We start from the raw sequence: 57,671 nt of genomic DNA, 5'->3' as shown, positions 1-57,671 counted from the left end.
TCGATGTCCGCAACCCCGCCACCGGCGAAACCGTCGGCCGCGCACCGGCCATGGAGCGAGCAGAAACCGTCGACGCCATCGACGCCGCTAACAGGGCCCAGCGCGAATGGGCTGCGCGCACCGCCGGTGAACGCGCCGATATTCTGCTGCGCTGGCGCGATCTCGTCATCGAATTCCAGGAGGACCTCGCCCGGCTGCTGACCCTGGAACAGGGCAAGCCGCTGGCCGAGGCTCGGGGTGAGATCGCCTATGCGGCATCGTTTTTGCGGCTGTACGCCGAGGAAGCACGCCGCATCCACGGTGAGATCATCCCCTCGACCTCCTCCGACACCAGGATCATGGTGCTGCGCGAGCCGATCGGTGTCGTTGCCTGCATCACACCGTGGAACTTCCCCGCCGCCATGATCACCCGCAAGGCAGCACCCGCGATCGCGGCCGGCTGCACCGTGGTGATGAAGCCCGCCGAGGAGACGCCACTCTCCGCGCTCGCTCTCGCGTCCCTCGCCGATAAGGCGGGTCTGCCGGCAGGCGTCCTCAACATTGTCACCGGCCGCCCCGAGTCGATCGGCGGCGAATTGTGTGCGAACCCTGTGGTGCGTGCGCTGTCCTTCACCGGATCCACCGAGATCGGCCGACTCCTGGCTGCCCAGTGCGCCCCCTCGGTCAAGAAGATGACGCTAGAGCTCGGCGGCAATGCTCCGTTTATCGTCTTCGACGACGCCGATATCGATGCCGCAGTCGACGGAGCGATCATCTCCAAGTTCCGTCAGAGCGGCCAAAGCTGTGTCGGCACCAACCGCTTCCTGGTCCACGACACCGTCTACGACACCTTCGCAGAACGCTTCGCAGAGCGGGTACGCGGTCTCACTGTCGGCAATGGACTGCACCAGGGCACCGCCGTCGGACCATTGATCAACGAGCAAGCTCTGCGCAAAGTGCGAGAGCACGTGGCCGATGCCCTGGACAAGGGCGCCAAACTCCTCGCTGGTGGTGAGGAGATCCCCGGAGGTACCTTCTTCGCGCCCACGGTCCTCGGCGACGCGACCACCACCATGCGGATCGCGCAGGAGGAGACCTTCGGTCCGGTAGCCGCGCTCTTCCGGTTCGAGACCGAACAGGAGGCCATCGCTCTGGCCAACGCCACTGAGTTCGGGCTCGCCGCCTATTTCTACAGCGAAGACCTGCGCCGAGTGTGGCGGGTCGCCGAGCAGCTGGAGTCGGGGATGGTCGGTATCAACACCGGCTTCCTCTCGGTGGAGGTGGCGCCGTTCGGCGGGGTGAAACAGTCCGGACTCGGACGCGAAGGCTCCCAACACGGTATCGAGGAGTACACCGAAATGAAGTACCTGAACTTTGGCGGCATGAGATGAGTCCCCGCAGTGTCGCCTCGCGAAAGTTTCTCCAACTCGGGCACTCCGACAACCCGCGCCATGTCGCGTACCAGACCAGCGGAGCGGGTCAACCTGTCGTACTTCTGCACCCGGTGGGACTCGACAGCAACTGGTGGAGCACCTATACGGCGCGTCTCGCCGAGCGGTACCGCGTTATCGCCGTCGATGTGCCCGGACACGGCTGGTCCAGCCCAATTCGCGTACCGATCACTCTCGACGACATCGCCGGAGACGTGGCCGCGGTACTCCGAGTGGAGACCAACCAGCCAACCCACGTGATCGGCGTTTCTATGGGCGGCATGATCGCGCAATATCTTGCGCTGCTGCAGCCGGATCAGGTGGCGTCGCTTATCTTGTGTGCTACCGCGGGTAGCTTCGCCGACAAACTGCGGCCTGTGCTGCGCGAGCGCGGTCAGGCAGCCCGCGCAGGTATGGACGCCGTCATAGAACCCACGCTCGCGCGCTGGTTCTCGCCTCGCGGCCGCAGCGCCTACATTGGCCATAACTGCGTGCGCACCCTCGATGTGAATGACCCGGCAAGCTGGGAGGCGAGCTGGCACGCGATCTCAGAAGTGGACACGTTGAAGCGTTTGCGGACACTGTGCACTCCGACGCTGGTCATCACCGGCGCAGCGGACATCACAACGCCGCCCGCGGCCTCAGAAGCCCTCGCTCGGGCGCTGCCCAATGCCCGCCTGACCATCATTCCTGATGCTTGGCACCTGGGCGTGTTCGAAGAGCCCCAACCCTTCCTGGCCGCATTCACCGCCTTCCTGGAACACCCCGCCGAGGATGAGGTGACGATCGCGGAACAGCATTACCTGAGCGGGAGTCACCATGCGTAGTACCGTCATACAAATGACATCGCATGAGGTGAACCAGCCGCTGGACGGGTTCTCGATGCAGGTTCGGAGGGTGGCAGCGCCGATTCGAGAGCAGGTCGCTGACCAGTTACGCCAGGCAATCGTGGAGATGCGGCTGCGTCCGGGCCAACGACTCGTCGAGCGCGAGTTGATCGAGCAGACCGGAGTCTCGCGCACAACCATTCGCGAGGTGTTGCGGGAACTGACGGCAGAGGGCCTGGTCAGCAGCATCCCCAATAAGGGAATCGTCGTCTCCTCGGTCTCCCCCCAGCGCGCGGCCGAACTGTACGAAGTGCGGGCGGTGCTCGAAGGTATGGCGGCGCGCCAGTTCGTCGAGCACGCCTCAGAACAGCAAGTCCAGCAACTACGGGAGGCCTTCGACTCGATCGCCATCCACGCCATCGATCAGCGCGCACCGGGCAAGTTGCTGGAGGCCAAGAAGCGCTTCTACAACACGCTGCTGACCGGATCAGGAAATGTCACCATTCAAGAAATCGTTGAAGGGCTGCAGGCCCGCGTCACCGTACTACGGTCGCTGTCTCTCGCCCAACCCAACCGAGTTCCGAAAAGTGTGGCGGAGATCCGAGAGATTGTAGAAGCCATCGAAGCGCGCGATGCGGAAAGGGCCGCCGCCGCGTGTGCACGCCACGTTCGCCAAGCTGCCCGCACGGCCCTAGACGCCATGACCAGCGGCTGACCAACACCGTGGCCCCTGGGCCCACCCAGGGCCAGAGTCCCTCATCATCACCTACCTGATCAATGGAGATACCACCATGCCATTCGCCAACGTCAACGGAACCCGAATCCACTACGAGGTCGAAGGTGACGGAGAACCGCTCATTCTGATCCCGGGCCTTGGCCTTGACTACACCTACTACCAGCTGGGTGTGCCCGCGATGTCCGCCGCGGCTCGTACCATCGCCGTCGACCCTCGCGGAGTCGGCCAGTCAGACAGGGACGAGGACGGCGAGTACTCCGTCGAGACATGGGCGGACGACATCGCCGAGCTGATCACCGCCCTCGGCTACGACAACGCGCATATCCTAGGCACCTCGCTGGGAGGTTCCATTGCGTGTTCGCTCGCCGTCCGGCATCCGGACAAGGTCCGCTCACTGATCGCTGTCGGAGCCTTCACCGAACTCAATCGTTCGGTCGAGCTGAATTACGCACTCCGTCAGCGTCTCATCGCCAAGATCGGCATGGGCGAGGAAATCGCCGACTTCATCGCGCTGTGGATCATGACCCCACAGTTCCTCGAGTCCGAGCACGGCCAGCAAGTTGAGGCGAACATCCGAGCCGGGGTCCAGCGCAACTCACCCGAGACCTACGTCGCCTTCCTCGACGCGATCCTGCGCTTGGGCCGACGGCAGTGCGCCACTCACCCGCCCCTCACCGCCGCCCTTGAAAAAGTTACTGCTCCCACCCTGGTGGCCTGCGCCGATAATGACCACTTCATTCCCGCCGAGCTCAGCAAGGTCATCCACGAAGCCATCCCACACTCGACGTTCGTGGAGATTCCCGGCGGTGGGCACATACCCTTTATTGAAGCACCCGACCTCGTCTCGGCCGCGGTCGTCGATTTTATCCGCTCCCTGAAGAGTCGCCTGATCGAGGAGGATGATTGTGGTGCCATTAGGTGAACCGTCGCTGAATCGGAGGGAAACCTCACGCTCACAGCAGGCGCCGGTCCCCGGATCGTAGGAGCGACGAAAGATCACGGCGCATACCGTGTCGATGTTGTACAGCAGCCGCCCATCCGGGCTCCAGCCAGGCCGTTCGACAGCGTCAGATCACCGTTGACGATGCTGAGCGATCCGTCGGTCTCGACGCGGACCAGCATCTCCGAGCTCGATGGGCCATTGACGCATGCCGTGCCGACCAGAATCCTGTCGTTGGCAACCATCGGCACAGTGGTCACGTGGGACCAGACTTCTTCCCAGAATTCCCATGCCAGATCAGGGATTTCGACGCTGCACGCCGGTCCATCATGCCTCCCCACCGCAACTCCACGGCAATGCTCACCAGCAGAATCCGGGGTGTAGCGATAGCCTCGGAAGCAGGCTGGGCGGCCGACGTCGACGTGATACGTGTGTTGAGAAACGAGCGATTGGACAACGCTACGGTCAGTTTGCCATTGGGTCGGATAAACGCGCAGACGCGCTAATCGTCGTCAGAACCGTCGGGTTCTTCGACCGTCACGGAGCGACAGTCCCAGGGCATGTGCCGGACGAAGCTTCCCACGGCATGCCAGTTGTAAGGGTTCAGGTCCAGTGACCTGGTTTCAAATCGCCGGGTCCGTTGTTTGCCTTGGTAGTTGGCTGCCACAGGCCCAGTGTGTAGCCACTGCCTTCTTGATGTCCCAACGGCTTGAGTGCGTGGATCCAGAACCAGGACGATGCGTCGACGAGCTGGAACCAATTCATGATGTTCTGCACTGTGTTGAGGGTCCGCGGGCGATTGCTTCGATAACGCCGTCATCGAGCCGTTCTGGGGACGCATGCAAACCGAGCTCCTCGACACTCGAAACTCGTCCACCACACTGGAATTGACCATCGCGATGGCTGACTGCATCGACAACTTCTACAACGTGCAGCGCGTCACAGCTATCTCGGCGACACAGCCCCGCCGAGTATGAGATGCTCTGCACGACATCCAACCCAGCCCTCAACTCTCAAAACGGCGGTCTACCGGCAGGGGCCACATCACGCGGACCGAAATCTGGGGTCAGGTCAGAATCTATAATTCATTCTCCACGTTCGGGCGCAGGGTCTGTGGTGTGGCTGCCGCATTATTCTGCGAGTGATCTGCGCTAGCCGATTGATTGCTGATTAAATATAGCGATCAGCTCCGCATGCTGTGCCGACGCGGTACGTGCCGCTTTCTCGCAGGTGTCGACCACAACTTCCTCGAATTCAGTTGGGGTCAGGCACGAGATGGTTTTTGACAAAACGAGTTCGACCAGCGTTCCGCGGCAATCAACGGTAACGGTGACAAGGCCATCTGCTGATGTCGCTCGCACACGGATCGCAGCAATAGCTTCTGCGAACTCGTCGAGCCTATCCAACTCGTCGTGTGGGCGAGTCTCGACTACATCGATGGTGTCATTCATGACGATCCCGATCAGACTTGTCGTTTATCCGGGGTGCTCCTCGGCGGTCGTCCCATCAACTCTCCGCCAGACGTCACCAGGAGACATCCGCCGTGGCACCGAGATCGACGAGCCCTAGGCTCGGAATGTACGCCAAGAACACGGTGCCATCGATGACCGCAGCGGAATCTATTACTGCGTATCTCCCACCGCATTGACCGCCATACGTCGCCGCCGATGCTATGCCTGATACGAATGCCATTGTCATGACTGGGATTCCGGCAGCAACGCATCCACGAGCCAGCATCTTCAATCTGATCATCCAGGACTGCGGCAATACTTTCGTGGATCACACTCGGTGCGTGTGCTTCACGCTCTTGCCGAAGAGCATTACACCGGACACCGATTGCTCCGAACATCCGCCAGTTGGCGGATGCCGACATGTCAATCCTCATCCAGGCGCAGAGCCATGCAGGGATAAACCACCCGCGCCTTCAACTCTGGGCTCTCGCCCGATAGTGAAGCCCGCCTCATAGTCGGCGCTCGAGATTTGGTCGAAGAGACGACAGGTTCTATGCGAACGCCAAACATACATAAGCACTTTGGCGGATATTCGGCCAGCACCGGCACGGTTACGCTCAGCCGTGTGCACTGGGGAGTACCTGCAGCACGACGACCGCGGGTAGCCGCACTGCCTGTGACGCCACGGATTCGATCTCCGTGCCGACCGTAGGAGAGCGATATCTTGTTTAGAGTTTGCCGGGCACCATGCCATCCAGGATGTGGTCGCGAAGGCGCCTCCAGGGAAAACATCTATAGCGGAATACTGTGTGGAGCAGTCCGCCAGCGCGGTTCGAGCACCACTCTCGTCGCGGTCAGCGGAATGCCAACAGCACTGGTACTGAGCCAATACCAAGCGGTTGCCTCCTCCAGCGGTGCGCGCACGGTCGGCCCGCCACCGGCACTATGGCCCCGACCATTCACTGCAACGATCCATGCGGCTAAGGACAGGCAGTCGTTGCCGCCCTTGGTGATTGGTGAGCGGGCTACCGAGGGCCGCGGCGGGCTGCCCTCTGGGCCATTCTCGCCGTCGGAGGTCAGGGTGCCGTGGAGGTGGGGTACAGGCCGGACCGTCATCGCGGCGCTGGAAGGGTCGAGCGACCGGGCTCGGATTCTGACCGAGTTCCCGTCGGGAGCAGTCCGCCGCGAGACGATTCGGATCATTGCCTTGGTGTCCTCTATGGCAATCTCCGACAAGGTGCGTGCAGCTCTCGGCGGCGATGTCGCCATCGCGGGCCAGGTTTCCGCCGATGAAGCCCCTGCTGACTTCTGCTCATCCGGGGCCGGATTGGTTGACCGGCTCGCGCTGGCCGGCTCGGACAACTCGCAGCGGCAGGTGGTGATGGTGCCCGGCGAGACGGGAATTCGCGCCAGATGTCTCGAGCTTCTGCGAGCTGCTGAGAAGCGTGTACGTGTGACGGTGACCCTTGGCAGAATCCATCCGCGGTCATTCGACATAGAAGCGCTGCGTGGCAGGTTCTTCGCGCGCCACGTCCACGAACTTCGAGCACCGCTCACGCTAGGCGAGCCCGATCGGCAGACGTTGCGCGGCGCACTCTACGTGTACGGCCGGATAGTCGAGCATCCGCTGTTGTCGTCGGGCACAGGCAGGCGCCCCCGCGGCATCGCAGCTACCGACCGCCGTGAGGCTCGCCTCGCGCCGATTGACGAGTTACTCGATGGTCGGGCTGGCATCGAGTTCGCCGCGGAGCGGAGGACGGGCTGATGTCAGTACCGGACAACGCCAGCAACAAGGTGAAGGAGCTCTACCACCACATCGTCTCTAATTACAAAGGAGGCGCGTGGAATGATGATGGCTTCTCGAAAGACGACGCAAAATACGCTTTGACACAACTGCACGACTTGAATTCAACAGAGTTCCAGCAGATATGGGACGGGCTCGCCACCGTCAAAGCTGACGACGGTCTTCTTGCCTGGAATAACGACGTCGACAATCATTTAATTTCGTCACTTTACGATAAGTCAATACTTATCAAGAATCATCCTGATGACCGCTACAAGGACCTTATTGCCGACATCGACAAGGACCCTCAGTATAAAGATCTGCTCGATGCCCTCAGTAAGAACGACCCATCGGATTACATCAAAAAACTGCAGGTCAAGGAGCAGACTGCCGAAAATCCGAAGTTCGAGGATTATGGGTTTGAGAATTTCAAGAAAGAGGATAAACATGCGGAATATGTCGACCTGTATGTACCGAAGGGTGCCAGCGCGCAGCTGAGGAGCCTGATCGCGGACACCGAGTTCACGATGCAGTGGGATCTCGACACACTCGGTGTCGGTAATCCGAAGGAAGCTCCCGGCTTCACCGAGGTGCTCACCGGTGACCAGGTCAAGAACGCGTCCGGCTGGTCACGCATCCGAGACGCGGCCGAGGAACTGAAGAAGCAGCTGGATAATAGGGAGAAGGAGTACACCGACAAGCATAAAGAAGTTTCGGATGCCACATACGATTCCAAGATAACGGGCTCCGACATCTTCAAGCAGCTCGTTGGAATCAGGGACCACCTCAACGAGCAACTCAAGTTCGAGCCGTCGCGCACGACGCATACCGGAAACACGATCACCGAACACTCCGGGGGTCCGGTCAATTCCGACATGCAGGTTCCTCTCTACGAGAAGGACACAGGCGAAAACAGTCCGACTAAAGGCGATTACATCCTGACCCCCGATGCGGAGCAGAGATATTACGTCTCCAGCATCGAGACGGCCATCGAGGCCTGGGATAAGGCATACGAGGCAGCCACCGAGAAATACCAGACGCTGGCCGCAAAGGTTGACGACCCGAACCCAAACCCGAATCCCAACCCAAACCCAAACCCAAACCCAAACCCGAATCTGAATCCGACCGACGACTACAGCAACACCTACAAGGATCTCCTCGGCGACGGTTCAGGTGCGACCACCACCGACGGCACCACCACCGACGGCACCACGACCACCGACGGCACCACGACCACCGACGGCACCACCACCACCGACGGCACCACCAAAGCCGACGGCACCACCAACGCCAGCGGCTCGAACAGTGGCATCATGTCCGCGATCAATTCGGCGATCAGCGCGCTCGAGAACAGCACGAACGGATCCAGCGGCAACCAGGCGACCCAGGCCGGATACAACAGCGGTGGCGGCGGTTCTTCGGGGTCCGGCGGCATGGATATGAGCTCGATCATGCTGCCGATGATGCTGTCGATGATGATGCAGCAGATGATCGGGAACAACGGCCAAGACCACCAGAAACAGCGCGAGGAAGAGGAGCGCGACGAGCGGCGTCGGCGGCGCAGGGAGGAAGAGCAGCAGGCTGCGGCGCAGGCACAAGCCCAGGCCCAGCCCGCCGTCGCTTCGAACCAGCCGACCAATGTCGTCCAGGCAGACGCCAGCGCGACCCCGCCGCCGGTGGGCGCCGGTGGTCGGTCGATGGTCGATATGAAGCTGCCCGACGGCACGACGCAGAAGGTGTCCTCGGCGGTCTCGCAGGCTGTGAACAAGGAACTCAACAATCCGAACGGCAGCGATGCCAGGTCGGCCTTTGCGGGCACGACCGGACAGCTGTCTGCGGGCAGTCCGTGGGTTTCGGTCGACAGTGCGCATCTGCAGACCGGTGACGTGGTGCAGTGGGCGAATCGGAGTGCGATCGTCGTGGTGGAGCCGTCGGGGCTCGAGGTCATCGTCAACGGCCTGCTCGTGCCGTTGGACCCGAACAATCCACCCGATGGCGGCAACGGCGGTTACGGCGATTTCCAAGGGTTCTTCCATCCCACCGGAACAGATCTGACCGTTGATACCCAGCAGGCACAATCGGCGCAGCCCGCGCAGTCGCCGAATCCGCCGGCGGTGACTCCGCCGTCGACCCCAGGCTCGGGAATACCCACGGTGACCAGCACGGCTCCCTCAGAGCAGGCCTGAGGACGACGATGGCGGCGGCCGCAGGCGAATTCCTGGTCGATGTGGCCAACCTACTGGCACTCAGCAGCGACCCAGTTCGCCTGCGTGCTGTGCTGGAACGGCGCCGACGGCGGATGTCTGAAAGCGCGCTGGCCAGCGGCTCCCAGGCAAGCGCGCTGACCAACTCCGGCATTCCCTTCGAGGTGAGCTTCATCGGCGGCCGCGGGCAGCTCACCCCGCCAATCCGCTACGTCACCGAAACCGGTTCGCATCACCGCGAATTCGGCACTCGCCTCGCCGCCCAGTTCGCCGCGATCGCGGACCTCGCCGCCTGATTGCCGAACAAGGATGGACGACCAAGAATCTACTGCGATCGTTCATCTCGACGCGGTACCCGATCCGGCGAAAGTGGCTGCACGCCATCGCTTCGCCACCTGGACGGCCATCGTCCACCACGCCGACGCATCGCACCATCCGGTGCGTCTCGAGATGTACGGCAACACGACGCTCGTGCCCGGAACGCTCCAGCGATTGCGCGCCGCTTTCCCCGGCTTCGCCGCACCGGCGTCGCTTCCCGACGATGGGGCGTCTTTCGAGTCCATCTTCGCCGCAATAGAAGTGGACGCCAACGGCGCATTGAGCCACAAGATCCACCTGAGAGTCCGCCCCGACGTCGCCATTCCCCTGAAACTGGTTCGTCACTTCGCCGACCCGGCCTGGACCGTCCTGTCCGAACCCGACCGATGCGGCATCGACGCCCCCTCCGCCGCGTCGACTTCCACGTCTGCCTCACACTTGACGCGGACCGTGCGGGCGAGCCGCCTTCTCGCTCCACATGAGTCCGAGACAAGACATCGACATGGGCCGCGATCGTGCACGATCTCACCATCTGCCGCGATGGCACAACGACCGACGTCGACGCCTTCACCAGAGCCGCGGAATCCTCTGGAGGGCGTAGCGATACTCCGTGATCAGCCTGGGCTCCTCCCCGAGCGCGACATCGACAAACTCAATATCCACGGCACACCGCTGGTGAGCTCCTGGTAGCACAACCAGACTGCATGTTTGCGGATCGACGCGACCCACTCGGAATCCAGCGACCAAGAGGGACCGAACCTTCTGGTCTGCAAACGGATACAGACCGCCCGCCCGCCGAGGCTCAGATCGGCCAGTCGCCGTTCGTTAGGGGGCCGCTGGTGGCGCCCGCCCGACGCGCCGGTCGCGCTCATTTATGACTGGGTGCATTCCACGAAACGTGGGCGGCCGCCGCCTTCAGGCCATCAACGATTTTTGTCACCGCCGAACCCGAGGCGGGTGTCTTACCGTTTGCGATACTTGAGCTGCCGCCTCGGGGAGTCGTTCTGCAAGAATTGCTCGCGCCGCATATTGCCGTGTGCTCGTCGGCAATGACATCGAGCCAGTGTTCCTGGCGGCCAATTCGTCCTAGTTGAATCGCATAGAGTGCGAGTTCGCCGCGTTGCGCTACTTCGCGCTCAACGGCACCGACCACCGCAGCCATAAAGTGCAGGACGCCGCAATCGGCGACTACATCCGCTGGCGCAACCAGCAGGCCGGAACGGTCCGCGACTTCGCCGTCGGCTCGAAGATCCAGCAACCGGATTACCTACCGGACGTTGCTTGACGAGGCACTTGGCGACGGCCCAAAGATTGTGCGAGTGGCGGCCTGTCTTTTTGGAGATATTTCTGTCCGCGGGTCGTAAGCACGTAAGGAAATGTTCCCAACGGTGACGACGGCCGCTAATACGATGGCGGCTGGTATCCTAATTTATGGATTTTTCGACCGCCGAGGCTGTTCGGAGACGTAAGAGTCCAGATAAGGAGCACAATCATGAAGAAAACCATCACTCCCATCACAAATCTCCCTTCCAACAAGCGTCCTACTCCGATTTTGATTCGCCCTTTGGATAAGAAGGAGACCACTGGCTGCCTCTGCTCGGGGAACGGTGCTTCATAGTTTGAAGCGGACTATTCGTCGCCGCTGCGAATAATTGCGGTGGCGACGAATCGTTTGCTGAGAATATTACGTTCTGATAGGTCGACATATTTCCGGAGGCTCTATGAACGGCCGAATCCACGTTCTGGATATGGCAAGGCCGCGAATTAAGCCTGAACTGTGTCCGTACGTGACGGCTGACGGCGCCGTAAGAATCGGTGCAACCGTACACGGGCTGGGGGTTGAGATCTCCGATCCAGACGGAAGAATCAAGGCTCTGGTCGACGCGCTCGATGGAACAAGATCGCCTACCGAGATTATCTCGGCAGTTTTAGCTGAGCATGCCAACGTATCGGAGCAAGAGATATCCGATGCGATGCAGGAATTGCTCGATACAGGTTTGCTGTGCGATTACGGTGCGCCGATGCCGATCGAATTGACCGACCGAGAGCGCGAGCGCTATTCTAGGAGTGTCCCGTTTTTTCGCTGGATCGATAGGGTTCCACGCTCCAATTCATGGGATATCCAAGTTGGGTTGCGGCGGTCCAGAGTTCTGTTGATCGGCCTCGGCGGTGTGGGAGGAGTTGTTGCGCAGGGGCTCGTCGCATCGGGCGTGGGCTTTCTGCACTGCGTCGACGCGGATTTCGTCGAGCTCTCGAACCTGAATAGACAGATTCTGTATCTGGAGGCCGACATCGGCAGGCCGAAAGTTGATGCTGCAATGGAGCATTTGAGTGATCTCAATTCCGATGTGCAGATCAGCGGCGAGCAACGGTGGATTACGAGTGAGGCCGACTTCGGTGCACTGCTCGAACGAGGTTACGACGTCGTGGCACTGTGCGCCGACAAGCCGCGTGTGATCCGCCGCTGGGCTAACAGGGCGTTCCACCAGGCAGGCCTGCCGTGGGTGGTCGGCGGATACCACGGTCCGAATGCCTCAGTCGGTGTGCACGGACCAGAAATCGGGGCGTGCTGGGAGTGCCTGCACGATCAGGTGATTGACACACCAGACATGCGTTTCTCGCCGGGAATGTCCGTCGCCGACCTGGACCCGCGATCGCCTTGGGATCCGGTCAACATCGTGTCGGCAGCCATCACAGGCAGCTTCGTCACACATTTTGTGCTTGCGGTCCTCACTGGCGCTCCATCGATCGAGTCAGGATTTTGGTACGAGATAAATCTCGCGGTTCCCGGCGAATCGAATCTGGTTCGATTCGGGCGTCGGCCAGAATGTCAAATCTGCGGGGACCTATTGTGACCGAACCCGTATCCGTCATCGTTCTTCCGCAAAGCCGCGTGCGTCTGCACGAGATGGCCATTCGGCAGGATGGGGCTGAATGGATAACGGGCAGACTCGACACGCGCCGGTTTGTGGCGCTGCCCCGCGCAGGAGTGGTCGCGATCGGATTGTTCCAGGCTGGCTGTACGATCGAGGGAACGGCCACTGAGATTGCTCAGACCGAACGTTGCACATTCGATGTGCTCTCCTTCGCTCGGGATTTGGTGGCGTTGGGTTTTGTCGCCGACATTGATGGTTGTCCGGTCGCCTGCGAGCCAGCCCTTCCCGCGTCGCTACCCCGGATTCGACCCGAACATGTCCGATTCGCTTTGAGTCCTGTCTTCCCTGTCCTCTTCGGTTGCCTGATGATGGTGGCAACCGCCACACTCGCGCTCCGGCCCGATCTGCTGCCCAGTTTTCACCAACTGCTGTGGTCCCCGCGAGGAAGTTCGGTATTGGCGCTGAGCGCAGGGGCCGGATGGATGTTCGTGTATGTCCACGAGCTGGCTCACTTCATCACCGCCCGCGCGGCAGGCGTGCACGCTCGGATCCAATTGAGCACCCGGCTGCAGTTCTTGACTGCCGAAACCGACATCAGCGGTATTGAATTCGCTCCGCGCAGCCACCGGCTTACTGCATATCTGGCAGGTATGGCGACGAATCTGTCGATCGCGGCGGTCGCGATCCTGATTCAGGCGACGACGAGCCCAGCGACCACACTGCATAGGATCCTGGCCGCAACAACGGTGATCGCGTTGATGCCATTGCCGTTCGAGTTCATGGTATTCATGCGCACCGATGTGTATTACGTGCTGCAAGACCTCTTGGCCTGCCGCAACCTCTTCGGCGACGGCACCGCATATGCCCGCTATCTCGGAAACCGGTTGCGGCACATAGTTTTCAGATCAGCCGCTGGGACGGTCGACCCTAGTTTCATTTTGCCCCAAAACGAACGGCGAGCGGTGCGGATCTATAGCGTCGCCCTAGTCCTCGGAACGCTGCTCTGTCTCGCCGGGATGGCTACGTTCACTGCCCCCGTCGACCTAATGTTGATCTCACACGCGGTGACCCGTATCGGCCCAGGCCAATCGCTGATAACCAACCTCGACAGCGTCGTCGTCTTGCTCATTCTCTGCAGTTTGCACGCAGCATGGACCGTAACGTGGTGGCGACGCCACGGTGCGTCGATCGCGCGCTGGAGACAGTCGTCGCGAGCGCGCGGCCGCGGACACGGTAGTACGTAGGTAGATATGTGATCCAGACTGATTGCGAGCTTTCGGGTAGCGAATACCCACGACCCGCCAGGGTTGAGGCGCGTTCGATTACGTTGGTGCTTGAAACGAACTTTCAGAGCTTCTTCATCCTAGACTGGTACGTGAGCGCACCACTCAGCGCACCGACTCCACCCACCCGCAAGGCCCCCGAGAAGCAGGGCTTCGGCAGAGACGACTTCCACATCGACTTCGACCGCCGACAGGTGACCTGTCCCCAAGGCCAGGTCAGCAAGGGATGGCACGGCCCCTACCCGACGTCATCGCCCACCGCGGCCCCGCTGGTCGTGGCACGATTCACCAAAGCCCAGTGCCAGCCATGCCCGGTCCGCAGCAAGTGCACTACCTCCCGCGAAAGCGCCCGCCACGTGGATTTCCTCCGCAAGAACTCCTCGACCTGCAGGTGCGGGCCCGCACCGAGCAGCAGAGCCCGGCCTGGCGCACACGGTACGTGGTCCGTTCCGGCATCGAGGGCACCATCTGCGAATTCGCTCACGGGCATGGCGCGAGACGATGCCGGTATCGCGGCCAGACCAAAGCCCACTTACAGCACGTGTTCACTGCCGTCGCCGTGAACATCGAACGCCTCAGCGCAGGACCGCCACCAGACGAACCATCCCCATCCCGCCTGCCAACGTCCTTCCAAAATTCCTGGACCAGAACGGAATTCCCAGACTGAGGTTCTGGCGGGCAGTCAGCAGCTAATCTTGCAATTCACAAGATCACCGACAGAGTCAAGCTGAGGTCGGTGAAGGCTTCGGCTACGAATAGAAGCTTTCGTTCGAGGCGATTGCGACGCTGTTTTCTCCCCGCGTTCAGCGAGTGCTGCCTCGCGCGCCCATCCTCATCGATACCTACGCCCGTGTTGTCGCCACCGACGTGGTGTCGATTGCGGAGTATCTCGACGAGATCTCTCCGACATCTGGAGTGCGTGCTGGTATGAGCTCGACGTAACGCGAGACGATCCAGGCATTTGTGCCTGGGCCACGCATGGTCTGGTGCTGCTGACGAACGGCCCACCCATGCGAAAGCTCTCTGCGCGTGTCGACGCCGGGGCAGATCACCAGAATGGGCCGTCGCTTGACAGTTAGCAGAATCGGCAGTCTGCCGGACGCAACCTGGATCATCAGCTCTCGGTTCACTCATGGAGAAGCTGCGATCAGTGCTGTGTGTCGTGCTTCCGCTCGCCGGGCCACGCGTTGAAGGTCTTGTCCAGCTGGTGGCGATCAGGTTCTCGGAAGTCGAGTCGTTCTGTTGGTCTCAGGGTGATACGTCATGCAGTTTGAAAGATCCGCCAACATACCGAAAAAGCGCCTTTTGCAATGTGGAATGTGGATGTCGGGACGCATGATTCGCTGATGAGCTATGGCATGGCGGTCTTGGAGGGTGCACAGCCGAGTGACGACAGGGAAGCCGATGGTATCTATTGCAACCTCGTCGAGCGTTATCCGAGAGCAGACCAGGAGTCGCCCACTCGAAAACCAGGGCCTTTATTGCAGCGCTTATGCTCGGCTGGCCCGAGCCGGATGACAGCGGTGATAGCCCGTGGGCCGCTAGCGGGACCGGAGAGATGAGCGGCAGCATGCTATGTATCAACGTCGGGTACGACCGCAGTGTCGAGGTGTCCGCGTTCGTGGCGGACATGGCGAGGCGCCGCAGGCAAGTCTGTTTCGATCTTCAACGGGGCCGACTCCGGTCATGAAATTATTGTTATTCGTCGAACGTTCGAGCGGAGTACGTCGTGCTCGGAATTCGATTGCGAATCTATGGTCTAGAGAAACCACGGTACTCAGCCGGCAATCAAGATCGGTTACCGGAAAAGCGCGGTCTGCGTATGGGTGGTTCCGCCCTCGTGTGATCGTGGTACAGCCGCTTCAACATATGTATCGAAAATTGCTGCTCCAGGATTCGGTGCGGCTCGGTGTTCTCGTCCGCATGTATGCGCGCTGGTGGAACGCTTCGCCGATGCGGCGCAGGATCGTGTGGACTCTGGCCACGTTGTGCGTGCTCGCTATTGTCCCCGGCGCTCTAGGCGCGATAGCGCGAGCCCAAACCGGGTCGACCACCACCGAGTCCTCGCTGGATGCACTGAGCTGGATGAACATCCACGACACGGCGGGTGTCCCACTAACCGATTACACTTTCGCCACCGACCACGGTGGCGTTCTGCATCCGGTAGCGACCATCCTATCGGTGATATTGGGTCTCGAATTCATCGGCTACCTCGTCATCGTGACCTCTGCTGTATGGATGATCGGTTATGCGGTGAGTTTCCAGTGGCTGGACCCGATCGGCCGGGCGCTGACTGCTGTTGCCCGCCGTCTGACTGGTCAGATCGCGACTCCTATTATCTTGATCACTGCGGCGTCCATCGGCGCGTTCTTCGTTGCGTGGTTTATCGTGCGTGGCTACTACGCCAAGGCAACCCTGCAGGTCGTGACTATGCTGATAGTGGCGGTTCTCGGTCCAATTACACTGGCCGACCCGCTGGAGGACGTGTTGTCTTCGCACGGCTTGCTCGCGCGGGGCCGCGACCTGGGTATCTCGGTCGCCGTCGGCCTTTTTGGAGGATCGACGTCCCAGCCCGATCAACTCGTGATCGGGCTGCAGGGCGAACTGGCGGATAACTTCGCTCGGAAGCCGTTGCAGGTATGGAACTTCGGTCACGTCGTCGACGAGTCGCCTCGCTGCCGAGCGGCGTGGACGGCTGGCATCGAGTCGGGCCATGAGTCCCAGGTCTTGGACGGCATCCGACAGTGCGGTGATTCGACGGCCTACGCTAAAGCTCGCAACCCGAGTCTGGGACAGGTGGGATCGGGCCTGATGTTACTTGTTTGCGCGGCCATTCTGCTGTGCTTCGGGCAATACCTGGGGTTAAAGATAATCTGGGCTGCATTGGACTCAATTTACTACTCATTCAGAGCCATTTTCGGGCTCGCCGCAGGCGGATTCATCTACGGTCCGACACAGACTGCGCTACTCCGCGATATTGTTGATATTTTCATCGCGGCGGCGCGGATGACCTTGTTCATCATTTTCCTGGGAATTTATGTACAGTTCCTCGGCGCGCTCTTCGAGCAAGCTCAGGGTCACGTCATGACTGTGCTCGTGCTCGGTGCCAATGCGGAGTTTGTTGGCATTGTACAGTTGCGACATCTCAATGCCAGTCTGTCACGGGGCTCGAATTGGGTCACCAACCGGTTCGCTCTTGCCATACAAAATAGTGGACGCAGCTCCGGTGCGGGTGGTGGCACTGCGCTGGGAATGGGATATACGAATGTCCGGTCACAGTCGGGCGCGAAACTGCTCTTTGCAGTTTCGGCGCTGAATGCGGTCAATACTTCCCCGATTACCGGTTGGCTCGCCGGCGGCACCAAGAATCCGTTGGACCCGTTGGCTCGGGGTCGGCGACGTGTCGATCGCACAAATATCGAAGTTGCTCCGATGCAGCTCGATTTTCAGCGCTGGCAGACGATGGCCCGGGAGAACTGGCGACTGAAAGCGTGGGCCCGTGCAGAGAAAGCCGGAGGGATCCACAATGAGCTGGGGCTCCAGAACGCGCTCGATGGGCTCGGTGACAGCCGGGTTCCTGATACGTTTGTGGCCAGCACATTGCTGAGCTTAGGGGCAACTAACGCTGCTGTAAGCAATGGGCAACGTGCGATCGCTGTCCAGAATGCCAGCATGTCGCGCAACCCTTACGGCTTCGTGCCGCTGCAGAAGGCTTTGGCCGCCGCGCGGGCGGTCGAGAATCATGTTGATGACCCGGCCCATGCTGTGTTCGCTGCACAGGCGCTCGTTTCGGCAAACAACTTCCTCAGGCATACGAATGCGCCGGCAGCTGGCTCGACGGATGTCGACCATGCCTTTGTGGCAAGAGTGCTGGCATTGTCGGATTCCGAGATCGCCCTGCGTAGCCAGATTTTGCCGGACGAATGGAACAGCGCGAGCCGGGATACTCGGTGGGCTATCGGTGACAAGCTGGCAACAGACCATCAAGCTACAGCGGCGGCATATTGGGAGGCACTCAACGATCCCAACCGCACACTACCCTTGGAGCGCTACCGCCTTGAGCTGATGAACTCCGCCCGACGGATATCCAACCTCGATCACCTCGAACCCGACACGGGGCTCGATCCGTGGGACCCCTAATTCCGGCTCCGCCGCTTCGGATATGTCTCGCCCGCAACCCACTAGCGTTGTGGGGACCATTTCGCGATTTCTCGTCGTCATCGTCGCCGACGACACCCGCGACGATGCGGCGGCTGGGTCGACCGCTGCAAACAGGCACAGTGTCCGGACAGGCGTGGTTGGCGGGCTTCGTCGCTGGACGAAGTGACCGATGAACGGCGTTGCGGTTGCATGAGGGTGGCCCACTGCGCAGCAGCGCTCGGACTGAGTGCTGTGTGAGCTGTACACGATCCGTGGTGAGATTCGTGCTGCAAGGAGCAAGCCAAGCTCGGCCCATGCGCTCATCTGAGTTTCTATGGGCCGGATCACCGCGGTTGAGGGCCACTCCCACACCAGCCTGCATGCCATCGGAAATGGGTTCGCGGTTCAGCTCACCCAGGCGGGCGCGGTGCTGCGTGGAGAGCACGGCCACGCCGATGCTGCCGCCTGTCTGCCGAAGCGCTTGCAGCAGAGCCGATCCCGAGCCGGCGTGCTCCGCGGTGAGATCGATGGCCAGCCTGTGGCGGAGGGCATCACGAACCCGATACCAATGCCGAGCAGCACTATTGTGGCGGCCGCGATACCGTAGGAGATGGCGACCGTGATTAGGGCCCCGGCGTGAGACCCGCTGCAAGCAAGGCGAACCCGGCGGTGTGAACCGTCGGGTTGGGACCGCTGACCTAGAGGACGATGGTTCCCATCATGTCGAAGCGTTACCCGCCCGAGGGTCGTGAGAAGGCCGTTCGGCTGGTCTCGGAGCACCTCGATTAATACGAGTCCCCGTATGCCGCGGCGAAGGCGGTCGGCCCGAGGGGCGGTGTGCACTACAAGACATTGCGGGTGTGGGTGAAAAGGCCCTGGCCGAGAGAACACGCTCGGGCGGCAAGTGCAGGTCGGATTTTGCTGCTGCCGAGCGTGAGGAACTGGCGCGGCTGCCTAGGGAGAACGAGAACTCGAGCAGGCCAACGAGATTCTGGAGCTGGCCTCGATTTTTTCGCCCCGGAGCTCGACCCCGAGAAGCCACCGATCGTCGGGTTGATCGACGAGGACCGCCAGGTCTATGGTGTCGAGTCGATCTGCGGAGCGCTTTCGGCGTGCCGCGGGCGCGTGCCCGCCAGCGCGCAGTCGGGCACGTCATCTATCAGACACTGATCAGCGAGCGCCGCGCCGAGGTTGCCGATCGCGCGGTACCGACCACTGGGAGGGTGGCCTCATCATCGGAGCCGACGGCTGGGCTGTCGGCACGCTCGTCGAGCGCAGCACAAGGTTCACGATGCTGGTCCATCTGCCTCGCAGGGTGGGCCCGTGCTGGCCGGGCTACGGCGCTGAGGCCATGCGCGAGGCATTGGCTGGCCGAACAGATGGCCACGTTGCCTGCGATTCTGCGTCGCTCGCTCACCTGGGACCCCGGCAAGGATCTCGCTGAGAACGTCCGTTTTACTGTCGACACCGGTATCGCCGTCTACTTCGCCCATCTGCACTCGCCCTGGCAGTGGGGAACCAACAAGAACGCGAATGGTCTTCTGCGCCAGTACTTTCAGAAGGGCTCAGGCCTGTCCGGATGGATGGCGAGCGAGAACGGTTGGTCGTTACGGCACTGAATGCCAGACCTGCAAGACTCTCGGCTGGAAGACACGCGCTGAAGCACTCGACCATCATCAACAATCCCTCCGAGAGGCCGGTGTTGCGACGACCGGTTGAGTCCAGGAAAGTATCGTGCCTGGGAGTTGTTCAGCCGGACCGACTTCGTTGGCCTTATCCCCGGGCCGCGCGGGACTCGGGGATGGCCCGTGATAAGAGATCCGCAACGCTACGCAGCCCGAACGCGGTCGCCACCGCTCGCAGATCATCCAGCGTCAACGCCGAGGGGGGTGCAGGCAGTGATACGACATTGTGATCGCTATCAGCGCGGCGTGTCATTGAGAATCCTCAAGGTAGTTGACCAGGATGGGCCCCGATCGTCATACACACAGTGGCCGAACAACATCCGCTGAAATGCCCGATCAGTTTCACTGAAAGGACTGCCGGGCCGGTGATGCCGGCACCGAGGATTTGGTTCAATTCGGATACGACGTTGTGCGCTAGGGCATCGGCAAGTCGACGACGCCGCCGACATGGACAGGTTTCGCGCGTTGTTCGACTTCGCCTGAACTATTCGCACTGGGGATACAACACAGCGCCACCCGGCGCGCAGTGTCTCCATGCACCGGACTCTCCGCGGTATCTTCCGCCAGGTGTGGCTGGCCTGGCTCCAGGGCAGGGTTCGTATTGCCGCGGTTCCGATCGGGTGATCGGCACTCTGGCGAGGTTGAACAAACTTGATCCCGGCCGCCGACGACCTGCGCCACCGACGAGTGTGGTAAGTACGGCGTCGACGGACGTTCTTCCACCTCCAGCGATTCGTAGCAATGGTTTGTTTGCTTTGGCTTGGGCCAGCAGTTGTCGGGCCAGTTTCTTGGTGTCCACCTCGTCGTCGGTCACGGTGTCGAGTGTCTCCGACATCAGTCGGTCCTTCCTGTCGAACAATCAGGTTCGGCTGATCGGACCGAGATCAAGGTCCGCCGTTATCCCGACAACCGATATGCGGCCGGATGGGTGCCGATGACTTTCGCTCTGGGATCGCCTCTATATGAGTAGGAGGTGGTCGCGATGACCAGAGCGGTCGTTATCCCGGAACAGGCACGCGGCGAAGAGGCAGGCGTGCGTGATCGGGAATTGATCGACCAGGTGTTCGCGGCGGACACGGGCGTGCTGCCGTGTTCTCTGCAGTCTGCGGCGAGGTCCGCGCGAGTTTAGCGAATGCCAGTTAGCCGCGCGTACCAATCGCTCGTGACCCTCCCGACCCTTGGACAGGAGAATGATAATGAGTTCATCGCAGCAGCCGCAGACGACGGCGGTGGTCACCGGAGCCAGCCGCGGTTTCGGATTGGGGATCGCCGCAGCGCTGATCGACCGAGGTCACCGGGTCGTCGGCGTCGCACGCACCGCCGAGGCGTTGGCGGACCTGCGCCGGGAATTGGGTGTGGCGTTCATCCCGGTGGTTGCCGACGCGGCCGACGCGGAGACCGCCCGCATCCTGATCGAGCAATACCAACCCACACTGCTCGTGCTCAACGCGGGCGCGACGCCCGTCACTGGCACCGTGCACGAACAATCGTGGGAATCGTTCAGCCGCAACTGGCACGTTGACACCCAACATGCTTTCCACTGGATCCGAGCGGCGCTGCGACAGCCACTGGCGCCCGACAGCCTGGTGGTGGCGATGTCCAGCGGCGCCGCGCTGCGCGGCTCACCACTGAGCGGCGGATACGCGGGCGCGAAGGCGATGATCCGATTCCTCGCCTCATACGCCGCGGACGAATCCCGCCGCGCTGCCCTTGGTATCCGCTTCGCCACCGTACTGCCGCAACTCACGCCTGCCACCGAACTCGGCGCCGCCGGTGTCGCGGCCTACGCCCAGCGCCAAGGAATCGACATCGCCACATTCGCGACAGCACTCGAACCGCTGCTCACGCCGGCCACCGTCGGCGCCGAGATCGCGCGGCTGTGCCAGGACACAGGCAACCGGGACGAGCACCGGGTATACGAGCTCACCGGCCACGGACTTCACGCAATGGCGTGAATAACCAGAAAGAGAAGGTTATGTTGCTGGAAAACAAGAACGTAGTCGTTTACGGCGCTGGCGGAGCGGTCGGCAGCGCGGTCGCCCGCGGATTCGCCCACGAAGGTGCAAGGGTCTTCCTGACCGGGCGAAATCTCGACATCCTCAACACGGTCGCAAAGGAGATCTCCGCCGCGGGCGGAGCCGTCGAGACCGCTGTGGTCGACGCCCGGGACGAGAAATCCGTCGTCGAACACCTCGACGTCGTCGTCGACGAGGCCGGCGGCATCGACGTATCGTTCAATGCGATCGGAATTTCACCACAGGGACTGCAGGGAGTCCCCCTCACCGAACTGCCGGTCGATGATTTCATGCGGCCGATCGCAACCTATGCCCAGGCTCATTTCGTGACTGCGAAATCCGCCGCGCGGCATATGATTCCACGGCGTTCGGGGGTGATCATGATGCACACACCCGAACCGGCCCGACTGCCCCTGCCCCTGGTGGGCGGCATGAGTGTCGGCTGGGCGGCGCTGGAGGGTCTCAACCGCGCACTCTCCGCGGAATGGGCACAGCACGGCGTTCGTGCGATCTGCCTGCGCACCACAGGCATGGTGGAGACGCCGGTCATCGACATCGTCTATGGGCTACACGCCGATGCGTTGGGTATTACGAAGGACCAATTCACTGAAGTCGCGAGTGCGATGAGTCACCGCAAACGCCCAACCACGCTGGCTGAACTCACGGAGGTGGCGGTATTCCTCGCCTCCGACCGGGCATCGGCGATGACCGGAACCGTCGCCAATCTGACCGGCGGAATCATCGTCGACTGACCACGACAAGCCCCAGCCGCCGCACACCACACCGGCGGTCGGGGCACCCCAAACAGAGGAGCAAGCAATGAACGATCTACTCGCGACCGCGGTCGCCGCGCACGGTGGCTTGGACCGGTGGAATCGGATCCGGGCGGTCCGGGTCGGGGCAGCCATCACCGGGGCCTTCTGGCAGATCAAGGGCAAGGATGACGCGCTAACGAACATTCGCTTCGAGGTGGACACCACACGGGAGCGGCTGACTATGGACTTCGTCGGTCAAGACCGACGTTCGGTCTTCGAGCCCGACCGGGTTGTCCTACAGCAACCCGACGGCACGGTTGTCGACGCGCGTGATGATCCGGAGCGGTCGTTCGACGGCCACCAGTTCCAGACGCCATGGGACGACCTACATCTCGCGTATTTCACCGGGGAAGCACTGTGGACTTATTTGAATACGCCCTTCCTGTTGACCTGGCCGGGGTTCGTCTGCGAAGAGATCGCGCCCATCGAGGCCAACGGTGAAACATGGCGGCGGTTGGAGGTGATCTTCCCCGACCACATCAAGAGCCACACCCGCAGCCAGGTGTTCTGCTTCGGCCCGGATGGGCTACTGCGTCGCCATGACTTCACCATCGACATCGTCGACCGAGCCACCGAGTCACAGCTTTACGCCGCCGACTACCGCGACATCGACGGCATCATCATCCCAGCTACGCGACGGGCCTACGTCCCAGGCACCGACGACAAGGTCGTCATGGTCGCCATCGACATGGCAGAAATAGCCGTCCATTGACCCGAATCCCTTTCTGCACAAGGACATCACGATGAACAACAGCTACCGAGCCCCAGCCGTCACGCCCGCGGAGTGGGAGGCCGCCCGCTTGCAGCTGTTGGCGAAGGAGAAAGACCTGACTCGCGCTCGGGACGCCCTAGCCGCTGACCGCAGGCGGATGCCGTGGCTGAAGGTGGACCAGGAATACCTCTTCGACGGGCCGAACGGAACCGCCCGCCTGCCCGACCTCTTCGAGGGCCGCCGTCAGCTGCTGCTCTACCGCGCCTTCTTCGAGCCTGGCGTGTCCGGCTGGCCCGACCACGCCTGCGTCGGCTGCTCGCTGATGGCCGACCAGGTCGCCCATCTCGCGCATCTCAACGCCCGCGACACCACCCTGGCCTTCGCCTCACGCGCGCCGCAACCCGATATCGAACGGGTGAAAGCGCGCATGGGCTGGGCCATACCCTGGTACACGATCACGGATAGCTTCGACACCGACTTCGGTGTGGCCGAATGGTACGGCACGAACGCCTTCATCCGCGACGGCGACAGTGTCTACCGCACCTACTTCATCAACGAGCGCGAACACGAACCGATGGGAGGGACCTTGAATTCCCTCGACTTCACCGCACTCGGACGCCAAGAAGACTGGGAGGAATCCCCAGAGGGATACCCCCAAGTGCCGCGATACTCATGGCTGAACCGACACGATGAATACGGCCCGACCGAGCCATCCAGCCACCCCGTCACCGTCGAGCCGAAATGCGACCACTGACGACCGACCAGACGACGACCGGCACACCGGCGACGTGCCGGTCGTCGTCGCGGCGATCGTCGCTACGACCGACCGGACCCACGAAAAGCCTTGACTATCGGCTCCTCCGGAGGCCACATCACGACAGCCACAACAGGATCGGAGGATCATGCACACAGTGACTGAGACCAAGACCGGCAAAGAGGATTTCGGACGGCTGAGCGAACCGTTCCGACGCGAGCTGCTCGCCTACTGCTACCGCATGCTTGGTTCGGTCGAGGAGGCCGAAGAAGTGGTTCAGGACGTCTATCTCGACGCTTGGCGGGCATACGACAGGTTCGAGGGCCGATCGTCGTTGCGCACTTGGCTCTACCGCATCGCGACCCGGGCGTGTTTCAAAGCGTTGGAGAAAAGCAGACGCAGGCCGCTGCCTGCCGATCTCGGCGACCCCGAGACAAACCCGGGGGCCAGGCTAGTCGAGCGAACTCCGGAGGTGTTGTGGCTCCAGCCGATACCCGACTTCCTGTTCACCGCCGCACCGACCGACCCGGCAACTGTCGTGGTGCAACGGCAGACCATGCGGCTCGCCTTGATGGGGGCACTCCAACATCTACCGCCGCGACAACGAGCCGTGCTGATCCTGCGCGACGTGCTGCAGTGGCGGACCACCGAGGTCGCGGAACTATTGGAGATGACAACAGCGGCGGTCAACAGCGCGCTGCAGCGAGCACGAGACCAGGTTCCGCTCAGCGAGGACGGTCTGACCGAACCGGCCGAGCCACGGCAGCGGGCACTGCTCGACCGATACGTCAGTGCCTTCGAAACCGCGGACGTCGATCAACTCGTCGCGGTATTGACCGAAGACGCACGATGGGAAATGCCGCCAATCGCGACCTGGTTCGAAGGTCGCGAAACGATCGTCGCCTTCCTGGCCAGACAGATGCGGATTATCGGTCCAGCCGAATTGGTCGCCACCTCCGCCAATGGACAGCCCGCCTTCGCGGTGTACGCCCGCGGCCACGATGGTGCGTACCACCCACACGCACTGCACGTATTGACAATCACCGCCGAGGGGGTCAGCAGGATCGTCGCGTTCCACGGCTCCGGGCTGTTTCCGCTGTTCGGACTCTGACCAGGCAAGAGCATGTCCGAACAGGAAAACACCGCTCAGCACGACGCCGCGCTACACGCACAGCTGCGGCTGTTCTGCGAACTCATGCTCGGTTCAGTCGACGCCGCCGACTGCATGATTCAGCAGATTTACCGTCGTGCACTCGATTACCACGACGAGCAAGACAATCGGCCATCGAAACGCGTTCAACTGTTCCGTATTGCAGCAGATCTCTGTGGCGTCCGCCCGGAACAGACACTGCTACCCCCTAGGCGACGACATCGGCGAGAATAGCTCACCGCCGGACGCGCTCATGAGAGCCGGTGCGTGAGGAGTTCGGCCAGTTCGTCGTCAAAGAGTCCGTCCAGCCCACGGTCTCCGCCAGCCTGGTGAGCGCGTGCCAGCGGTATTGCCTGGATGAGCGCCGCATCTCATGCAGCCCGGGTACCATGCGCGAGCCGATCCCGCTGATCACATGGCTGGCCTCGCGACGCACGAAGCCCACGGGATCAGCGAGCAGTGGAAGCAGCGCGGGAAGCTGTGAGAGTGACTCCTCGGTCAGTCGCCGAAAGACCCCGCAGGCCGAGTAGCGCACATCCGGGTCCTCGTCGGCCAGCAGTGGAAGCACCACGGGAACGTATGGCACGGCCCCGGTGCCCAAAGGCCACGACGCACGCCCACGACCGCACATTACGACTTTCATGGTGCAGCAACGGAACGAACATATTCCGGTCTGATTCCCGAAGCCGCTTGAGCGCCTCGCCGATAGGGTTCCTCCGTGATGGGCCCCGTTGTGGGCCCGAGACGATGTGCCGTTCGCGAGCGCCAGACCATCCTGGTCACTGCGGCCTGCACCCGCGCGGATACCCGAAGGTAAATGCCCGGTGATTCCAAAGTCTCCGGACATGCCATGCGATTCATACCTCCCGAACTGATCAGGATCTACGGTTTGGGTAGCGATGGTTCCCGAGCTAGAGCGTGAGATCGGTGAGGGGCGTGGCGCGATCAGTCAAGTGGCCCGGGATTTTGGTGTGCACAAGGAGGCGCTAGTTCGAAACGTCCGGCGTGGAGGCGGGTCACCAGCTCCTTGTGGCCGACGATTACCAGGCGCGGAGTGCGATCGGTCAGGACCGCGTTTTCCTTGGTTGGTGGCACGCCAGTTTGTCGTGCCGTCGACATGGTTACAGGTTGCTCCGAACACTGGCTGGCCTAGAGATGAAAAGCAGGGCGCAGGCTGCCGCGACGGCGCTCGCGAGCATGAACACACGAGTCAGGTTGAACGCATGTAGGACCTCATTTGGTGCTGGTGTGCCGAGGATCGCGACGAAAGCCGCGACGCCGATGGTGGCGCCGATCTGCCGGAACATCGTCTGCGCGCCGATGCCCGTGGCCAGGCGCGCTGGTGACAGCGTCGAGGTTGCCGCGACTGTGAAGGCAGGCAGCACCAATCCGACTCCAGCTCCACCTATCAGCGCGCCGGGCAACAGTCCGGCGAGAAAATTCGGCTGTAGGCCAACGAGACCGAGCCACAGCAGTACGCCCGCACCGAACATCAGTGCCCCGGCTCCACCTACTAGTCCAGGCCCGAAACGACGCACCAGCCGGGCGGACACGGGTGCACAGACAGCCGCAGCGAGTGGACCTGGTGTCAGGGCAAGTCCGGCGGTGATCGGCGAATAGTGCCACACATCGGTCAGGAAGATCACATTGCTGATCAGCATGGCGCTGAACGCCGCGAAGAATAGGGCTCCCGAGAGAGTTGCGAGCGCGAAGGCTGGCACTCGCAGAATGGACAACTCGAGAACTGGCGCGGCGTATTGACGGGAGCGAACCACAAACGCGACTGACAGCGCAGCACTCATTGCTAAAATCGAGATCGCAGCCGAATTCCATTGCCACTCCGGTCCTTTCACTAGCCCGAGAGTCGCGAGTGCGACAGCGGCAGTAAGGAGGATGGTGCCGAGAGCGTCGGGCATCTTCGGGCGTTCGGGGTCGCGAAATTCGGTTAGCATGCGAGAACCGAGTATCGCCGCGACCAGGGCAACGGGGATATTGATGAGAAAGATCCAGTGCCAACTGACTTCAGTGAGTAGTCCGCCTATGACGGGGCCGGTCGCCGCACCGACCGCGCCGATCGCGGCCCAACCCCCGATGACGACTGGCCGTCGCTCGGGTTTTACGAGGGGAAGCACCAGTCCGAGCGAGGTGGGAGTCACGGCGGCGGCGCCGACCGCCTGGATGACACGTGCAGTGATGAGAACGGGCAAGGATGGCGCGACCGCACACAGCGCGGAGCCGAGACCGAAAATGGTAATCCCGCCGACGAATACGACACGCCGCCCAAGGACGTCTCCGAGTTTGCCTGCGGGAACTAATAGTGCCGCGAAGACAATCGCATACGCGCTAAGTACCCAGGACACATCTGAGATAGTTGCCGGTGCGAATGCCGCCTGTATCGCTGGGAACGCGATATTGACGATAAAGAGGTCGAGCTGGGCCAAGAACACCGCGGTCGCGACGATCGCAAACGAGACGGCGAAGGAACGTTGGGCGGTCTGTGTGGGCATCAGTTCACCCACCGTCGAGCGGCCGCCAGTGTACGGGCACACGGCAGTGTCGAATCGAACTTGTTTGCCCGACCGCGGCGGTGCGGTGAGGTCGCAACAAGCGAGACAGCAGCCAAAGATGATGTGCCCATGACGATTTCGAGCGAGAGGGCGGGAGTCGGCGGTCGCGGGTGAAATGGGCCCATCGCAAACGGTGCGCCTTCCACAGTTATCCCTGCGCTGATCGCTATCGCCGGAACCGGCTGGTCTTCGAGAGCGGTCGTCACCACAGCTTCTCCTGAAGTCACTTGTAAATTACAAGTCACTCTAGGCGTGGTAACTTCAATAGTGCAAGTGACTCTGATCGGAGAAGGAGTATGGCCGAAGCGGGGGAGCGGCGCTCGAATTGTGCGATCGCTGGGACTCTGGACATCCTCGGGGACCGGTGGTCGCTGCTAATTGTGCGCGACCTGCTATTTCAGGGCGACCTGCGATACGGTGACTTCATGTCGGCGGGCGAGGTGATTCCGACCAATACACTGGCTGATCGCCTGCGGCGCCTTGAATCCTCCGGGATCGTCGAGCGATCGGCATATCAACAGAACCCGCCGCGCTACTTCTACCGGTTGACTCCCAAGGGGCGCGAACTCGGCCCTGTCTTGAGGGCCATGGCGACGTGGGGGATGCGGCATCTACAGGGGACGCGCAGCCTCCTGAGTGACTAGCGCCGGCAGATGGACAGGGTTGAGCCCGTCCGCAGAAACGGATGGCGACAACGGTTGAAGGACCTCGAACGCGAAAACTCCACCTTGAAAAGGCTTCTCGCCGAAGCCGAGCTGGAGAAGGCAGCGTTGAAGGAGATCGCCAAGGGAAACTTCTAGACCCGGAACGCCGGCGGGCGGCCGTGGCGCACCTGATGCGCGTGCTGGGCCTCAGCGAACGGTTCGCCTGCCGGGTCACCGGGCAACACCGAAGTACCCAACGTCGGCCATCGGCCGACCAGACTGCGACCGATCCTGATGCAGCGCTGCGTGATTGGTTACGCGACTGGGCCAAAGCGCATCCGCGGCAGGGTTTCCGCCGCGCCTATCACGACGCTCGCGGCGAGGGCTGGATGGTCAACCACAAGAAGATCCAACGCCTTTGGCGCGACGAGGGCCTGCGAGTGCCGCAGCGGCGCCGCCGAAAACGCCTGGGCACCTCCACTGCCATGGCGGTGACCGCGAACGCACCGAATCGGGTATGGGCAGTCGATTTCCAATTCGACGCCACCGACGACGGCCGCCCGGTCAAAATCGTCTCGATCGTCGACGAGCACACCCGCGAATGCCTCGGCGGCCTGGTCGAGCGCTCGATCACCGCCGACCGACTCATCGACGAACTCGACCGCATCGCCGTCGACCGCGGCTACCCGGGCGCGCTGCGCTGCGACAACGGCCCCGAACTGGCCTGCCAGGCGATGGCCGACTGGGCGGGTGAACGCGTCGGTTTGGCTTTCATCCCGCCCGGCCAACCCTGGCGCAACGGCTACATCGAATCATTCAACGGTCGCCTGCGCGATGAATGCCTCAACATCAACAGCTTCTGGTCCCTCACCCAGGCAAGGGTCGTAATCAGCGACTGGAAGGACGAATACAACCACCACCGCAGACATTCCGCGCTGGGCTACCAGACCCCGGCCCGATACGCTGCAACCTGCATCCACCGATAACCGGCTCTCACACCCGGTGGACCGAATCACGGGGTCCCGTCAATTTGTAACGTAGCCGGAGTCCGCGTGTCCCCCAAGGCCGTTGAAGGCGAGCAGACCGAACATGATCGACGCTACGCCAGGCGCCCCAGCCAGCACAGCATGATTCATTTATCCGCGGTGAACGGCTGTTGAGCGACATCGAATGTCAGCGCGTCCGCTGTCACCGGGCTGCGGCCCGGACACTATGCCCGAGGGAGTCGCGGTGCGGGTGATCGAGTACGAGGTCACCGAACGCGAGAGTCGCAACCCTGGCCTGATCCGGCTGGTCACTGCAAGACCGCCTATATCCACTAACACGGGCGCGCAAATTAGCGGCATTGGCGCAAACAGGGGGCATTCACCTGCTCCGCCGATTGCTACCGCGTTGCCGGTTCCGCAGTATGGCGGATGTCTAACTGTGGCGGCTTTCCTACCCTCAGTGAGGCTGGGTCCGCGAGAAAGGAGGTCTCAGCGGCTCGGTGGCCCGCACTTTCAAGGGGCTCATGGACTGCTTCGGCGAAGCCGCGGAACGATAGCTGAATCGATGGATCGTGGATGTCGGTACTTGCCATCGTATGCAGCGGCAGAATTCTGTTGCCACCAGGGATCCGGGCCTGGCGATCATTGTCTGGCGCAAGCTATTTCGCTTCCGGCGGACAGCGTGCTTAGTGCTGGTGGTGAGCATGGTACCTGGGTGCACCGCACCCCCATCTCGATTTTTTCCTGATCCGCAGCCGCCCTAGGTGGGGACTTCACCGCCCAGTTCCTTTGGCTGACGCAGCGTCATATCCAGCCGCCTATCAGTCGGCGGCCCGTGGCTGTTCCGGCCTCCGGCCCCAGGCGCCTCCGCCCGTGTAGAGCGCCGTCGCCATCCGTAAACGCCCTCAAAGCAACTTCAATCTGAACTCGCCACTTCAAAAACAGGAAGCCAATAGCTAAACTATGGAAATACGCACGACCGAGGAGGTGACATGGCGAAGCTGAAGATCGGCGACCTACTGCCAACCCGGGACCACGCCGTTCTCGGTGACCACGAGCTCGGTCGGCTCGTCGTTCAGTCACGTCGGGCCGAAGAGCTGGGCCTGGATTCAGTGTGCGCGGGTGACAGCCTCGTGCCCAGGCCGCGCGTGGATCTGTTGCTGGCCGCCGCAGCCCCGACCACTAGAGGCAGTAAGTGATGTATCTACACGGATCTTATTCAACGATCAACCGATCTGGTAGCCAACCGTCATCAACCAGTGCGGCGGAGTCATTGCTTGAGCCGGCACATCTTCTCCAGGCCATATCAGGTCGTTATACCAGTAGCCAACCCCTTGTTGTATGGGCCCGAGACCTCAGCGATTTGCACGCCGAATTGATTTCATTTCGGCTCGATCGGAAGCTGCAGCAACAAGGCCTCGTCTGCGAGAAAGTCCGCACGCGGATCGATCGAATTGTAAAGGAGATCGATACGTGGGCCGCACGATACGTGCCGCGCACGAAAAACGCTCGCAAACACACTCACTCGCTAGGCGAGGTGATCAGCCATATCGCTAAGACTTACGCCGAGGCGTGGTGGACAGTGCTGCACTGCTCGGACGCCGAAACGTGTCATCAGGCATGGTTTCACCTTGGCGAGGCCCGAGAAGGCTACGCAGAAATGGTGAGCGAAATACGAGCACGACACCTTCAATTGCCGCTGGGATGGTGCGGAGTCGAGAGGGGTATCGCATGACACGGTCGTTACACCGCAGGGCGCCCCCGCGAAATCGTCCCAGCATTGCCACGCTCGCGACAGGTCCGATCTAACAGACAGCGCCACCGATCCTCGATGACCCTAAGTGTCGACCGGACACCGGTGCGAAGCACGGCAAGAATAAATCAGTTGTTGATCATATGCGACTACCGGATTGTGAGCTGCAGCTTATCTATTCCGGAGCCCGCCTGTCTCAGGGTGCGTGTGCTTGGCACACTCGCTGCCCCGGCAATGGGGCCGATTGGCGGTTCACAACGGCGTGGACCTCGAGACGGGTATGCACGAGAACATCGTTTAGGCCGATGTCGCCATGAGCGAGAATTCCGATCTGACCGAGACAACCCGAGACGTACACGAAAATGCACCCAAGGTTATGTCGACGAAGACATCCGTCGTGGGCTCGCCGCAGCGGCTACCGCCTGGCCTCGCGAACAAATACACTATTTCATAGGCAGTCCCGAATTAGGTCAGCGACCTCGGCCATAGACTGGCACTCAATCGAGTGAGATGGTTTGTGTGGTGGCGCCGGCAAGTCGATAATGGCCTCGGGCCGGCCAGTTGGAAGTCGGCGATACCACGCCAATAGCTCCGACCACTATTCCGGTTCGGTCGAAGATTGCCTCAGCAATAACGGATTCGCCGAGGACTGTCTCACCGTGCTCGTAGGTGAGCCCCGTCGAAACTCCGCACAGCCGCTCGGCTATTGGGTGCGCCCGTTAGTTCGTTGGGCGTATGCCGCGAGCAGTCGGGGTGCGTGCAGGTCGCGGCAGCCGAGGCGGTGCAGTAGCTGGTTGAGGTCGTCGCGGGTGAAGGTCCAGTCGAATGGGCGGGCAGCGTTGCTGTAGTGATCCTGGAAGGCGAGCAGCCGGGCGGCGACCTCGCGAGGTCGGCGAAGTCGTCGGGGCACAAGGCCTTTCGTTGCACGACCGAGAAGTAGACCGCTACCTGATTCAGCCACGATGCGTGCGCCGGCAGGTGCACCATGTGGGAGTTGGCTAGGCGTCGCTGAGACGTGCCGCTGCTGCCAGTTGCGGTGTGAGGCCCCGTTGTTGCTGATCCAGAGGACCCGCCAGCCGCTGGCACACGGTTCTCGGGTCATCACTTCGTCGGTCACCTGGGGGAGCGGTTCGATGCCGGTGGTGGGCTCGCAGCGGGCGATGACGTCGGCGCGGTGCACGTAGTAGGCGGCGAAATACGGAGCGGGCGCCGGGGGCGGGGACCTCGACGCCGGGGACGTCGATCGGCTGGGCCGACTCAGGCAACAGCAGCGCCGCAAGCGATCTGCCCAGACTCCTACCACAGAAGTCTCAGGCCGCCGCTTTCTGTCGATGGGCCTGGCCTGCGCCACGTTTGCACCGCACGATGTTCGGCCCATGCCCGAATGAGCCGTCGAACATCGTGTGCCCATGGGGGTGTCGTCTCAGCCGGATCTCGCCTGGGAGCGCAGGGTACAGCCGCCACTCCGACCAGCGGGCGGCGATGGCCATCACAGTGGTGTTCGTGCTGGTAAGTGGTTGCGCGAGCCTGACAACGACGCCAACTAGGGCGCGGCCTTGTGGCCGGCCTTCCTATTTTCCTGGTGTGTTGACGGCTGCCCTGCTCCGACGAATTCGACTCGTGCGCGAGTGGTGCTCGGGGTCTCACCGGTGTGTCTGCGGTAGACGCGGCGGAATGCGGCCGGGTCGGCGTAGCCGACGGCGGCGGCTATCGCGTCGACGGGACGGCGGGTGGTGGCCAGCAGGCCGGCAGCGTGGGCGACGCGGAGGCGGTGGACGAATTCGGTGGGGGACATGCCCAGGGAGTCGCGGGTTCGGCGGGCCAGCGTGCGTGGGGAAACCGATGCAGCGGTGGCCAATTCGCGCAGGCTTGCCTGGCGGTCGAGGTTCGCAGTGACATGGTGTTCGACGGCGCGCAGAATGGGATCGGTTGCGCGGAGGTGTTCGAGCACCATATAGCGGGACTGAGACATGCGGGCGTCCAGGACGAGGTAGCGAGCCACGCGGTGGGCCAGGTCCGGGCCGCCGAGGCGGGCCACCACGGCCAGCATCACGTCGGCGTGGGCGAAGGCCGCACCGGCGGTGAGCACCATGCCGCTATCGACGACCATGCGGTCGGCCCGCACGGTCACGTCCGGGAAGCGGTGTGCGAATAGCGGAGCCAGCCACCATGTGGTGGTCGCGTCCCGCCCTGCCAGCAGTCCCGATGCGGCGAGCACGAAGGTCGCCGAGCAAGAGGCGACCACCGTCGCGCCCCCGGCGGCAGCCTGCCGGATCAACTCGACGGCTCGGGCGGTGTCGGGCTGAGTCAGGAGGCGGTCGATGCGCGGCCGGTCGGCCGCGGACGGCCCGGGCATTACGAGCACATCGTCCGGGCCGAATTCCATTGTGTCCACGGCGATCCCGGCCGTGACCGAAATCGATCGTCCGCCGCCAGACCGAACGTGCGCGCCGTCCATCGATACCACACGTTGTGCGAGGAGCAACTCGGAGCGCACGGGCGCGTGGGCGTCCGCAGCGGCCAGCCCAGCGGCGGTATCGATGATGTCGAGCCCGACGCCCAGTGCGCCTTCCAGCACGCCGTCCAGTGCGAGATGCGTAATCATTTGGCAAGAATAGACCGAAGGGTGGCGTTCTGGTCAATGGTGAGGTGGGACGCCCTCCGGCACAGTTTCGACTATGCAGCAACCCTTCGCCGAAGATCCGCGCGACGACCCCCTCGACGACTTCACCGCCCGCTCGATCACTCTCGACAGCGCCACTCGCACGGTGTACGTGAGCGGCACCGGCCCGGCGGTCATCGTCATGGCGGAAATGCCCGGCATCAGTACGGACGTGGCCCGGTTCGCACGCTGGGTGCGCGACGCGGGCCTCACGGTCTACATGCCTTCACTGTTTGGCCGTGATGGGGCCTACCCCGATGCCGCGGAAGGGCGTTCGGTATTCGAGCGCGCATGCGTCAGCGCCGAATTCCGGGCACTCGCGGCCAACCGGTCCAGTCCGGTCACCCGCTGGCTGCGTGCGCTGGCAAATCTCGCCCACCACGAATGCGGTGGTCCGGGTGTCGGGGCGGTCGGCATGTGCTTCACCGGCAATTTCTCGCTGACCATGATGCTCGAGTCGTCGGTGCTGGCACCCGTGCTGTGTCAGCCCGCATTGCCCTTGAACGATCCCGGCGCGCTGGAGATCTCGGCCGGGGAGCTGGCGACCGTGCGCCAACGCATGGAACGCGACGACCTCGTCGTGCGCGCCTACCGATTCGAAGGCGACCGCTTTTGCACCGCGCAACGCTTCGCGGCCTACGAGGCGGCGCTCGGCTCCCGCTTCGAAGGACGAGTGCTGCCCGCCGGGGCCGCCAATCCGTCCCCGCCGCCGTTCTTCGAGCAGTTTGTGGACTGTCCCCACAGTATCGTGACCGCCCACCTCATCGACGCTGCAGGCGAGCCCACCCGCGAGGCGCGCGATGAGATCATCGGCTTTCTCGTCGAGCTGCTCGCCGCGGCGAGCAGCTGAGACTTCACGCTCAACCGCACGCGCCGGCTGGGATGTGAGTGAGTCGTGCGGGAGTGGTGTTGAGTCGATCGAGGACCTGCTGATGTAGATACATCGTTCTCGACGTCGAGAATCAATGTGCAGCAGGAGATTTCGGTGAACCGTCAGCGGGTGTGTGAGCGGATGTAGTAGACGAGAGACGCGTCCGCGAAGATTCAGCAACCGTTGCGCAGCGGCCATCGAGTGGTGTGGTGGGCAAGACTCGGAGTGTCTGATCGACTGTAGGTGTCTCGAATCCGCGCGAAGCGTATAGCTCTGCCTCAAAGTGTCGTCAGGGCGGTTAGCCGTCGCTCTAGTTCGGTTTGCTCGACGACGTTCTGAGTAAGTGAGATAGCCCGCCGATACGCATCAGCCGCTGCTGCTTGGTCGCCGGCCCGGTTGAGCAGGTCGGCGTGGGTGGCGTGCAGTGGCTGGTACCGCTGGAGCGCTGGGTCGGTCAGTAGTGGCCCAAGGAGGTCAAGACCGGCCCGGGGGCCTTCGGCAAACCCGACGGCCGCCGCGTGGTTGACCGCGACTACTGCCGACCGGCTGATCTGGCCAAGTGCGGCGTACAGGTCGGCGATCTGCTCCCAATCAGTGGCGTCCGGGTCGGCGGCCTGGATGTGCAAGGCGGTGATCGCCGCTTGGAGCTGGTACTGGCCGGGCCTGCGGAACCGCATTGCCTTCTCGAGGGCACGCAGCCCGTCTGCGATCTGCGCGTAGTCCCACAGCGAGCGGTCCTGGTCAGCGAGCGCCACGTATCTGCCCGAAACTGCACGGGCGGCCCGACGAGCGTTATGGAGGAGCATCAGTGCAAGCAGTCCCCACGCGTCGGCTTCGTCAGGTATCAGGTCGACGAGTAGCCGTCCCAATCGGATAGCCTCGCCGCACAACTCGCTCCTGGTCAGCTGATCCCCGGCACTGGCGGAATATCCCTCGTTGAAGATCAGGTAAACGACGCGGAGTACGCCACGCAGCCTTGCCGGCAGTTCGTCGTCGGCGGGTACCTGGTACCGAATGTGTGCGTTGGTGATCTTGCTCTTGGCGCGGCTGATTCGCTTGCCCATCGTCGGCTCGGCGACCAGGAACGCGCGAGCAATCTCGGCCGTGGTGAGCCCGCCCAGGGTGCGCAGCGTCAGGGCCACCTGGGCCGATGGGTCCAGGGCTGGGTGGCAGCAGGTGAAGATGAGCCGCAGCCGGCATCGATGATCACGCTTGCCTCGCTTGTAGCTGGATGTTCCTGCTGGTCGAGCCTGATGAGCTCGGCGAGCCGGGCCGCGCGGTCGGCCACCGTGCGGTTTCGGCGCAGCCGGTCGATGGCCCGCCGTCGGGCGGTTACGTTGATCCAGGCAGCCGGATTCCGCGGTATGCCGTCCCGAGGCCAGGCCTCGAGGGCGGCCTCGAACGCGTCTTGTAGCGCGTCCTCGGCCACCTGGAAGTCGCCTGCCTGTCTGATCAGCGTCGCCAGTACGTTCACCCGCTCTTCGCGGAAGACCTGCGCCGCCACCTCAACCAAGCGGATCATCGCCGGTCGGCTCCATGATCGGTCGAATTTCCACCGAGCCATACCGAGCGGTTGGGAACCGCGCGGCGTGCCGCAGCACCTCGTCGAGGTCGTCGCATTTCAACACGTAGAAGCCGACGAGCACCTCCTTGGTGATGGCGAACGGCCCGTCGGTCATCTCGATCTCATCGTCCCGGACCCGGACGGTTGTCGCGGTGTCCGTTCCGTGCAAGGCGCCGTTGGCATCCAGCAGACCAACAGCACGCAGGCCATCGGTAAGCTCCTGCCACAGCGGCAGCTGCGCCCAGCGCTGCCGCTGTGTCGCCTCGTCGCCCTCGGGCGAGTACAACAACACCAAATACCGTGGCATCAATCCTCCTCACGTCGACCGATCCTTTGTTATGCAGACCGGGTCGGGCGCACGAAATCATCGGTCATGCCTGGCAAATGTGATTGGCTTCGACCAGCCAACGGTCCTCCTGGTAGGTCAGAATCCACGTAACCAGGTGCTGTCGGTCGGGAGGAGCCACGGCTGTCCTGGCTGCGGCATGATGTCCGGCCGAGGTCACAGCCGTTACTGGCGATAGTTGTCGAACATCTCGATCACCGGCCTTGAGGTCGTAATCGGCTCGGCTCGGATTCGCACGCTGATCTGTGACAACTTCACACGTGGGCCCGGACGCCTCAAACTATCCGCTCGACGGGATGTGCACCGAGCGCCTCGACGTCGGCTGGACGGTGTGGGCGCCTATCGATGCGAACGAAGTTGTCCTTGCCCGGCGCTGTTCTACGTCGCGCCCGACGGTACCGTCGGGCGGCTCCTTTTCGCGGCTGTCGCAGGACTTGCCGCCGATTTCGCCGACCGCCACCGCGCCCGCCTCACCCGCGCTGTGACATAACGTTCGCGCCACATCAGTCACTTGCTGTGTCTGTGGACGGTTTTCCCGCGGTTGGGAAGATCTGATGACCTGGTGCTCGAGGCATGAAACGCTTCGGAAATCGTGGAAATTCTCGGAAAGCCGCTGTCCAGGAGGTGGAAACCGGCATGTTCCAAGGCGCGGCTGGGCGTGCCCGGCTGGACGAGTTGATGGACGCTGTGCACAAGGGCATGGAGTCCATCGCTGAGGCGCAGGAAGAGCGAGCCAAGCTGACTGCGTCGGCTTCTGACGCGGGTAGCCGGGTGACGGTGACGGTCAACGCCGATGGGATCGTGATCGAGACCCGGTTCGCCGGTGACATCGATGAACTCACCTACGACGAAATCGCCGCTGCCGTCACCAAGGCGGCGCAGCGAGCAGCTGCCGACGTGCGGGCGCAGTCGGAAAGCGTCATGGCCGCCGCCGGTCAGGGCTTCGGAACGATCCCGGAGTTCGACGAAATGGGTGCGGACATCTCCGATTTCACCAGACTTGTCCCACCCGCGCCGGAAGTGTCGCTGTTGCCGCCTCCGGAATCGTCGTCGCGAGTATCAGACGACGACGTGTGGTGAAGATTGCAATAGCTTGTCGCGCTTGAAGAGGTCTCTACGTCGGAAGGTAGGCGAAAGTGGCAGCGAACTTCGACGGCTTGCCGAGTCCAGCGTCCGGCACTCGAGATGAGGTGGTCGGAACTTTGGAAGTCGGCTTCACACTCCGTGGCAGCGAGGTGACGGTCGCGGCATCGAACACCCCGGTCGAGGCCGGTGCGGAGACGCGGGCGCGGGAGTTGGTGTTTCGAATCGGGCAGCAGTTGGCGCAGGTGGGTCCGGCGGGCTGGACCAGGCTGGACGCTGTGTTCGCATTGACGGTTACCGACCGGATCGCCCGAGTCCGCTACAGCGGCTCGGACGGCCGAGTGTTGGAGGTCGCGCCGGAGGAGAAGATCGTGGATTGGGCTCGGAGCCAGCGGGAGTTGATAGCCGAGCTGGAGGGCGAGCCGTGGTGGCGGATGATTCTGGGCTTGTCTGCCGACGGCGAAATCACTGTCGACTTCGATGACGGCGATGAGCCGTTCCCCGCCGACCAGATGTTGTCGCCGGAGTCGTACTTGCTTGACATCGAGGTGTTTCCGCGCAATCGACTGCCGCTGTGGTTGGCTGCCTACATCGCCGATGATGGTGGGCAGCAGCGTCCAGCGAAGCGTGTCGGTTTAGTCGCCGCCCCGAGTTCTGTGGCAGACATGCATGCCGAGCTTGCCGACGAACTTCCGCCGCTGCGTTCGATGCGTTCGCGGTGGGCGACACTCGCGGCCGTGGCGGCTGCGGTGAGGTCGCAGTTCGGGCCGAGGATGCTGCCGTCGATGTGCTGGTTCGAGGGTGAATCGCGCAGTGGCAGCACTGTGTTCGTGCTGCCGGACGGTAGTGCTGTGTTGTCGGGCGGGCTGGGCAACGACCTGGAGTTGGCGGCTGCCTACCGCGGTCTCGCCGCTATGCCGCAGCTGTATCGCGGCGCGCCGTGGTGGGTGGCCGATCAGGTACTGAATGCTCGAGCACAGCAGGGAACTTTGTCGTTCTGTTTCTGGTGGGACAAATCGGGTTGGTATCGGGGCGATTCGCCGCGGCCGTGTGAAGTCGCGGCTGCGTTGCCCGCCATCTGGACGACCGGGGCCGTGCTCGACCGGATTGTGGAGCAGGTGGCACATGACGGCGACGGGCATGTCAGGGTGGCGGCGGAGGCGCTGTTGTCGGCGGCCGACGGGGGCCGGGTCGAGCATCGGCTTCTGCTGGATTTGCTTGCCGATCGGTCGGACTCCGATGTGGACGGGGCATATTACGAATATTTTCTCGCGGGACTTGCCGCGTGATGGTTGTTGGGCATCGTCAGGAGAGTGATATGGCCGATTGGATCAGTGTCGACTTCCACGAAACGAACAAGGTGGCGGATCGGCTGAAGGAGTCGGCCGGCAAACTCGGCGACCTCGGGAAAGGACTTGAAGGCGAGAAGGAGTCATACGAGGCGTCGCCGTGTTGGGGCACCGACGATATCGGGAAGGGCTGTGGGGACAACTACGGCAAGCTGATGAACCAGAACATGAGCCTGTTGGCGAATTTCGAGAAGTCTTTGAGCGAGATTGCCGATCGCCTGAACTACGCGATGTCGGCGCACCAGGCCGTGGAGGGTTCGTCGGCGCAGGCGTTCGCGGAATCGTCGGGCGATCTGACGGCCTGAGGTTTCGCGCTGTGCGATGTTCTGGTGAGGCGTCGTGACAATCGGTGTTCCGTCGTGGTTGGCCGATGTCGCGGATTTTCTCAATTTCGGTACGGAGTTTCCGGATGGGGACGAGGACGCGATCACGCGACTGGGCGATCTCTGGGGGGATTATGCCGACCGGCTCGAAGCGAAGATCGCGGAGATCGAAGACTGGGTGAACCGCGCCGCCGCGACCTACGAGGGCAAGGGGCAGGACGAGTTTCGTCAGGCGTGCAAGGGCTTGCTGCAGGACAAGGCCACCAATCTGCATGCGGTGGTGGCGTCGATGCGTCAAACCCGCGACATGCTGTACAACACCTCGGCGACGGTGGAGTACACGAAGGCTGAGCTGTTGGCGTTCGCGGCGTGGACGGCGTACACAGCGGCGCAGTTGGCATCGACGGTGGCCGGTTCGGCGGCGATTCCCGGTTTGTACGCGGCGGGCCGGGCCATTGTGGTCTCGATTGCCAACTGGGCCAAGAGCACGGTCGCTCGGGACGCGTCGGTGTTGGCCGAGCGGGGGGCGTTGGAGCAGTTGATGGCCAAGGAGCTGGCCCAGTTCGGTTTTGAGGACTTGAAAACTGCGGGCGTGGACGCGTTGAAGGGCGGGTTGCCTAAAATCGGGGCCGACGCGGGCGATCTGGGTGCACAGGCGGGCAAGAATGCCGCCGCGAAGTCGGGTGCCGGGGTGGTCGCGAAGGCAGGCGAGGATGCTGCCGCTAGAGCGGGCGAGGATGCGGCGGCGAAGGCGGGCGGGGATGCTGCCGGTAAGGGCCTTGTCACCAGCGTTTCGGGTCAGGAGGTCGCGGGCGCGGCAGAGAAGCTGTCGTTGAAAAATCTTGTGGCGCAGGGGTTGGTGGCCGGGGGGAAGCAGGCGTTGACGGGTGGGGCGCTGGATGGGGCTATCGAGACGGGACAAATGGCGCTCGGGGACAACAGGAAGCACTTCGACTCTGAGCAGTTCGTTTCCTCGGCGTTGTCGTGGGGCGGTGGCGGGATGGTCGGTCACGTGGTGAGCGCCCCGGCCGCTAGGGCGACCGAGCGTCTGGTTGCGGGCTGGAGCGACCACACCGCCGACGCGGTGCGGCTTGTGAGCGGCGTCGTCGCCGGCACTGTGGGCAGTGTGCCGGGTATGTCACTGGGCGGCGCCGCAGGCACGGCGTTGTTCGGCGGTGGTTTCACGTTTTCAATGAAGCCGGAGCAGTTCCTGCAGATCAGCGTGTTGCATGCGGCCGGCGCGACGTCAGCGAACTTCGCCATCCGAAGGAACTTGGTTGCCGAGGACTTCGGGCAGGTTCATCAGATGTACCGCAACCTGGCGGGCCGGAGCGCGCCCTCGGGTGTGGAGACGCCGACCGAACAGGCGCAGCGGCAGGATTTTCAGCACAGGCTCGCCCAGGAGTATGGCAAAGCAATTGGCCAAGCTGCTCATGGTCAGCAGGTGGGATTGAAGGGTTTCAACCGACTTCGCTCCGAACTCGATGCAAGGCAGGGAGTGACATCGGACCGCCGCACCGGGGCCGTGCCAGCTACCGCTGTCCCCACCGCGGGTCAGGCGGGACAGGCGGGTCAGGCGGGACAGGCGGGACAGGCGGGACAGGCGGGACAGGCGGGACAGGCGGGACGAGCTTCGGGTGCCGGGGCGGCGAACGGGTCGTCCGGCGCGAATTCGGGGTCCGGCAACGGCAATGGGTCCGGTCCGGTTGTGGCGGACAAGGCGGGTTCGGCCGCCCCGGCCGCAGGCAGCGGCCGCCCCGGCGAGCAGGCGGGCGCCGCGGCGACGGCGGCGCACTCGGCCGCGGCTGGTGGCGAGGCCGCCGCGCCGGACGGACGTTCGGCGACCAACGGTCATGTTTCACAAACGCGGAGAGCCCCGGGCGGGGAGCCGGAAGCGTCGGATGGGTCGGCTCTGGGGGTCTCGCCGGGGCCTGTGACGATTCGCGACGCGATGAACACTGTGTTGGCCGCGCGCGATAACGCCGCGCAAGGGTGGCACGACGCGGTGGCGGCGTTGGGTGTGGATCCGGCCACCGCGGACCCGGATGCGGTGGACGCGCTGCGGCGGGCCGCGCTGGATCATCAGCGTTTGCTCGGCAGGGGCGGATCGGTGAGTACGGTGCTGGCTCGGGAAGAGGCGGAACGGGAGCTGCATGAGGCGGTGATCGCGTTGGGCGGTGATCCGGGTGATGTGAAGGGGATGCGCGCGCTGCGGGAGGCGGCAGTGCGGTTCGATGACGCCGGGGACTGGGTGAGGCGGCTCGAGCAGCAGGTGGGCGGCGAGGCCGATCTTCCTGCTGTGAGTGTTTTGTTGGGCGGATTGGTCGAGCGCGCCGAGGCGTCACGCTTGTTCTACGAGGCGACCAAGGGTCTGACCGAGGAACAGGTGTGGCTGCTGCGTTCGGGGGCAGCGCGTTACGACGTTTTCCAGGCGTTGACGAAGATCCTGATCGATCCGCAGGTTCGCGCCGAGTACGCCGCCGAGGGTGCGTCAGAGCTCGCGGATCTGTACGAGGCCGTCGTTCGCTACCACGGCTTACGATCGGAGCCGACTTTCGAGCTCCCGGTCACGGGTGGTCCTGGTCGGCTGCGTCAGTGGTTGCGCGCGATCCTGCCGAGCCAGCTCGGGCCGAACCCCGACGCCCCCGCCACGGACACGCCGGTCGCGGAGATCGTCGCGCGTCTGGCCGTTGAGCCCGCATCCGAGTTCGCGCGGCTGGAGGCGGACTCCGACCGTCGGTTGCGCGCGGCGACCGATGATTTTCAAGCGCGTTTCGAGGCGATGAAGGCCCACGGCCTGAACACCGGCAAGAAGATGTGGCGCGTGCTCGTGTCGGGCCGCGCGGAAGCCGAGGAGGCGCTGCGGGCGTTCCAAGGCCCCGCATTCAACACGTTCCGCGACGACCTCCGCGCATTCCACGACATCCGCGAGAACCTGGCGGCGGAGCGGAGCGCGGTGTCGGCGTCTGCCCGCGCGCGGCTGGAGACCGACGCCCAGGTGGCAACGCAACGCGCGAAAACTGAGGCAGCCGCCGCCGCGGAGCGCGCGAAAACCGACGCTTCCCGCATTTCGCACGCTGCACAGCCAACACCCCTCCAAGAGTTCGTGCGTCGGCTGCACGAGATCGACGCGGAGGCTCAGCGGTGCGGCCTCTACACCCGGGCGAGTCCTGAGGTGATCGCGCGCAACGCGTTGCGCGCGGCTCGAGATGTTGCCTCTGATGAGCAATCGAGGCTGCGGAGGAGCTTCGACCGTCTTGGGTCGGAACATGGCCTGAGGCTTGGTGATGACCAATGGAATCGGATCATCACCAGCCGCGAGGCGGCTGAGGAGGTTTTGCGGGATCTGCCGTTGGGTGTCGCGTTCACCGAGTTCCGCGAGCCGGTTGACCGATATTACGCGGCTCGCGCCGAGTTGGACGCTGCACTGGCCGATCAGGTGTCGCTCGCCAGTGGCGCTAGAGCGGCTCTGGAGGACCAGGCACAACAGGCCACCACTCGCGCGATCGAAGCCGCGACAGATGGCTCTGCCTCGCGGGGCACGGCCGACCCCGGTACGGCCGTGAAAGGTGCAGACGCCACTGTTCCCAAGGAGCAGTCCGACCCCAATCCTTTCGAGGAAGCCCGCCAGCCCGACGCGTCCCAGAGCCCCGCGGAGATGCATGCCGCCGAACAGCTAGAGGCCGTTCGTGCGCGAGTCTCGGAAGCCAAGTCGGCTGTCGATACGGCACAACGGCGATACGACCAGGCTGTGGCCCAGCGAGAGGATCGGCTCGCGGAGGCGACGGACGAACAGGGCAAGGCCGCGGTCGACGAAAACATTGAACTGTTGCGGGCGGCCCTCGAGGATCGCCAGGCAACACTACGGGCAGAGCTCGTGGAGTACGAGGCATTGCTGCGGGCTACCCGCAACCTGGACAACGCCCAGGAGCGGGCCGCCGAACTTGCGGCCATGCAAGCCGAACGCGATGCCGGCATACCGCCGGACGAGCGCCGAAAGTTCGACTCCGATGTCGCGGAACGGGAACAGCAACTGCGTGATGAACTGGGCCTTTCCCCCTCGAACGCCGGCGACGACCCTCGGGTTCGCCAGGCCCGTAGGACCGCCCAGGAGCTGCGATCGGCTTACTTCGAAGCCGTCGACGATTTTGTCAACGAGCGAGTGTCCCACGCAGATCCTCAGGACGAGTTCGCCGAGCTGGAAGCGCAGCGGGAAGCCGCTGACGATCCGCGGCTGACGGATATGCGCAAGGCGATGAAGAATGCCGACGCGGACGTCGAGGCGCTCGAGGGCAAATACAAGCCTGCCGAGGAGAAAACCACTGGGGAGAAGTCCGAGCCCGGGACCACTGTGGACGAGGGCAGGAAGCCCGGTTCTTCTGATGAGGCTGCACAGTTGAAGCAGGGTGCGGCGCACTCGGTGCCGTCTGGAGATGGCGGTCACGGTGCCGGACAGAAGACGAATACTGCGGGAGATGAGGGACATTCGACCGACGATTCGTCGAAGCCCACTGGGAACGATCACCCGAGGAAGCGATCGCTTTCGCAGCGGCTACACGACAAGCTGGCCAGGTTGATCGATGCGGCGGTGCGGGAGGCGCGGCTACACGACAAGCTGGGCAAGTTGCTCGATCCGGCGTTGCGGGAGGCAAAGGACAAGGTCGGGGGTGAGCGTGCGCTCGAAAAGCTGGCTGCACTTCGGGAGTCCCGCGCGGAAACAACCAAGGATCCGACCTTGCGCGAGACGCATGTGTATCGCCGGGCGGCAATACATGTGCTGCGGTACTACAAAACCATTCGGGGGGCGATGAAGGAGTTGTCCGGCCCGGAGCTGGATGAGATGCAGCGAAACGGTACCGAGCTGGAGGCGATGGTGTCGATCCTGGAGTCGATACGCCGCGCGACGTCTCCTACGCTGCTGGGCCGAACCCTCTTGGGCAAGGTGATGCGATGGAACCAGGTGTGGGCGATGCTGGGCGGCCGTGACGGCGTCATGGCTCAGATGAGCACTGCTCAGGGTAAGACCTTGGTGGGTGGTGCGGTCGCCTTGTGGGTCAGTGCCCGCGAGGGTGTGTGTCAGGTGGCCACTACGACTGAGACGCTCGCCAACCGGGCGGTGAAGGATCTCTACAGCCATTTGGGTGAACTGCTGGACCGTCAGATTATTCGATGGGATCCCCATTCATCGTCTTTCGAGGGGCCGGAAAACGCGGCCGAAGAGGGATATGTACCGACGATCGTTGTCCTCACAGATAGTGAGAACAAGACCAGTAGATTGTATGACAACCGGCCGCCTGGACGCTTCGTTGTTCTCGACGAGGCTGACCGAATTCTTGTTTTCCAGGACACTCCGCACTACCTCCGCGTAGGTGAGGACGACAAGATGGAGCCTCCCCGAGCTGCCGAATGGCTGGAAATGCGTAAATTCCTCGTAGAGCAGAAAGCTGCGGGCAACCTCACTGACGAAGATTTCAAGATAAGTGGCCGGGTATTCGGTATGTTGGGACGGGTCGCCGGCGGCGATCCGGTGATATCCGACAAGGTGTTGGCGAAGGCGGAGAAACTGTGGGCCGAGCGGCTCGAGCAGCCGGGGCGAAAATTTACCGATGACGACGTGAAGATGTTTACTCGGACAGTTCAGGGTGAATATCGAATTCTGGGCCGTGATTACAAGGTGCATATCGACGCTGGCGGTAGAAAAGTGATCGTACTGCTCGACACCGATGGCAAGCCGATGCGTGATGCGAAGCTGTCGACGGAAAGCGAATGGCAGGACGGTCTCCAACAAGCTGTTCAGGCCAAGCATGGCGCGGACATGACCGCAGACGGTGATGAGGGTTCGGCGAAGAGCATCGCCAACGATGAGTGCTACAACAAAGAGAACTATGACACCATCTTCTGCATGTCTGGAACGCTCGAGGGTGTTGCCGCTGAGGAGATCAAGGAGCGAGGCTTCAATGTCAAGGGCTTGATGCGCATCAATGACTATTACAAATCACTCCTAAAGGTTTTCCGGCGGGTCCCGAAAACCGATGATGGAATGTATGGCTTTGCTCTGGAAAAGCTCGAGGAAGCGCACGCAGAACATCGACCGGTGCTTGCCATCACGCCGTACGACGATATGGTCGGCACTTTCTGCAAGATGCTGGACGAGAAGGGCATCGACTATAATCGGGTCGACGCCGACTGGTTCCTGCAGCATGAGAATATGGAATGGGTGCAGTCGTCTGAGAATGCTGATTGGTTCGATCCGGAAAAGCACCGTGAGCTGGTTCTCAATAAAGATGCGAATGCGCTTGCCGAAGAGCATCTGATCTACATTCAAGAGCATGCCGGTGAGCAAGGCAAAGTGACGGTAGCGACAGGATTGCTCGGTCGTGGCGCCGATATCGCGCTCGGGCAGGGTGTCAGAGAACTCGGTGGACTCCGTGTCGTATGTGTGGGCGCCGATCCGGATGGCCCCGCCGAGAATTGGCAGCGGGTTGCGCGTGCGGCACGCAATGGGGAGCCAGGCGATGCCTGGGTCGTCGACTCCTACACCAACCGGCAGTACGGGCAGGCGCGGGATCCCGGTGTCGGTGTCGCGGTCATCCATCACGTCAAAGCGGAGCGAGCCGCCGACCTTGCGATCAAGCAACGTGACGAGGTGGCCAACCGGCTCGAGACCGCCAAGTCTGCCGCGGCCGATGCCGCGGCTCGAGCGGAGACCGCTGATGCTGTGGCCAAGGCTGCCGTTCAGTCCGTTGCGGCCACCGACGCTGTGTCCGATAAGAGCGACACCGCTGTCACGGCGAGAAAGGCTGACCAAGCTCGCCAGGCGGCTGAACAGGCGCGCAAGGTGGCCGAGCAGACGGCGGCCGAGCAGCAAGAATCGGAATCGGCGCTCAAAAAGGCCGAAATGAATGTTAAAGCGGCCGAAGCCAAGCGTGAAGATGCCACGAATTCGATGATCGACAAGGCAGCGCGAGCGGCGGAGGCCCAGGCGAGCATTGCGCGGAAGCTTCGCCGCGGCAACCCGGCGCTCGCCTCGCCGGCCGCCCCCGCGCAGGACGCATCGTCGACGGGATCCAGTCGAGCGAGCGTGCCGTCGGCCACCGTTGGTTCGTCGCAGCACAGCATGGTCACTCTCGCCGCACCGATGCTCAGCGGTGGCGGTCAGGTTGGACAGGCGCAGAGTGCTGGGTCCGCCAGCTCGGCGCAGCCAGGTGACGGTCCCGATTCCTTCGATATGGACAGAGCCGAGGAATTTGTCGCCAGCGTTGCCGACTGGGCTGATCCCTCAGCCGATCTCGGCGATGTCGAGGTGTCCGAAGCAGAAACCCAGCAGCGCGCTGCATTCGCTGAACAGGTCACCGAGGCATACAGTGCTGCCGAGGCCGGCAGTGCCGCCGGGTTGTCCAGGCTGGCAGCGTTGGAGGCGCAAGCCCGGCAGGCCGGGTGGTTCGTACCCGTCGGAAGCGAATCGGCGACAGTTTCGATCGGCGACGGTACAGGCGATAGTGACCAGACCACCGATATGACTCTCCGGACGGCTCCGATATCTGAGCAGGTGGTTTCCGCGCCGAAGGAAGCCGACACCGAGCAGGACGAACAAGAGGATTCCGTCGAGGCGCTGGAGGCTGTGTTCTCCACCCGGCATGCCTGGACCTACGCCGAAATCCAACAGCTGCTGATCAACGCGCAGATCATGGGCGGTCAGCAAGCGGAGAACGGGGCCGTTGTCGAAGCCTTGACCAATCACTTGCGACTGCTTACCCAAGTGCGCCAGTCGGGCGGTCCGGCGCCTGGCCTGCTGCGCGGTTCTGCCGTGGCCTCCATGGTGTGGGTCCGTGCGTGGAAGCGACTGCAGGGTCTCGCCGCCGCCGTCGATGCCCACGCCGACGACGACGAAAGCGCCGACGGCGGCCAGGCTCCTTCTCGCACGTCGGTTACCAGCCTGATTGCGCAGATGCTCACCGAGGAGGGCTTTTCCGCCGCCACCGACTCTCTGGGTCTGAGTGAGCAGGATACTGCGCTCCTGCGGTCGGCTGCCGAACAGCTATGGGCGGCAGCGGAATCCTTGGGGATCGTCGAAGAACTTCTCACCTTGCTCCACGCCACCGAGCTGGAACAGGCGACACGGCGACCCGACGAAGGTCTGCGGCTATTGTGGGTCGGCGAGTCGGATCCCGACGAACTACAGGCTTGGGAACCTGTCCAGAACTGGGGCTTTCTGCTGGTGCGCGATTCTGCGACCAATGGTGAGCAGCCGTGGCGAGTAGCGCAGCCGCACGAACTACGCGAAGGCGTCTTGAACGGAGCGCTCGTTCGCGATGCGAAGTACTGTGCCGCCCTCCGCGCCGCAGACCCTGAGGAACTGCAACGGCAGATCTTGAGCAGACTGCGGCAAACAGAGCTGGCTGGATGGGCGGCGAGTAAAAGGGGCAAGGAATTCCGGCGAAGCATGCGCGCGCTGCGGGAACGCAAGGAACCAGCGACATTGGTCCTCGGCTTCCTGACCGGATCCGACGAGCCTGCAAAAGATGAGCTGTTGGTCTCCGACGTGGTAGTCCCCTATCAGCAGACGCCGGGCGCCGGGTATGTGACCGATTGGCACGATGCCCGTGCACATGCGTTTATGGGTGCTGAGAACTTCAACCTGATACCCGAGGAGACCTTCGAAAAAGTAGTCGTCCGGCAGGTGGTGCAAGGCATGGGCTGGCTGGCGCGCACCCCGAAGGCAATGTCGGAACTGTTCCGGGTGGCCGCCGCCGGTGCCCCGGTGTGGATCGAAACCGGGTGGCGCCCCGAATCCGAAGACCTCGAGGCTGAAGTCGAGCTTATGCAGCAGGCGTTGGTGCAGGCAGGCTTCGCCGATGTCGACTCGGATTTCCAAGACACGGAAGACGGCTATACGGTTGTTTTCACGGCCGCTAAACCGGTCGTGAAGCCCGAGCAGGAGACCGCCCCTGCTGGTCCGAGTGCACTTCAGACCCCGTCGGGTCCGGTCGGGGTTCAGTCCATCGACCCCTCCGTCGGCCCGCAGTCCACCACGCTGCCTCCGGTGGCGCCGCGCAGCGCCTTCGATCCGTCCGGCGCGGTGCGGTCCGCGGCGCAGTCGGTTCTGACGCCGCAGGCGTCGGCGATGGTCGATGCTGCGGGGCGCACGCTGATCGGCGGGTCCGCCGTCACGAAGCCGGTGCTGGATTGGCTTGTCCTGCAAGGCCGTGTCGCGGCGGCGGCGGCGCGGGTCGGCGTTACGGGCGATCCGACGGTGCTGTTCCGCAACGACTCAGCCGCCGACGGTGACATCGCGCGCTTGATCACGGGTCTGGTCACCGGGGACGGTGGTCGTGATCTCGAGCAGCCCGTGCTGTGGCTGCTGCTCGCTGGGATCGGCGACTTCCGCGCAGCCACCCAGGCGCTCGAGCGCGCCGCCGTGGCGACATCGGAAACGACCGCGGCAGAGCCGGTTACCCGACCCGACGTGTTGGCGGCGCGCACTCGGACGCGCGATGCAGTCGAGGCGCTTGGTGCGGCATTCGACTCCCTTCCGGGTTCCGACGCGACCGAGGGCGACTCGACCGACGCGACCGACACTGCAGTTGCCGAGGCGGAGGATGCTGTCACCGAGATCGACACGACAGCGCTGGAAGCAGCCGTGTGCGAGTTCCTCGATGCCTTCACGAATCTCGGCGTGCTCGATGTCCGCCTGGCGCAGCAACAGAACCAGGCGCAAACACCCGCACCCGACGAGACCGCGACGTCCGCCGCCGCCCTCCTCGGCCTTCCGAGCGACCCGGCCGCGCCCGGGCCCGGTCGATCCGTTACCTCCAGAGACGCAGGCGAGGGCCGGGCGCGGTTCGCGCTCGACCGGGCACAGCCCCAGACCGGGACCGGGCATCCCGCCGCGCGGGCCGAGACCAATGAGCCCGTGTCGGGGGATATCGAAAAGCTGGGTGAGGCTTTCTACCGCGGTGGTGGGTTCCTGATCGAAACGTCCGCGGACGGGCTTCGCTTGCATCAGGATTTCACGTCGCGGGCCGACCTGACCGGCCGGACCGGTGTCTCGGTGGTCGTCGAATCGGACGGCGACGTGCGGAAGGTGTATTTCCGGTCGTTGGATCGGTTTGGTGGCGCGCGTTATTCGAGTGTGACGCTTCCCGGCAGTGGCGCGGTGGCGGCGACTTCCTACCTGCCCGGCAGCGGCGCTGTGATGGCGGGTGCCGACCTGCTCGCGGTGGCCGCGCTCGAGACTGTGGCGACCTCGGGGGTGCCGCTTCTAGAGCAACTGGAGGGTGCCGGCTTCAAGTCTGTCTTGGGCAACATCATGCGGTTGCGTCACGGCGACCAGGAATTGTTCGCCTCGATCGGTCCGGACGGTGCGTTGACATTGCACACGCCGCTGCGTGGCGGGCAGGTCGATCTGGTGTCGCGGTCGCAGATCGTGGGGGTCACGACGATGAGCAACCGCCGTCGGCAGACGATCCCTGCGCTGCGGTTGACCGACGGCCGGGTGGAATACACGCTGACGAGCACGTCCCAGGAACGCTTCGACACCCGGGTCGTAGGGCCCGCATCGTCGACCTCGGAGCCGACGAAGGACGCGCCGAACCGCCCCCCGGACCCCAGTAAGGATTCTCCGGCGGCGGAGGCTTACGTGCCGGCACTGGAGCCGTTGCCTGCCGACCTCGACATTATCGTGTCCGGGCCGGCGGCTGCCGGTGGTGATGCCGGGGGCGGTGGCACCGGTGGTGGTGGTCGCACCACGGTGCGTGGTGGTGTGCGGCAAGGGCCGCCGGTGTGGGCAGGCGACCCGTCGGTGGAGTCTCGGGTTTTCGAGGTGTTGCCCGGGCAGCCGGTGTTGCTGGTGAAGGACCGCGACCTGTGGCGAGTGGCTCAGCCAGGTGAGTATGTGGCGGGGGCGGAGGGCGACACCGTGGCGCGCAGCGCCGTGTTGTGTGCGGATTTGACCGCGAGCTCTGTCGAGCAGTTGGAGAACTCTGTAAAGAACTTGTTGAGACGTGTGTGGGAGGGCGACGTTGCCGCGGGCGGTGTCGAGGCACCTGCGTGGTGGGATCCTGCATCGGGGGAGCCGCCGGTGATGTGGGAGGAAATCCGGCTCGCGGAGAATTGTGGGTGGTTCCTGGTGCGGGGTGTAGACGGTCAGTGGCGGGTGGCCCGGTCGGAGCAGGTTCGCCCCGAGTTCCGTAACAAGTGGTCTGATCTAGCTGCGGTGGTGGGCGCGGATCTGGTCGCCAACGTTGTTTCCCGTGTGCAGGCGCAAGTGTTCCGTGCGGTGCGTGCGGCCTCGGCGAACGCGAGTACCGCGACGGCGCAACAGGCGCTGGCGCGGGCCCGTGCCGCGACGACGACAAGCGCGGCGACGGCAACGACTGCGGGGGCCGGCGGGGCGTCGGCCGGCGGGGTGACGCTGATGGTCGCGAACGGGCCGAGCGTGGGCGTGGGGCCGGGTGTGGTGTCAGTGTCGACGGTGTCGCCGGACGGGGCCGACGTGTGGTCGGATGTGGAGTCGTTGCCGTTCGAGGACGGCTCGTTTGAGCGTGTGGTGGTGGATCTTCCGATGTTGTCGGAGGCGGCGACGCCGCTGTCGTTGGGTAGTGGCGCGTCGGAGTTGTTCCGGGTGCTGGGTGCTGGCGGCCAGTTGGTGGTGCGGTTGCGGACCGAGAACGGCAATGTCCTGGACGACGCCTTGGTGACCTCTCGTCTGGCGGCAGCGGGTTTCGAGGATGTGGCCTCGGACGACGATGAGGACGACCCAATGTACTGGGTCTTCCGTGCCTCCGTCCCGTCGCAAGCCGACCCCGGCGAGGTTTCAACCCGTCCCGGCGCTGCGCCCAGTTCCGTTGCTGCGTTGGTCACAACGGCGTCAACTGTCGCTGCGGCTGCCCCCGACGACGGCACGCGCGCATGGCTCGACCAGCATATGGCGGCGGCGCGCAGGTTCGTCGCGGCCGAGCTGCGGGAAGTCGCGGAGATCGTGGCGGGGGTTGAGGCCGTGCTTGCTCGGTTGCGGAAACTGCCGGAAGAACAGCGCAGAGACCTTCTGCGCTACATCGCCGAGGGCCGTCTTGAGCTGGCGGAGGAGGCAGTCCCCACAGACGAGGTGTTGCGCCGGGGGGTGGGCGTGTTGTCTATGGATAGTCCGAAGAAAGCGCTCGCCAAGCTGGATTCGACTACGCCGTCCGTGCAAGGCGCGCGGGCTGATGCTTTAGCGGTGTTCCCGTCGGTGCCGCTCGCGACCGCGTTGGCGCTGCTGCCCACCCACCAACTACGCGAAGTCTTACTGTTGTTGGCTGAAGGCAGCCGGTTCGAAGAGGCGCTGAATCTGCTGTTTCGACAGTTGGGTCAGGTCCCCACGCTGGACCAGCTGCTGGAAACCGGGTCGGAGCAGCGGTTCCCGATCGCCAGGACGCCTTCGCTCGCCGACGCGCTCCGCATCTACCGTGCCCAGCCGCTGGGCCTACGTGCGCAAATCAACATCGACGCAGACGCGTTGCTGGCCCGGCTGGCGGAGTTCGGTACGACGGCGACCGATAAGTTCGAGCAGGCGTATAGCGACTATCTCAGCGATCACCGTGACGTCCCCGATGACCAGCAGCCCGATCCGACCGGCCTGGCCGACCGCAACCTGATCGACAACGAGCTCGAGCATGTCGACACCAAGTCGGAATCCGGCAAGCGGCTGCGGCGAGCAGCGAAGTTCACGATGTCGGTGCTCCACTCATTGGAGCTCGTCAACGAGCTGCGGTCGCAAGAGCTCGCACCAGACTCGACAATGGCCGGCTTGTTCCAGACCCTCCTGCTGCGGCTGTCGGCATGGCTGGACATCGTGGAGCAGTTGGGCGCGAGCGAAGTGCTGGACGCACAGCACGTCGAACTCGGACTCCCCGGCCAGGAGCTGACCGAGATCAAAAACGCAATCGTGTTGCACCGCCGTCAATCCGAGCAGACCCCACCAGTCACCCCGATGAGGCTCAACGTCGCGGCCCGAGATAGTGCGATTCAATCGGCTGGTCGGTCCCCGACCGATCGACCGTACGTGGGTGACTTCGACTACCCGCGTAGCCCGACCTTGAACCGCTTCGGGGGCCGATACGGCGAGTATGAAATCGGTGTGCCAACACCGTCTTCCGCAGCGGCTGACGCCGCGCAGGCGCGGCCGGGTGCTGTGGCCCTGCCGAATGACACCGTCGCGGCGATCGGCGGGTCCGTCCCGGCGCAGAGCCCGTTTGCTTTCGCCGAAGTCGGCGACGGTAGGTTGACGTACCGATTCGCCGTCGTGAGTGACGGTCTCCAGGCGGGGTGGCGACCGAGAGAGATACTCCAAACGCTGGCAGTGCTTCTCAAGGACTCGCTTGGTCGTGCCACCCCAGTGGAGGACGCCGTCCGGCACGTGGTCGACGCCGCGCGGGACGGGATTTCGGTGATCACCGGCCGTCGCGAGAATCCCTCGGTCACCTTTACGTTCGCGGTTGTCCACGGCGCATCTGTGACAATCGGTCGGCTCGGCGACGGCGGCGCTGCGTGGCTCCCTTACATCGACGGGGAGCGACCGCAATTTCTGATGCCCGCACAAACCGAACCCCAGCAGGCGGTGCGGACGCACGTGATGATGGGCGACGGTGCCGTGCTGATCGGCACCGACAGCACCTTCGGGGGCCAGTCGGCCGCTGCTCTGGCCGCCACCGCGCGCATCGCATCGCGACCCGCTACCGAGGACAGCGGAGCGCGAACTCTCTTGCACGCCATCCAGGACCTCGCCAACTCCGGCCAGCCCGGGAGCATGGTCCTCATGCGTGCCGGGCAAGGCGATGTCGGTCGTACTCGCCGGGCGCTCGATGCAGTGCGAGTGAACGCGTTGGCTGAGATGGGTGCTCGAGCGTCAAGTGATCAGCGGGTCGCGGTACATGCATGGAAACTTGTTTATGACGAGGTCTGTGCCCAGTTGTATCGGGTCGATCAGTTTGTGGCGCAGGCAAACCAACCGGATGTGTCAACGGAGCTGAAGGATCTGCTTGCCGCGCATCTGACCGTGTCGATGATGTGGGTCGAGACGCGGAACGCGATGAACGCGGGCGAGGTTCGACGCGCGGAGTTCGACGCGGCGACCGAGCGGGTTCATCGGATCGAGCGACGTATTATCGAATGGGAGCAAGCGAATTCGCATCGGACTGGGCCGCTGGTACCTGCACCGCTCGCGCCTGTCGGTGCAGGGCCTTCGGCCGGTAGGGTCGAGCGTCGACCGGTTGTCGTCGCCGTGCCGAAGGCACCCGAGGACGCGCCGCAAAACGGGAAGCAGCGCGAGCCCGACCGGGCGAACGTCGACCGTCCGGCCGCTGAGAATGAGGCAAGTAAGGTTCCGTGGCGTTATGCGGTGATGGCTCCGACAACCGATTCGCGGTGGACCCCAGAGCCGCTTGAGCAGGGCTCTTCGGCCGGGGAATCGGATCGTTTGGTGTCAGGTGCACCCGGAAACCTGTCGCAGATGCCACCACACCTGCGACAGGCCGTCGATCGAGCAATCGCGGATTTTGCTGATGTGTTCGCCCGGCCCCGGAACATAGATGAATTGCACAAGAAACTCTCAAGCGGCATGTCGTTCGACGATCTGCTCGTGATCAGGGAGCTGTCGTTTCGGTTGAACGGTGAAGCGCCGCCTTCGCTGTCGCGAGAGAGCATGGAAGTTTTCCTGCGGAGGGTATGGGACAACAGGGAATCCATTTCCAACTATCTGGATGTCTACGAAATGTACAACGGGCTGGACGTGAACAGCGTTGTCGATGATCCAGGCGCCTTTATGCGCAGCATGGCGCAAATACTGGAGGAGCGCCAGACTGAAATTTCAAGGAGTGCGAAGCTGCAGGGAGGCGAGGCCCCTCGGCTGACACCGGATAATCTCGACAGGATCGATCCCACTCGCGTGCATTTCGTCTATTTCACTCCTGAAGACCCGCAGGGAAAACGGTATCGCGTGTTCGTGAATCCGACGATTCAGGCGAGGGCGGATCTCGCGCGAAGGATCGTGCACGAGATCGTGGATGATCCGGAGCGCTTCCCCGGGATCTATGAGGCGAAGGTCTCCGGACCCAACGAGGAGCGGATCGAAGGGATTGTGATCCGTGTGGATGATCTCGAGGCTGCGGGCCGGGTCGTCGAGTGGCTCCGAGCCTTCCAACAGGACAATCCCGATGCACTCCGCTGGACAGTGCCGGCCATGTCGCATTTGGTATTGCCCGGAGTGAGCGTCGCTGCCGAGGCCCCGGAGACGATGAGGAGGAACCACAGCTTTGGGTCGGCACGATCACACCTCATTCGGCAGGCACTGGACGAAACAAGCGACGGGGATTTCGCCGATTTCCTCGCCGCAGTGCTGGCGAAGTTCCGCGCTATGGGTATCGATACTGATCGTCCGTACCGCAATGCTGGCGACGAGTCGATCGAACCGTCCGCCATCCGATCCGCCAGGCTCGAAGGCAGTCCGAGCCAGGGTGTTCCCGATCGGGTGCGTGTGGGCGAAACGGATTCGGCGCTACCGCCGACCGACATGCCCGAGCACGGCGACGCGTTCGCAGCAGCGGGCGGTGGTGAGAGGCAAGCCGGATACGACGCCGTACAAGAAACCGCGCAAACCACGTCGGGAAAGGCGGTGCGCCCCGGGAATTTCGGCGAAACGATTCGGCGATTGATGCGCGAGCGCAATGTTGCGCTCGCGGCGGCGGAACGAGGGATCCAGGCGCTTCCCGGGCATTGGCCGTATCGATTTGCCGCATGGCGGAAAAATCCACAAGGCGCCGATGCGCTTCTGGTTCAGTTGGGGATGGCCCTGGGAGCCTATGACTCGTTGTTCACGGCGGTCGACGAGGCGGTTCGGCGATACCATGCGCTGGAGTCGGACCTAGAGCAGGCGCTGCAGCGTGTTCGGCAGGGTTTGGAGGCAACGCGTAGCCGCGGATGGGTCGCGATCCTTGCTGCGGCCAACGGTTTACAGGTCGATTTGTTGGTGCTGCAGGCTCCTGGTTTGGCGGCGGTGGAGGCGCTTCGAGGTCGGGTTACTGTGGCCCAGCATGACGTGCTGTGGCGGCGAAAGGTGTCCTACGACGAGTCGGTCGTGCAGTTGGGCAGGCTCGGGCAGTTCGAGCGACTGCTGGCCGATCCAGATGCGCCGGTGGAGTTGGTGGACCTGCTCGCCGACCATGTCGAGGCGTTGGCCGGTTTGGTTGCGACGCTGGAGCAGATGCACCCGGCCGATGTCGAGCGTGCCGCCTACAACGCGGACATTGAGCGAGTGCAACGCGCAGAGCAGCGTATCGCCGCGTGGGAGCAGGCCAACTCGTCGGCACGCCCGGTCCAGTTGGCCGCGCCGCCCGAGGCGGCGCTTGTCGGAGGGCCGGAGGGACCGGTGAGCGAGGTCGAGGCGGAGACGCCGGCAGCCTCCGTCGAGGCGAGTCCGGCGTCGGCGGATCGTATCGAGTCGGCGCTGCCGGTCGATCTATGGACGCCGGAGCCTGTTTCGTCAGATACCGACGAGGGTGATTTCGGCACGCCGAAGGACACCATCGTCGGGGCGTTCGGCGGTGTCGACGGCGAATACCACGGGCGCCTGGAGGTTCCGACACCGTCCGCTGCCGCCGGGCGGGCGACTCGAGCGACGCGAGAGGCGTTGACTCGCGAACGCAACATGGCGTGGCGGCGGGTCAGGGAGATTGCCGGTGCAGTCCAGGTCGATGTCGCGGCGGGGCGCGCGGCGAGTGCGGCCGGGGCGGAGGCGGCTGCGGAGGCAGCGTTGGCTGGAGCGGGTGACCTGCCGACAGGGCGGCGCGGGCCGATGCTGGAGGCGCTGCGAGTCTATTTCGAGGCCGATACGCAGTTGTCGGTGTTGAAACGGTTCGTGCAGGAGTCGATGGTTCCGTACACATCGCCCGACCTGCTCGCACTGCTCGAAGAGTATGTGGCGGCGTCGGCTGTGTGGGCGAGGGCGCGGACGAGGGTCCGAGGGCCGGTGCCGGGCGACACCATGACTCGCTCTCGGTACGTGGCCGCGACGGCCGCGGTGCATGAGGTCGGGCAGCGGATCGAGGCATGGGACACGGCGCATCCAGTGCAGTTGCGGGTGGCGCGTGCAGTGGTGCTCGGTGCACACGACTCCCTGGCACGCACACAAGCCGCGGCGGCGTCCGAGGCCGAGGACGACTCGACACCCCCGGATTCCGCGAGGCTGGACGAGATGGCCGCCCAGTTGATCTACAAGGCGGCGCGGACCGAGTACGAACTTAATGCGATGGTCGGCCCCGGCGCGCGCGACCTGTTGGCGGTGTTGGCAGCTGAGGGCGTGACTTCTGCGTTCGGACGCGTCGAGGGTCACCCAGAGCAGGAGCGAATTTGTGATGCGCTGCGAAAGTTCGAGCTCGCCAAGCGCGCGGGGAGCTGGATCGAGGAGTATCGGCAGACCCCGGCCGATGAAGTCAACCAGGCCCGGCGCACGTGGCTGGAGCGGCGATTGTGGAGCGTGCGGGCATGGCTGGCCGGGACCAGGCTGATGTCGGAGGGGCGTGTATCGGACCCATGGGACGACAGCTTCGTGACGCTCAGCACGGTGGACGGCGCGCATGCGCGTTACTCTGCGGGAGCGGTTCCACATCAGGCCGGTGAGTACCGGTTCGGAATCGTGTGTCAGGGCGTGCAGGCATCCCCGCATGCGGCCGCCGCGGCCGCTACTGCGTCAAGCGCCGCATCACACATGCTGTGGGACTTGCTGAACCGTGGTTTCCCAGTGGAAATCGCTGTGCGGGAAGCGATCGTGGCCGCCCACTGGGCCGTCGTCGATCTCACCGACCGCCTGTTCCCGGGCGAGGTGCCGGCGGGCCAGTTGCCCGAGACCACCATCTCGATCGGTGCGTCCGACGGCAGCAGGCTGACGGCTGCCTGCAAGGGCAGCGGCGGCGTCGCATGGCTCGAGGACACCGACGCCACCGCGTCTCAGCTATTGGCGATGGCCGACGGGAACGGCGGTCTTTCGAAGAGCCGAAACGTCGCCGCGCCCGGTTATCTGCCTGCGGTGCGTACACATATCGCGATGGGCCACGGAACCCTGCTCGTCGGCAATGCCGGAACCTTCGTGGGCAGATCACCGGCCGAGTTGGCCGAACTGGCGCAAACCCAGTCGCGAGCCCTGACCGAAGCAGTCGGCGATCTCGCCGACACCGCCCCCCAAGAACAGGCGCCCTGCCTCGTCCTGATCCGGCCCGCCGCGGCGACTCACCAGGCCGATGAGGCCGAACTGCCCACAGCGCGGAGAGCCGCTGACTCCATCGGACGTGATGACAGCCCGAGCGAGGGTGAACGGCTGGACGCCCCAGACTGGTGGGGTCCGACCACGCCCGACGCCGAGGGCGGAATTGGAGATGATGAGGCGGCCGCCGAGA

Annotated in this window: 35 protein-coding genes and 3 pseudogenes (2 of these 38 running past the window's edge); 28 read left to right on the top strand and 10 right to left on the bottom strand. The window is 63.4% G+C overall.

Translation table 11 applies throughout. The annotated features are described in order from the left end of the window. The 4 genes from ACQP2U_RS24600 to ACQP2U_RS24585 all read left to right on the top strand — a co-directional run. Positions 1-1,370, top strand: partial view of an NAD-dependent succinate-semialdehyde dehydrogenase gene (locus ACQP2U_RS24600; protein WP_433709647.1) — the 3' portion only. It extends 97 nt beyond the left edge of the window; only the last 1,370 of its 1,467 coding nucleotides appear in the window; the start codon falls outside the window, past its left edge; the stop codon is at positions 1,368-1,370. Further along, the gene (locus ACQP2U_RS24595; protein ID WP_433709646.1) at positions 1,367-2,236 is read left to right on the top strand and encodes an alpha/beta fold hydrolase; all 870 of its coding nucleotides are present in this window, start codon (positions 1,367-1,369) and stop codon (positions 2,234-2,236) included. Before ACQP2U_RS24600 ends, ACQP2U_RS24595 begins: the two co-directional genes overlap by 4 nt. A 13-nt stretch (positions 2,237-2,249) precedes the next feature. Then, the gene (locus ACQP2U_RS24590; protein ID WP_433709645.1) at positions 2,250-2,951 is read left to right on the top strand and encodes a GntR family transcriptional regulator; all 702 of its coding nucleotides are present in this window, start codon (positions 2,250-2,252) and stop codon (positions 2,949-2,951) included. A 76-nt stretch (positions 2,952-3,027) separates the two neighbouring features. After that, positions 3,028-3,894, top strand: coding sequence for an alpha/beta fold hydrolase (locus tag ACQP2U_RS24585; protein WP_433709644.1), 867 nt, complete (start codon positions 3,028-3,030; stop codon positions 3,892-3,894). A gap of 74 nt (positions 3,895-3,968) precedes the next feature. On the opposite strand, the gene ACQP2U_RS24580 is transcribed toward ACQP2U_RS24585, so the two are convergent. The 3 genes from ACQP2U_RS24580 to ACQP2U_RS24570 all read right to left on the bottom strand — a co-directional run bounded on the left by ACQP2U_RS24580 (position 3,969) and on the right by ACQP2U_RS24570 (position 5,363). After that, entirely contained in the window at positions 3,969-4,253 is a 285-nt protein-coding gene (locus ACQP2U_RS24580) for a hypothetical protein (RefSeq protein WP_433709643.1), read from the bottom strand. 262 nt (positions 4,254-4,515) lie between these two features. Next, entirely contained in the window at positions 4,516-4,689 is a 174-nt protein-coding gene (locus ACQP2U_RS24575) for a hypothetical protein (RefSeq protein WP_433709642.1), read from the bottom strand. A gap of 374 nt (positions 4,690-5,063) precedes the next feature. Beyond that, positions 5,064-5,363, bottom strand: a complete 300-nt coding sequence (locus ACQP2U_RS24570; RefSeq protein ID WP_433709641.1) for a YbaB/EbfC family nucleoid-associated protein — start codon at positions 5,361-5,363, stop codon at positions 5,064-5,066. A gap of 1,219 nt (positions 5,364-6,582) precedes the next feature. Here ACQP2U_RS24570 and ACQP2U_RS24565 point away from each other — a divergent pair. The 6 genes from ACQP2U_RS24565 to ACQP2U_RS24540 all read left to right on the top strand — a co-directional run bounded on the left by ACQP2U_RS24565 (position 6,583) and on the right by ACQP2U_RS24540 (position 13,788). Then, positions 6,583-7,128 (top strand): hypothetical protein, encoded by a 546-nt coding sequence (locus ACQP2U_RS24565; RefSeq protein ID WP_433709640.1) that lies wholly within the window; start codon positions 6,583-6,585, stop codon positions 7,126-7,128. Then, entirely contained in the window at positions 7,128-9,332 is a 2,205-nt protein-coding gene (locus ACQP2U_RS24560; RefSeq protein WP_433709639.1) for a hypothetical protein, read from the top strand. Before ACQP2U_RS24565 ends, ACQP2U_RS24560 begins: the two co-directional genes overlap by 1 nt. An 8-nt stretch (positions 9,333-9,340) precedes the next feature. Then, on the top strand, positions 9,341-9,646 hold the full coding sequence (locus tag ACQP2U_RS24555; RefSeq protein WP_433709638.1) for a hypothetical protein: 306 nt from the start codon (positions 9,341-9,343) through the stop codon (positions 9,644-9,646). A gap of 1,112 nt (positions 9,647-10,758) precedes the next feature. After that, positions 10,759-10,953 carry a hypothetical protein gene (locus ACQP2U_RS24550; protein ID WP_433709637.1) on the top strand — a complete coding sequence of 65 codons (195 nt, stop codon included), beginning with the start codon at positions 10,759-10,761 and terminating at the stop codon, positions 10,951-10,953. 436 nt (positions 10,954-11,389) lie between these two features. Further along, on the top strand, positions 11,390-12,523 hold the full coding sequence (locus ACQP2U_RS24545; protein WP_433709636.1) for a HesA/MoeB/ThiF family protein: 1,134 nt from the start codon (positions 11,390-11,392) through the stop codon (positions 12,521-12,523). Next, entirely contained in the window at positions 12,520-13,788 is a 1,269-nt protein-coding gene (locus ACQP2U_RS24540; protein WP_433709635.1) for a hypothetical protein, read from the top strand. Before ACQP2U_RS24545 ends, ACQP2U_RS24540 begins: the two co-directional genes overlap by 4 nt. A gap of 277 nt (positions 13,789-14,065) precedes the next feature. Here ACQP2U_RS24540 and ACQP2U_RS24535 read toward each other — a convergent pair whose 3' ends face one another. Next, positions 14,066-14,317, bottom strand: coding sequence for a hypothetical protein (locus tag ACQP2U_RS24535; RefSeq protein ID WP_433716809.1), 252 nt, complete (start codon positions 14,315-14,317; stop codon positions 14,066-14,068). Here ACQP2U_RS24535 and ACQP2U_RS24530 point away from each other — a divergent pair. From ACQP2U_RS24530 to ACQP2U_RS24485, 10 genes and pseudogenes are all read left to right on the top strand, one after another. Beyond that, on the top strand, positions 14,219-14,494 hold the full coding sequence (locus ACQP2U_RS24530; RefSeq protein WP_433716572.1) for a transposase: 276 nt from the start codon (positions 14,219-14,221) through the stop codon (positions 14,492-14,494). The two genes, ACQP2U_RS24535 and ACQP2U_RS24530, sit on opposite strands and share 99 nt — an antisense overlap. 1,175 nt (positions 14,495-15,669) lie before the next feature. Continuing rightward, on the top strand, positions 15,670-17,967 hold the full coding sequence (locus ACQP2U_RS24525) for a hypothetical protein (RefSeq protein WP_433709634.1): 2,298 nt from the start codon (positions 15,670-15,672) through the stop codon (positions 17,965-17,967). A gap of 334 nt (positions 17,968-18,301) precedes the next feature. After that, on the top strand, positions 18,302-18,574 hold the full coding sequence (locus tag ACQP2U_RS24520) for a hypothetical protein (protein ID WP_433709633.1): 273 nt from the start codon (positions 18,302-18,304) through the stop codon (positions 18,572-18,574). A gap of 496 nt (positions 18,575-19,070) precedes the next feature. Beyond that, positions 19,071-19,686, top strand: a pseudogene (locus ACQP2U_RS24515) (IS30 family transposase); the annotation flags it as partial. 948 nt (positions 19,687-20,634) lie between these two features. Next, on the top strand, positions 20,635-20,781 hold the full coding sequence (locus tag ACQP2U_RS24510) for a hypothetical protein (protein WP_433709632.1): 147 nt from the start codon (positions 20,635-20,637) through the stop codon (positions 20,779-20,781). 67 nt (positions 20,782-20,848) lie between these two features. Beyond that, on the top strand, positions 20,849-21,607 hold the full coding sequence (locus ACQP2U_RS24505) for an SDR family oxidoreductase (RefSeq protein ID WP_433709631.1): 759 nt from the start codon (positions 20,849-20,851) through the stop codon (positions 21,605-21,607). 20 nt (positions 21,608-21,627) lie between these two features. Next, positions 21,628-22,419: an SDR family NAD(P)-dependent oxidoreductase gene (locus ACQP2U_RS24500; protein WP_433709630.1), complete on the top strand. Its 792-nt coding sequence runs from the start codon at positions 21,628-21,630 to the stop codon at positions 22,417-22,419. Between the two features lie 67 nt (positions 22,420-22,486). Continuing rightward, the gene (locus ACQP2U_RS24495) at positions 22,487-23,194 is read left to right on the top strand and encodes a hypothetical protein (protein WP_433709629.1); all 708 of its coding nucleotides are present in this window, start codon (positions 22,487-22,489) and stop codon (positions 23,192-23,194) included. Positions 23,195-23,225: 31 nt separating this feature from the next. Next, a complete protein-coding gene (locus tag ACQP2U_RS24490; RefSeq protein WP_433709628.1) occupies positions 23,226-23,948 on the top strand; it encodes a DUF899 domain-containing protein in 723 nt (240 codons plus the stop codon). A 148-nt stretch (positions 23,949-24,096) separates the two neighbouring features. Next, positions 24,097-25,059, top strand: a complete 963-nt coding sequence (locus tag ACQP2U_RS24485; RefSeq protein ID WP_433709627.1) for a sigma-70 family RNA polymerase sigma factor — start codon at positions 24,097-24,099, stop codon at positions 25,057-25,059. Between the two features lie 274 nt (positions 25,060-25,333). Here ACQP2U_RS24485 and ACQP2U_RS24480 read toward each other — a convergent pair whose 3' ends face one another. Together ACQP2U_RS24480 and ACQP2U_RS24475 are read right to left on the bottom strand one after the other, a co-directional pair. Then, a complete protein-coding gene (locus ACQP2U_RS24480) occupies positions 25,334-25,666 on the bottom strand; it encodes a hypothetical protein (protein WP_433709626.1) in 333 nt (110 codons plus the stop codon). A gap of 553 nt (positions 25,667-26,219) precedes the next feature. Beyond that, on the bottom strand, positions 26,220-27,605 hold the full coding sequence (locus tag ACQP2U_RS24475) for an MFS transporter (RefSeq protein ID WP_433709625.1): 1,386 nt from the start codon (positions 27,603-27,605) through the stop codon (positions 26,220-26,222). Between the two features lie 356 nt (positions 27,606-27,961). On the opposite strand from ACQP2U_RS24475, the gene ACQP2U_RS24470 reads away from it, so the two are divergent. The 3 genes and pseudogenes from ACQP2U_RS24470 to ACQP2U_RS24460 all read left to right on the top strand — a co-directional run bounded on the left by ACQP2U_RS24470 (position 27,962) and on the right by ACQP2U_RS24460 (position 30,494). Continuing rightward, positions 27,962-28,309 carry a winged helix-turn-helix transcriptional regulator gene (locus ACQP2U_RS24470; RefSeq protein ID WP_433709624.1) on the top strand — a complete coding sequence of 116 codons (348 nt, stop codon included), beginning with the start codon at positions 27,962-27,964 and terminating at the stop codon, positions 28,307-28,309. Between the two features lie 48 nt (positions 28,310-28,357). Beyond that, positions 28,358-29,295 (top strand): annotated as a pseudogene (locus ACQP2U_RS24465) (IS3 family transposase); the annotation flags it as partial. Positions 29,296-30,287: 992 nt separating this feature from the next. Next, positions 30,288-30,494, top strand: a complete 207-nt coding sequence (locus ACQP2U_RS24460; protein WP_433709623.1) for a hypothetical protein — start codon at positions 30,288-30,290, stop codon at positions 30,492-30,494. 1,257 nt (positions 30,495-31,751) lie between these two features. On the opposite strand, the gene ACQP2U_RS24455 is transcribed toward ACQP2U_RS24460, so the two are convergent. Then, entirely contained in the window at positions 31,752-31,958 is a 207-nt protein-coding gene (locus ACQP2U_RS24455; protein ID WP_433709622.1) for a hypothetical protein, read from the bottom strand. Positions 31,959-32,591: 633 nt separating this feature from the next. After that, positions 32,592-33,653: a GlxA family transcriptional regulator gene (locus ACQP2U_RS24450; protein WP_433709621.1), complete on the bottom strand. Its 1,062-nt coding sequence runs from the start codon at positions 33,651-33,653 to the stop codon at positions 32,592-32,594. A 73-nt stretch (positions 33,654-33,726) separates the two neighbouring features. Between ACQP2U_RS24450 and ACQP2U_RS24445 the strand changes: the two genes are divergently transcribed. After that, entirely contained in the window at positions 33,727-34,560 is an 834-nt protein-coding gene (locus ACQP2U_RS24445) for a dienelactone hydrolase family protein (RefSeq protein ID WP_433709620.1), read from the top strand. 299 nt (positions 34,561-34,859) lie between these two features. Here ACQP2U_RS24445 and ACQP2U_RS24440 read toward each other — a convergent pair. Together ACQP2U_RS24440 and ACQP2U_RS24435 are read right to left on the bottom strand one after the other, a co-directional pair. Then, a pseudogene (locus ACQP2U_RS24440) lies at positions 34,860-36,103 on the bottom strand (RNA polymerase sigma factor). After that, a complete protein-coding gene (locus ACQP2U_RS24435; RefSeq protein ID WP_433709619.1) occupies positions 36,087-36,452 on the bottom strand; it encodes a YciI family protein in 366 nt (121 codons plus the stop codon). Before ACQP2U_RS24435 ends, ACQP2U_RS24440 begins: the two are co-directional and overlap by 17 nt. A gap of 612 nt (positions 36,453-37,064) precedes the next feature. Here ACQP2U_RS24435 and ACQP2U_RS24430 point away from each other — a divergent pair. The 4 genes in view from ACQP2U_RS24430 to ACQP2U_RS24415 are tightly spaced (at most 56 nt apart) and all read left to right on the top strand, a layout consistent with a single transcriptional unit that may run on beyond the window. Next, positions 37,065-37,571, top strand: a complete 507-nt coding sequence (locus ACQP2U_RS24430) for a YbaB/EbfC family nucleoid-associated protein (RefSeq protein ID WP_433709618.1) — start codon at positions 37,065-37,067, stop codon at positions 37,569-37,571. A 56-nt stretch (positions 37,572-37,627) separates the two neighbouring features. Further along, a complete protein-coding gene (locus tag ACQP2U_RS24425; protein WP_433709617.1) occupies positions 37,628-38,863 on the top strand; it encodes a hypothetical protein in 1,236 nt (411 codons plus the stop codon). Between the two features lie 29 nt (positions 38,864-38,892). Continuing rightward, positions 38,893-39,228, top strand: coding sequence for a WXG100 family type VII secretion target (locus ACQP2U_RS24420; RefSeq protein ID WP_433709616.1), 336 nt, complete (start codon positions 38,893-38,895; stop codon positions 39,226-39,228). 34 nt (positions 39,229-39,262) lie between these two features. Further along, positions 39,263-57,671: the 5' end (the start) of a pyridoxal-phosphate dependent enzyme gene (locus ACQP2U_RS24415; RefSeq protein ID WP_433709615.1), read on the top strand. 29,006 nt of this gene lie beyond the right edge of the window; the window shows 18,409 of its 47,415 coding nt (coding positions 1-18,409); the start codon lies at positions 39,263-39,265; its stop codon lies beyond the right edge, outside the window.

The sequence above is a fragment of the Nocardia sp. CA-084685 genome, from assembly GCF_050955785.1.
In the GTDB taxonomy this organism is placed as follows: Bacteria; Actinomycetota; Actinomycetes; order Mycobacteriales; family Mycobacteriaceae; genus Nocardia.
This window is presented reverse-complemented; position numbering and strand designations above follow the sequence as displayed.

Excerpts from the sequence above, each read along its gene's own strand:
- ACQP2U_RS24435 (WP_433709619.1), bottom strand. The coding sequence starts at position 36,452 with ATGCCACGGTATTTGGTGTTGTTGTACTCGCCCGAGGGCGACGAGGCG.
- ACQP2U_RS24520 (WP_433709633.1), top strand. The coding sequence starts at position 18,302 with ATGGGCCGGATCACCGCGGTTGAGGGCCACTCCCACACCAGCCTGCAT.
- ACQP2U_RS24560 (WP_433709639.1), top strand. The coding sequence starts at position 7,128 with ATGTCAGTACCGGACAACGCCAGCAACAAGGTGAAGGAGCTCTACCAC.
- ACQP2U_RS24505 (WP_433709631.1), top strand. The coding sequence starts at position 20,849 with ATGAGTTCATCGCAGCAGCCGCAGACGACGGCGGTGGTCACCGGAGCC.
- ACQP2U_RS24445 (WP_433709620.1), top strand. The coding sequence starts at position 33,727 with ATGCAGCAACCCTTCGCCGAAGATCCGCGCGACGACCCCCTCGACGAC.
- ACQP2U_RS24450 (WP_433709621.1), bottom strand. The coding sequence starts at position 33,653 with ATGATTACGCATCTCGCACTGGACGGCGTGCTGGAAGGCGCACTGGGC.
- ACQP2U_RS24500 (WP_433709630.1), top strand. The coding sequence starts at position 21,628 with ATGTTGCTGGAAAACAAGAACGTAGTCGTTTACGGCGCTGGCGGAGCG.
- ACQP2U_RS24595 (WP_433709646.1), top strand. The coding sequence starts at position 1,367 with ATGAGTCCCCGCAGTGTCGCCTCGCGAAAGTTTCTCCAACTCGGGCAC.
- ACQP2U_RS24555 (WP_433709638.1), top strand. The coding sequence starts at position 9,341 with ATGGCGGCGGCCGCAGGCGAATTCCTGGTCGATGTGGCCAACCTACTG.
- ACQP2U_RS24430 (WP_433709618.1), top strand. The coding sequence starts at position 37,065 with ATGAAACGCTTCGGAAATCGTGGAAATTCTCGGAAAGCCGCTGTCCAG.
- ACQP2U_RS24485 (WP_433709627.1), top strand. The coding sequence starts at position 24,097 with ATGCACACAGTGACTGAGACCAAGACCGGCAAAGAGGATTTCGGACGG.
- ACQP2U_RS24545 (WP_433709636.1), top strand. The coding sequence starts at position 11,390 with ATGAACGGCCGAATCCACGTTCTGGATATGGCAAGGCCGCGAATTAAG.
- ACQP2U_RS24460 (WP_433709623.1), top strand. The coding sequence starts at position 30,288 with ATGGCGAAGCTGAAGATCGGCGACCTACTGCCAACCCGGGACCACGCC.
- ACQP2U_RS24590 (WP_433709645.1), top strand. The coding sequence starts at position 2,250 with ATGACATCGCATGAGGTGAACCAGCCGCTGGACGGGTTCTCGATGCAG.
- ACQP2U_RS24570 (WP_433709641.1), bottom strand. The coding sequence starts at position 5,363 with ATGAATGACACCATCGATGTAGTCGAGACTCGCCCACACGACGAGTTG.
- ACQP2U_RS24510 (WP_433709632.1), top strand. The coding sequence starts at position 20,635 with ATGACCAGAGCGGTCGTTATCCCGGAACAGGCACGCGGCGAAGAGGCA.
- ACQP2U_RS24585 (WP_433709644.1), top strand. The coding sequence starts at position 3,028 with ATGCCATTCGCCAACGTCAACGGAACCCGAATCCACTACGAGGTCGAA.
- ACQP2U_RS24495 (WP_433709629.1), top strand. The coding sequence starts at position 22,487 with ATGAACGATCTACTCGCGACCGCGGTCGCCGCGCACGGTGGCTTGGAC.
- ACQP2U_RS24535 (WP_433716809.1), bottom strand. The coding sequence starts at position 14,317 with ATGCCCGTGAGCGAATTCGCAGATGGTGCCCTCGATGCCGGAACGGAC.
- ACQP2U_RS24565 (WP_433709640.1), top strand. The coding sequence starts at position 6,583 with ATGGCAATCTCCGACAAGGTGCGTGCAGCTCTCGGCGGCGATGTCGCC.
- ACQP2U_RS24470 (WP_433709624.1), top strand. The coding sequence starts at position 27,962 with ATGGCCGAAGCGGGGGAGCGGCGCTCGAATTGTGCGATCGCTGGGACT.
- ACQP2U_RS24420 (WP_433709616.1), top strand. The coding sequence starts at position 38,893 with ATGGCCGATTGGATCAGTGTCGACTTCCACGAAACGAACAAGGTGGCG.
- ACQP2U_RS24490 (WP_433709628.1), top strand. The coding sequence starts at position 23,226 with ATGAACAACAGCTACCGAGCCCCAGCCGTCACGCCCGCGGAGTGGGAG.
- ACQP2U_RS24475 (WP_433709625.1), bottom strand. The coding sequence starts at position 27,605 with ATGCCCACACAGACCGCCCAACGTTCCTTCGCCGTCTCGTTTGCGATC.